This window comes from Microbacterium sp. Leaf203, assembly GCF_001421275.1.
GTDB classification, from domain to species: domain Bacteria; phylum Actinomycetota; class Actinomycetes; order Actinomycetales; family Microbacteriaceae; genus Microbacterium; species Microbacterium testaceum_A.
Window position 1 is genome coordinate 1 of sequence record NZ_LMKF01000001.1, and the last position, 56126, is coordinate 56126.

Annotated in this window: 54 protein-coding genes and 2 tRNA genes (1 of these 56 running past the window's edge); 20 read left to right on the forward strand and 36 right to left on the reverse strand. The window is 71.3% G+C overall.

What is annotated here, in order from left to right; all coding sequences use genetic code 11:
* The first annotated feature begins 297 nt into the window (after positions 1-297).
* On the forward strand, positions 298-915 hold the full coding sequence (locus tag ASE56_RS00005) for an endonuclease domain-containing protein (protein ID WP_235556871.1): 618 nt from the start codon (positions 298-300) through the stop codon (positions 913-915).
* Positions 916-1246: 331 nt separating this feature from the next.
* Here ASE56_RS00005 and ASE56_RS00010 read toward each other — a convergent pair whose 3' ends face one another.
* Positions 1247-2725, reverse strand: a complete 1479-nt coding sequence (locus tag ASE56_RS00010; protein ID WP_056223830.1) for an XRE family transcriptional regulator — start codon at positions 2723-2725, stop codon at positions 1247-1249.
* Between the two features lie 129 nt (positions 2726-2854).
* On the opposite strand from ASE56_RS00010, the gene aceA reads away from it, so the two are divergent.
* Together aceA and aceB are read left to right on the forward strand one after the other, a co-directional pair.
* Positions 2855-4171: an isocitrate lyase gene (aceA, locus tag ASE56_RS00015; protein WP_056223831.1), complete on the forward strand. Its 1317-nt coding sequence runs from the start codon at positions 2855-2857 to the stop codon at positions 4169-4171.
* Positions 4172-4307: 136 nt separating this feature from the next.
* Positions 4308-5969 carry a malate synthase A gene (gene aceB, locus ASE56_RS00020; RefSeq protein WP_056223833.1) on the forward strand — a complete coding sequence of 554 codons (1662 nt, stop codon included), beginning with the start codon at positions 4308-4310 and terminating at the stop codon, positions 5967-5969.
* Between the two features lie 57 nt (positions 5970-6026).
* On the opposite strand, the gene ASE56_RS00025 is transcribed toward aceB, so the two are convergent.
* The 8 genes from ASE56_RS00025 to ASE56_RS00060 are packed head-to-tail and all read right to left on the reverse strand — an operon-like array spanning position 6027 to position 14987.
* Complete coding sequence (locus ASE56_RS00025) at positions 6027-7373, reverse strand: AMP-binding protein (protein WP_056223835.1); 1347 nt, start codon at positions 7371-7373, stop codon at positions 6027-6029.
* Entirely contained in the window at positions 7366-7974 is a 609-nt protein-coding gene (locus ASE56_RS00030; RefSeq protein ID WP_056223838.1) for a hypothetical protein, read from the reverse strand. Before ASE56_RS00030 ends, ASE56_RS00025 begins: the two co-directional genes overlap by 8 nt.
* Positions 7967-9784, reverse strand: a complete 1818-nt coding sequence (locus tag ASE56_RS00035) for a VWA domain-containing protein (protein WP_235556872.1) — start codon at positions 9782-9784, stop codon at positions 7967-7969. The genes ASE56_RS00030 and ASE56_RS00035 overlap by 8 nt, the downstream gene beginning before the upstream one ends.
* Positions 9781-10422, reverse strand: coding sequence for a hypothetical protein (locus tag ASE56_RS00040; RefSeq protein ID WP_056223839.1), 642 nt, complete (start codon positions 10420-10422; stop codon positions 9781-9783). The genes ASE56_RS00035 and ASE56_RS00040 overlap by 4 nt, the downstream gene beginning before the upstream one ends.
* A complete protein-coding gene (locus ASE56_RS00045; RefSeq protein WP_056223841.1) occupies positions 10419-11990 on the reverse strand; it encodes a MoxR family ATPase in 1572 nt (523 codons plus the stop codon). Before ASE56_RS00045 ends, ASE56_RS00040 begins: the two co-directional genes overlap by 4 nt.
* A 9-nt stretch (positions 11991-11999) precedes the next feature.
* On the reverse strand, positions 12000-13088 hold the full coding sequence (locus ASE56_RS00050; protein WP_235556873.1) for an AAA family ATPase: 1089 nt from the start codon (positions 13086-13088) through the stop codon (positions 12000-12002).
* Positions 13063-13671, reverse strand: a complete 609-nt coding sequence (gene pnuC, locus ASE56_RS00055) for a nicotinamide riboside transporter PnuC (RefSeq protein WP_056223843.1) — start codon at positions 13669-13671, stop codon at positions 13063-13065. The genes ASE56_RS00050 and pnuC overlap by 26 nt, the downstream gene beginning before the upstream one ends.
* Before the next feature lie 20 nt (positions 13672-13691).
* Entirely contained in the window at positions 13692-14987 is a 1296-nt protein-coding gene (locus ASE56_RS00060) for a chloride channel protein (RefSeq protein ID WP_056223844.1), read from the reverse strand.
* An 80-nt stretch (positions 14988-15067) separates the two neighbouring features.
* Here ASE56_RS00060 and ASE56_RS00065 point away from each other — a divergent pair, with 80 nt between their 5' ends.
* Entirely contained in the window at positions 15068-16267 is a 1200-nt protein-coding gene (locus tag ASE56_RS00065; protein WP_056223846.1) for a pyridoxal phosphate-dependent aminotransferase, read from the forward strand.
* 481 nt (positions 16268-16748) lie between these two features.
* Positions 16749-17381, forward strand: coding sequence for an endonuclease domain-containing protein (locus ASE56_RS00070; RefSeq protein WP_056223848.1), 633 nt, complete (start codon positions 16749-16751; stop codon positions 17379-17381).
* Positions 17382-17524: 143 nt separating this feature from the next.
* Here the strand turns inward: ASE56_RS00070 and ASE56_RS00075 are convergent, their stop codons facing one another.
* Genes ASE56_RS00075 through ASE56_RS00090 form a run of 4 tightly spaced genes read right to left on the reverse strand, consistent with a single transcriptional unit; the run spans position 17525 to position 20349 of the window.
* Positions 17525-18661, reverse strand: a complete 1137-nt coding sequence (locus ASE56_RS00075) for a UDP-N-acetylmuramate dehydrogenase (protein WP_056223850.1) — start codon at positions 18659-18661, stop codon at positions 17525-17527.
* Entirely contained in the window at positions 18661-19065 is a 405-nt protein-coding gene (locus ASE56_RS00080) for a MaoC/PaaZ C-terminal domain-containing protein (protein WP_056223852.1), read from the reverse strand. Before ASE56_RS00080 ends, ASE56_RS00075 begins: the two co-directional genes overlap by 1 nt.
* Entirely contained in the window at positions 19062-19511 is a 450-nt protein-coding gene (locus tag ASE56_RS00085) for a MaoC family dehydratase N-terminal domain-containing protein (RefSeq protein ID WP_056223854.1), read from the reverse strand. Before ASE56_RS00085 ends, ASE56_RS00080 begins: the two co-directional genes overlap by 4 nt.
* A 40-nt stretch (positions 19512-19551) precedes the next feature.
* Entirely contained in the window at positions 19552-20349 is a 798-nt protein-coding gene (locus ASE56_RS00090; protein ID WP_056223855.1) for a sulfite exporter TauE/SafE family protein, read from the reverse strand.
* A 307-nt stretch (positions 20350-20656) separates the two neighbouring features.
* Here ASE56_RS00090 and ASE56_RS00095 point away from each other — a divergent pair, with 307 nt between their 5' ends.
* Positions 20657-21292, forward strand: coding sequence for an NADPH-dependent F420 reductase (locus ASE56_RS00095; protein WP_056223857.1), 636 nt, complete (start codon positions 20657-20659; stop codon positions 21290-21292).
* 75 nt (positions 21293-21367) lie between these two features.
* On the opposite strand, the gene ASE56_RS00100 is transcribed toward ASE56_RS00095, so the two are convergent.
* The 6 genes from ASE56_RS00100 to ASE56_RS00125 all read right to left on the reverse strand — a co-directional run bounded on the left by ASE56_RS00100 (position 21368) and on the right by ASE56_RS00125 (position 26016).
* Positions 21368-22528: a cystathionine gamma-synthase gene (locus tag ASE56_RS00100; protein WP_056223859.1), complete on the reverse strand. Its 1161-nt coding sequence runs from the start codon at positions 22526-22528 to the stop codon at positions 21368-21370.
* Positions 22525-23613: a pyridoxal-phosphate dependent enzyme gene (locus ASE56_RS00105; protein WP_235556874.1), complete on the reverse strand. Its 1089-nt coding sequence runs from the start codon at positions 23611-23613 to the stop codon at positions 22525-22527. Before ASE56_RS00105 ends, ASE56_RS00100 begins: the two co-directional genes overlap by 4 nt.
* A gap of 44 nt (positions 23614-23657) precedes the next feature.
* The gene (locus ASE56_RS00110; protein ID WP_056223861.1) at positions 23658-24506 is read right to left on the reverse strand and encodes an SDR family oxidoreductase; all 849 of its coding nucleotides are present in this window, start codon (positions 24504-24506) and stop codon (positions 23658-23660) included.
* Between the two features lie 72 nt (positions 24507-24578).
* Positions 24579-24899: a hypothetical protein gene (locus ASE56_RS00115; RefSeq protein ID WP_056223863.1), complete on the reverse strand. Its 321-nt coding sequence runs from the start codon at positions 24897-24899 to the stop codon at positions 24579-24581.
* Positions 24896-25468 carry a hypothetical protein gene (locus tag ASE56_RS00120; RefSeq protein ID WP_056223865.1) on the reverse strand — a complete coding sequence of 191 codons (573 nt, stop codon included), beginning with the start codon at positions 25466-25468 and terminating at the stop codon, positions 24896-24898. The genes ASE56_RS00115 and ASE56_RS00120 overlap by 4 nt, the downstream gene beginning before the upstream one ends.
* A gap of 5 nt (positions 25469-25473) precedes the next feature.
* Positions 25474-26016, reverse strand: a complete 543-nt coding sequence (locus ASE56_RS00125) for an RNA polymerase sigma factor (RefSeq protein ID WP_056223866.1) — start codon at positions 26014-26016, stop codon at positions 25474-25476.
* A gap of 121 nt (positions 26017-26137) precedes the next feature.
* On the opposite strand from ASE56_RS00125, the gene ASE56_RS00130 reads away from it, so the two are divergent.
* From ASE56_RS00130 to ASE56_RS00150, 5 genes are all read left to right on the forward strand, one after another.
* The gene (locus ASE56_RS00130; protein ID WP_056223868.1) at positions 26138-26551 is read left to right on the forward strand and encodes an Asp23/Gls24 family envelope stress response protein; all 414 of its coding nucleotides are present in this window, start codon (positions 26138-26140) and stop codon (positions 26549-26551) included.
* 124 nt (positions 26552-26675) lie between these two features.
* Positions 26676-27518: an NAD(P)-dependent oxidoreductase gene (locus ASE56_RS00135; protein ID WP_056223870.1), complete on the forward strand. Its 843-nt coding sequence runs from the start codon at positions 26676-26678 to the stop codon at positions 27516-27518.
* Between the two features lie 56 nt (positions 27519-27574).
* Positions 27575-27868: a hypothetical protein gene (locus ASE56_RS00140; RefSeq protein WP_056223872.1), complete on the forward strand. Its 294-nt coding sequence runs from the start codon at positions 27575-27577 to the stop codon at positions 27866-27868.
* A gap of 74 nt (positions 27869-27942) precedes the next feature.
* Positions 27943-29352: an NAD(P)/FAD-dependent oxidoreductase gene (locus ASE56_RS00145; RefSeq protein WP_081349776.1), complete on the forward strand. Its 1410-nt coding sequence runs from the start codon at positions 27943-27945 to the stop codon at positions 29350-29352.
* Positions 29353-29364: 12 nt separating this feature from the next.
* On the forward strand, positions 29365-30012 hold the full coding sequence (locus ASE56_RS00150) for a TetR/AcrR family transcriptional regulator (protein WP_235556875.1): 648 nt from the start codon (positions 29365-29367) through the stop codon (positions 30010-30012).
* A 61-nt stretch (positions 30013-30073) separates the two neighbouring features.
* Here the strand turns inward: ASE56_RS00150 and ASE56_RS00155 are convergent, their stop codons facing one another.
* Positions 30074-31393: an MFS transporter gene (locus ASE56_RS00155; protein WP_056223876.1), complete on the reverse strand. Its 1320-nt coding sequence runs from the start codon at positions 31391-31393 to the stop codon at positions 30074-30076.
* Between the two features lie 123 nt (positions 31394-31516).
* Here ASE56_RS00155 and ASE56_RS00160 point away from each other — a divergent pair, with 123 nt between their 5' ends.
* The 4 genes from ASE56_RS00160 to ASE56_RS00175 all read left to right on the forward strand — a co-directional run bounded on the left by ASE56_RS00160 (position 31517) and on the right by ASE56_RS00175 (position 34089).
* A complete protein-coding gene (locus ASE56_RS00160; RefSeq protein WP_056223878.1) occupies positions 31517-31909 on the forward strand; it encodes a PaaI family thioesterase in 393 nt (130 codons plus the stop codon).
* Positions 31910-32211: 302 nt separating this feature from the next.
* The gene (locus ASE56_RS00165) at positions 32212-32727 is read left to right on the forward strand and encodes an RNA polymerase sigma factor (protein WP_056223880.1); all 516 of its coding nucleotides are present in this window, start codon (positions 32212-32214) and stop codon (positions 32725-32727) included.
* On the forward strand, positions 32714-33709 hold the full coding sequence (locus ASE56_RS00170) for a hypothetical protein (protein WP_056223882.1): 996 nt from the start codon (positions 32714-32716) through the stop codon (positions 33707-33709). The genes ASE56_RS00165 and ASE56_RS00170 overlap by 14 nt, the downstream gene beginning before the upstream one ends.
* Positions 33706-34089 (forward strand): hypothetical protein, encoded by a 384-nt coding sequence (locus ASE56_RS00175; RefSeq protein ID WP_056223884.1) that lies wholly within the window; start codon positions 33706-33708, stop codon positions 34087-34089. Before ASE56_RS00170 ends, ASE56_RS00175 begins: the two co-directional genes overlap by 4 nt.
* Before the next feature lie 7 nt (positions 34090-34096).
* Here the strand turns inward: ASE56_RS00175 and ASE56_RS00180 are convergent, their stop codons facing one another.
* Positions 34097-35017: an aldo/keto reductase gene (locus ASE56_RS00180; RefSeq protein WP_056223886.1), complete on the reverse strand. Its 921-nt coding sequence runs from the start codon at positions 35015-35017 to the stop codon at positions 34097-34099.
* A gap of 34 nt (positions 35018-35051) precedes the next feature.
* Positions 35052-36521, reverse strand: coding sequence for an MFS transporter (locus tag ASE56_RS00185; RefSeq protein WP_056223888.1), 1470 nt, complete (start codon positions 36519-36521; stop codon positions 35052-35054).
* 155 nt (positions 36522-36676) lie between these two features.
* On the opposite strand from ASE56_RS00185, the gene ASE56_RS00190 reads away from it, so the two are divergent.
* On the forward strand, positions 36677-36877 hold the full coding sequence (locus ASE56_RS00190; protein WP_143017902.1) for a zf-TFIIB domain-containing protein: 201 nt from the start codon (positions 36677-36679) through the stop codon (positions 36875-36877).
* Positions 36878-36997: 120 nt separating this feature from the next.
* Here the strand turns inward: ASE56_RS00190 and ASE56_RS00195 are convergent, their stop codons facing one another.
* From ASE56_RS00195 to ASE56_RS00230, 8 genes are all read right to left on the reverse strand, one after another.
* Positions 36998-38164 (reverse strand): thiolase family protein, encoded by a 1167-nt coding sequence (locus tag ASE56_RS00195; RefSeq protein WP_056223891.1) that lies wholly within the window; start codon positions 38162-38164, stop codon positions 36998-37000.
* 2 nt (positions 38165-38166) lie between these two features.
* Complete coding sequence (locus ASE56_RS00200) at positions 38167-38814, reverse strand: 3-oxoacid CoA-transferase subunit B (protein ID WP_056223893.1); 648 nt, start codon at positions 38812-38814, stop codon at positions 38167-38169.
* A complete protein-coding gene (locus ASE56_RS00205; RefSeq protein WP_056223895.1) occupies positions 38811-39554 on the reverse strand; it encodes a 3-oxoacid CoA-transferase subunit A in 744 nt (247 codons plus the stop codon). Before ASE56_RS00205 ends, ASE56_RS00200 begins: the two co-directional genes overlap by 4 nt.
* Positions 39555-39672: 118 nt before the next feature.
* On the reverse strand, positions 39673-40434 hold the full coding sequence (locus tag ASE56_RS00210) for an IclR family transcriptional regulator C-terminal domain-containing protein (protein ID WP_235556876.1): 762 nt from the start codon (positions 40432-40434) through the stop codon (positions 39673-39675).
* A gap of 95 nt (positions 40435-40529) precedes the next feature.
* Positions 40530-40603: transfer RNA gene (locus ASE56_RS00215), tRNA-Met, on the reverse strand.
* Positions 40604-40637: 34 nt separating this feature from the next.
* Positions 40638-40709: transfer RNA gene (locus ASE56_RS00220), tRNA-Thr, on the reverse strand.
* 67 nt (positions 40710-40776) lie between these two features.
* The gene (locus ASE56_RS00225) at positions 40777-42207 is read right to left on the reverse strand and encodes a M23 family metallopeptidase (RefSeq protein WP_056223899.1); all 1431 of its coding nucleotides are present in this window, start codon (positions 42205-42207) and stop codon (positions 40777-40779) included.
* Between the two features lie 254 nt (positions 42208-42461).
* Positions 42462-43259 carry an inositol monophosphatase family protein gene (locus ASE56_RS00230; RefSeq protein ID WP_056223902.1) on the reverse strand — a complete coding sequence of 266 codons (798 nt, stop codon included), beginning with the start codon at positions 43257-43259 and terminating at the stop codon, positions 42462-42464.
* A gap of 62 nt (positions 43260-43321) precedes the next feature.
* On the opposite strand from ASE56_RS00230, the gene ASE56_RS00235 reads away from it, so the two are divergent.
* Positions 43322-44905, forward strand: coding sequence for an NAD(P)/FAD-dependent oxidoreductase (locus ASE56_RS00235; protein ID WP_056223904.1), 1584 nt, complete (start codon positions 43322-43324; stop codon positions 44903-44905).
* 6 nt (positions 44906-44911) lie between these two features.
* Here ASE56_RS00235 and ASE56_RS00240 read toward each other — a convergent pair whose 3' ends face one another.
* Positions 44912-46333, reverse strand: coding sequence for a PLP-dependent aminotransferase family protein (locus tag ASE56_RS00240; protein WP_056223906.1), 1422 nt, complete (start codon positions 46331-46333; stop codon positions 44912-44914).
* A gap of 82 nt (positions 46334-46415) precedes the next feature.
* Between ASE56_RS00240 and ASE56_RS00245 the strand changes: the two genes are divergently transcribed.
* Entirely contained in the window at positions 46416-47090 is a 675-nt protein-coding gene (locus ASE56_RS00245) for a pyridoxamine 5'-phosphate oxidase family protein (protein ID WP_082450255.1), read from the forward strand.
* A 285-nt stretch (positions 47091-47375) separates the two neighbouring features.
* Here the strand turns inward: ASE56_RS00245 and ASE56_RS00250 are convergent, their stop codons facing one another.
* Positions 47376-50831: a bifunctional proline dehydrogenase/L-glutamate gamma-semialdehyde dehydrogenase gene (locus tag ASE56_RS00250; protein ID WP_056223908.1), complete on the reverse strand. Its 3456-nt coding sequence runs from the start codon at positions 50829-50831 to the stop codon at positions 47376-47378.
* 99 nt (positions 50832-50930) lie between these two features.
* On the opposite strand from ASE56_RS00250, the gene ASE56_RS00255 reads away from it, so the two are divergent.
* Positions 50931-51818, forward strand: coding sequence for a LysR family transcriptional regulator (locus tag ASE56_RS00255; protein WP_056223910.1), 888 nt, complete (start codon positions 50931-50933; stop codon positions 51816-51818).
* Positions 51819-51827: 9 nt separating this feature from the next.
* Here the strand turns inward: ASE56_RS00255 and aztD are convergent, their stop codons facing one another.
* Genes aztD through aztB form a run of 4 tightly spaced genes read right to left on the reverse strand, consistent with a single transcriptional unit; the run spans position 51828 to position 56064 of the window.
* Positions 51828-53030 (reverse strand): zinc metallochaperone AztD, encoded by a 1203-nt coding sequence (aztD, locus tag ASE56_RS00260; protein WP_056223912.1) that lies wholly within the window; start codon positions 53028-53030, stop codon positions 51828-51830.
* A 32-nt stretch (positions 53031-53062) separates the two neighbouring features.
* Positions 53063-53962, reverse strand: a complete 900-nt coding sequence (gene aztC / locus ASE56_RS00265; RefSeq protein ID WP_056223914.1) for a zinc ABC transporter substrate-binding protein AztC — start codon at positions 53960-53962, stop codon at positions 53063-53065.
* A gap of 1 nt (position 53963) precedes the next feature.
* Positions 53964-55178, reverse strand: a complete 1215-nt coding sequence (locus ASE56_RS00270; protein WP_056223917.1) for a hypothetical protein — start codon at positions 55176-55178, stop codon at positions 53964-53966.
* Positions 55179-55209: 31 nt separating this feature from the next.
* Positions 55210-56064: a zinc ABC transporter permease AztB gene (gene aztB, locus ASE56_RS00275; RefSeq protein WP_056223919.1), complete on the reverse strand. Its 855-nt coding sequence runs from the start codon at positions 56062-56064 to the stop codon at positions 55210-55212.
* 56 nt (positions 56065-56120) lie between these two features.
* Between aztB and aztA the strand changes: the two genes are divergently transcribed.
* Positions 56121-56126, forward strand: the start of a protein-coding gene (gene aztA, locus ASE56_RS00280; protein WP_082450256.1) for a zinc ABC transporter ATP-binding protein AztA. Its footprint extends 645 nt past the window's final position; only the first 6 of its 651 coding nucleotides appear in the window; the start codon lies at positions 56121-56123; its stop codon lies beyond the right edge, outside the window.

Consider the following 56126-nt stretch of genomic DNA (forward strand, 5'->3'; position numbering starts at 1 on the left):
TGCTGCGGCTTCTCCGCAGGGCCCGATCCGTCCACAGGTTCGCGCCCCACGGACATCGGCGGGTGTTGCACGATCCAGTCTGTACGGATGTGCGCACCGGGACGGGGAATTGAGACACTGGCGGGTCTGCGCGCGCGAGGGCGGTCCCGCCGAGAGATCGCCGCAGCAGTCGAATCGGGCGATCTCGAGCACCTGCGCCGAGGGGTATACGCAGACAGAGGTGCATGCGCGGCCGTCGTCGCCGCGGCCCGCCATGGTGGACGCCTGGGCTGCGTGACCGCTGCTCGACATCTCGGCTTGTGGACCCTCGCCGACGACCACTCGATCCACGTATGGATGGGAGGGAACGGACACGGGTACGTCCACGCCGACTGCGCCTGCGTCGCGCACTGGGACGACGGCCCCGCCGAGCACCCCTTCGCACTCCCATCGATCCCGCGCGTGCTTCGCCAGATTCTGAGGTGTCACGGTGTCGAGGCCTTCTTCGCGGCGGTGGAATCCGCCCTCCGGCTGAAGAAACTGTCGAAGTCAGGAATGGACTGGCTCCGACACCACACGAATGACGTCGCCCGAGAAGCGCTCGCCTTCGCCCGGTCGGACGCCGACAGCGGTTTGGAGTCCCTGGTCAGATGGCGACTTCGACACCGGAATCTCCCGGTGCGCACTCAGATGCGCATCATCTCCGTCGGTCGAGTCGACCTCCTGATCGGAGACGCGCTCATCGTCGAGATCGACGGAGCGGGCAACCACGACGGACCTTCGAACAGGCACCGCGACCTGCGACGAGACGCTCACGCCGCCATATGGGGATTCGTCTCACTGCGGTTCGATTACGCCCTCGTCATCCACGACTGGCCGACGGTGGAGCAGGCCATCTTGGCGTACGTGGACCGCGGTCTGCACCGGCGGCCGTAACCCCCTGATCGGCGCAACCCGAGCACAAGGGCGGGGGGATTCCGCGACACGGCCCGCACCGGCATCCGATCACGGTGAGTCGCCGATCACTCCCGCCGTCGTGCACGGGCGGCCCCTGACCGGGCATCGAGGAGAGCACGCGCAGCCTCGACCCGCCGCCGCCAGCCCGAGCACAACGGCGGCCTCTTCTGCAGACGTGCCGCCCCACGGCATCCGTCCCCGGCGTGTCGATCCAACGGCCCGCCGTTGTGCACGCTCAGCCCCAGCCGACAACCTCGGCGCCCGCACGACGGCGCCGGACCCGGCGCCCACACGACGGCCCCGCCCCCCCTCACTCGCGCGGCGCGTGCGCCTCGAGGAACTCGTACATCTCGGTCGTGTCTACGCCCGGGAACGCTCCGGTCGGCAGGGTCGCCAGCAGGGTGCGCGGCGTGCGGACGTTGGGCCACGCCCGACCGCGCCACGCGTTCTCGAGCGAAGCGGGCGCCCGACGGCAGCACGCCTCGACCGCGTGACGCGAGATCGCACGGTTGGAGGTGTCGCGACCACGGAACCACTTCGTGTCGTCGAAGCGCACGCCCACGCTCACCGAGTGCGCACCCTCGCTCGACTGCTCCACGCGCGCGGTGCACCAGTAGGTTCCGTTGCCGGTGTCGGTGTACTGGTAATACGGGTTGAAGAGGTCGTCCTCGTCGAAGACCACGCGGCTCGTCCAGCGCCGACAGCACATCTGCCCCTCGATCGAGCCGAGGCGATCGGTGGGGAAGTTCACGTCGTCGTTCTCGTAGGCCTTCGTGATGGTGCCCGACTCGTGCACCTTCAGGAAGTGCACCGGGATGCCGAGGTGCACGGTCGCCAGGTTCGTGAAGCGGTGCGCGGCGGTCTCGTACGACACCGAGTAGGCGTCGCGCAGGTCCTCGATGCTGATCGTGCGCCGCTCCTTCGCCTCACGGAGCGCCGGCACGACATGCGCCTCGGGCATGAGCAGGGCGCCGGTGAGGTAGTTCGTCTCGACCCGCTGCCGGAGGAACTCGTCGTAGCTCGTCGGCTCGCCGTGGCCGAGCATGCGGCTCGACAGCGCCTGCAGCACCGACGCGCGCGGGTCGCCTTTCGCGACCTTCGTGGACAGGTACAGCCGGCCGTTCTTCACGTCGGCGATGCTCCGCGTCGACGAGGGCAGGTCGGGCACGTAGTGCAGCGTGAAGCCGAGGTGGGCGGCGATGTCGCTCGCCCCGCGTTGGGTGAGGGGACCGCCAGGGTGCTCGATCGCGGTCAGGATCCCGGATGCCGTGCGCTCGAGGTCGGGAAAGTGGTTGTCCTGCGTGCGCATGAGGCGGCGCAACGCCACGTTGGCCCGCCGCGCCTCTTCGGGGGTCGCTGAGCGCTCCTCGCGGAGGCGCTCGATCTCGCCCTGCAGCGCGAGCATCGCCGACAGCACCTCGTCGGGCACCGACCGACCGACGCGGAACGGCTCGATGCCGAGCGCCTGGAACGTCTGCCCACGCATCGCGCGCTCGACCGAGATCTCGAGCGCCGCGCGCTCGTCGAGGGGCTCGGCGTCGAGGATCTGCTCGAGCTTGCACTCGAGCGCCCGCGCGATCGCCTGAAGCAGCGTGAGCTTGGGCTCGCGACGGCCGTTCTCGATCATCGACATCTGGCTCGGGGCGCGACCGACCGCCGCGGCGAGCTCGTCGAGCGTGAAGCCGCGCGCGGTGCGCAGCTGACGGATGCGTCGGCCGATGGTGAGGGTGTCCACCTCGTCATCGTCGAACGGGAGGGATGCCGAAGAAGCGGAGACGCCGGTGTCCATACGTCATGTTCTCACCGGAACAGAAGATCGCGCGATCTTCACACGACAAATGCACTTCGAGGGGGCTGTTCTTCGCCGACAGTGGTCTCCACGGGGCACCGCAGCCCCGACATCCGAAGGAGAACGCTCATGACGATCCAGGCCACCCCCGCCCAGCAGCCCCTGCGCCCCGGCGACCAGACCGAGACCGCCGACGAGATCCGCGCCGCGTGGGAGAACGACCCCCGCTGGGACGGCATCGAGCGCACGTACTCGGCGGAAGACGTCGTGCGCCTCCGCGGCAGCGTCCGCGAGGAGTCCACCCTCGCCCGCCGCGGAGCCGAGAACCTGTGGAACCTCATCCACACCGAGGAGTACGTCCGCGCCCTCGGCGCCTACACCGGCGGACAGGCCGTGCAGCAGGTGCGCGCGGGTCTCAAGGCCATCTACCTGAGCGGCTGGCAGGTCGCCGCCGACGGCAACCTCGCCGGACAGACCTACCCCGACCAGAGCCTCTACCCCGCCAACAGCGTGCCCGCGGTCGTGCGCCGCATCAACAACGCGCTGCTGCGGCAGGACCAGATCGAGCGCGCCGAGGGAGAGATCACCCAGGACTGGCTCGCCCCGATCGTCGCCGACGCCGAGGCCGGGTTCGGCGGTCCGCTCAACGCCTACGAACTGGCCCAGTCGCTCATTTCGGCCGGCGCCGCCGGCATCCACTGGGAAGACCAGCTCGCGAGCGAGAAGAAGTGCGGCCACCTCGGCGGCAAGGTGTTGGTGCCGATCCAGCAGCACATCCGCACCCTGAACGCCGCGCGCCTGGCCGCCGACGTCGCCGGGGTGCCGACCGTGATCATCGCCCGCACGGACGCCCTGGCCGCCGACCTGCTCACCAGCGACGTCGACCCGCGCGACGCGGAGTTCCTCACCGGCGAGCGCACCAGCGAAGGCTTCTACCGCGTGCGCCCGGGCCTCGACGCGGTCATCGCCCGCGGACTCGCCTTCGCGCCGTACGCCGACCTCATCTGGGTCGAGACGGGCGAGCCCGACATCGAGCTCGCGCGCCGCTTCGCCGAGGCGATCCACGCCCGCTACCCGGGCAAGAAGCTCGCCTACAACTGCTCGCCGAGCTTCAACTGGAAGCGCCACCTCGATGACGAGCAGATCGCCACGTTCCAGGCCGACCTGGCCGCCCTCGGCTACGCCTTCCAGTTCATCACGCTGGCCGGCTTCCACGCCGTCAACCACTCGATGTTCGCCCTCGCCCGCGGTTACGCCGAGCGCGCCATGAGCGCGTACGTCGAGCTGCAAGAGGCCGAGTTCGCCGCCGAAGCGAACGGCTACACCGCCACGCGCCACCAGCGCGAAGCGGGCACCGGCTACTTCGACGTGGTCTCGACCGCGCTCAACCCCGACAGTGCGACGCTCGCCCTGGCCGGCTCCACCGAGACCGCCCAGTTCCACTGAGCTTTCACCCGTTCTCGCCCACCCCTCGTCCCCCTTCTCGCAGTGCATGTCCCACTTTCGGCTGCCTGGGCCACCCCCAGGCCGCCATTTTCGGGACATGGTCCGAGAAGCGGACGCGCCACAGAAAGCCACGACCATGACCCTCATCGACACCTCTCCCCCGCCCACCACCGAAGAATCCCGGATGCCGAGCACCCCGGCATCCGCCCCGCACCTGCGCCTCGAGCGGCCCGTGCACGGGCGCGACGGCGAGATCCTCACGCCCGCGGCGCTCGCCTTCGTCACCGAGCTGCACGACCGCTTCGCCCGGCGCCGGCACGACCGGCTCGCCGCACGCCTGCGCCGCCGCTTCGAGATCGGCACGGGCGACGACCCGCACTTCCGCGCCGACACGGCGCACATCCGCGACGACCCGTCGTGGCGCGTGGCGGGCGCCGGCCCGGGCCTGGAGGACCGCCGCGTCGAGATCACCGGGCCCACCGACCCGAAGATGACGATCAACGCGCTGAACTCCGGCGCGCGGGTGTGGCTCGCCGATCAGGAGGACGCCACAAGCCCGACCTGGAGCAACGTCATCGGTGGCCAGCTGTCGCTGTTCGACGCGATCCGCGGACAGCTGTCGTTCACGAGCCCCGAGGGCAAGCGCTACGAGGTCACCGCCGAGCGCACCCCCACGATCGTGATGCGCCCGCGCGGCTGGCACCTGCCCGAGAAGCACGTGAGCTTCATCGATCGCGCGGGGCGGGAGCTCCCGGCATCCGGATCTCTCATCGACTACGGGCTGTACGTCTTCCACAACGCGCACGCGCTGATCGCGGCGGGCCGGGGACCGTACTTCTACCTGCCGAAGATCGAGTCGGCCGAAGAGGCACGGCTCTGGGACGACGTGTTCTCGTTCACCGAGGAGCGCCTGGGCCTCGACCACGGCACGATCCGCGCGACCGTGCTGATCGAGACGCTGCCGGCGGCGTTCGAGATGGATGAAATCCTCTTCGCCCTGCGCGACCACTGCGCCGGGCTCAACGCCGGGCGGTGGGACTACATCTTCTCGATCATCAAGACCTACCGGGGCCGGGGCGCCCGCTTCGTGCTCCCCGACCGCAGCGAGGTCACGATGACCGTGCCGTTCATGCGGGCCTACACCGAGCTGCTCGTGCAGACGTGCCACAAGCGCGGCGCCTACGCGATCGGCGGCATGAGCGCGTTCATTCCGAACCGCCGGCGACCCGAGGTCACCGAGGCCGCGTTCGAGAAGGTGGCCGCCGACAAGCGGCGCGAGGCCGGCGACGGCTTCGACGGCACGTGGGTGGCCCACCCCGACCTCATCCCGGTGGCCCGCGCCGAGTTCGACGCGGTGCTCGGCGACGAGCCGAACCAGCTCGGGCGCACCCGCGACGAGGTGGCGGTCGACCCCGCCGACCTGCTCGACGTGCGCATCGGTCTGCCGGTGACGACGGCGGGTGTGCGGGGCAACGTCTCGGTGGCGATCCGCTACATCGAGGCCTGGCTGCGGGGCCTGGGCGCCGTCGCGATCGACGACCTCATGGAAGACGCCGCGACCGCCGAGATCTCGCGCTCGCAGATCTGGCAGTGGATCCACCAGGACCACTCCACGGCCGAGGGCACCGCCATCACCCGCGACTTCGTCGAGGATCTCGTGACGGACGTGCTCGCCGAGGTGCAGCGCTCCGAGGGCGACCGCTTCGACGACGCCGCCGCGGTGTTCCGCGAGGTGGCGCTGCGCGAGGAGTTCCCCGCGTTCCTCACCCTGCCGGCGTATGCGAAATACCTGAACTGATTCACCGGATGCCGAGGGGCCGGGGCCACGAGCCCCGGCCCTTTCGTGCGGCGGGAGTCAGCGCGCGGCGGACCGGAAGCGTCGGGGCTTGCCCTCGCCGAGGTCGGCGAGACGCTCGACGCGCTCGAGCCGAACGGGCTGACCGAGCAAGGCGCGCAGCGCGGTGGTGATCGCCGTGCCGTCGCCGCCGGCGATCCTCACCTCGACCCCGCCGTCCGCTCGCTGCTCCACCGTCCAGCCGTGCGCGCCGTGGCTCTGCAGCTGCTGCGTGAGGTCGACCGACGGCACGCGCGTCCCCGCGGCACTGACGAAGTCGGTGTGCTCGCGCCCCTCGAGGTCGGCGATGCCGACGCCGCCGCCGGGGAGGTCGACGAGCCGACCGACGTCGCCGGTGCGGTACCGCACGAGCGGCAGCAGGGGGTTCTCGCCCGCGGTCACCGTGATCTCGCCCATCGCTCCGTCGGCGACCGGCTCGCCCGCAGCATCGAGCACTTCGACGTGCACCCGCCGGTCGAGCACGCGGAACGGTCCGTCGTCGGTGCGCACCGCGATCGGCCGGGTCTCGTGCAGGCCGTACACGTCGAACACGGGGCACGAGAACGCGGCCTCGAGCTCAGCGCGCAGCGGCGCCGACAGGGCCATCGCGCCCGAGAACAGGGCGAGCGGGTGCACGACGGCCCGCAGTTCGGGGGTCAGCAACTCGGACAAGCTGGTGGGGTTGCCCGAGATCACCTGCGGATCCGCGTCTCTGAGGAAGATCGAGCGATCGGATGCCGCCCGCCAGGCGCCCTCGTTCAGATTGACCCGCGCCATGGCGCGCTGGGCGAAGCCGCTGACGATCGACACGTACGTGAAGGCCTGGCGCTGCTGCAGCACCCACATGATCGCGAGCCGCTCGGCATCCGGCTCCCACTTCACACCCGCTTCGCGCACGAGGCGGACGAGCAGGTGGAAGCCGCGCGCCACCTCCTCGACGTCGTCGGGGATGACCAGCGCCGCCCCCGTCGACCCCGAGCTCGTGCCGTGCAGCATGCGGTCGAGGTCGGCGTCGAGGGGGACGAATGCCGAGACGTCGGCGACGAGATCGCGCCGCTCGATCGTGGGGAAGTCGTCGAGGGTCCGCAGCCCCGTCATGCCTCGATAGAACGGAAGTCGCCGCGCGGTGTCGAGGTGCGCGTCGAGCCACCCGTCGAGCGGCAGCGGCGTGCGAGCGCGGTCGACGGCCTCGGCGGTGAGTCGGTCCCCCGTGGCATGCACCCACGCGGGGGCCGCCGGGTGCGTGCGCCACCGCTGCAGGCGCGCGGCGCCGCCGGTGTCGAGGGTCGGCCAGCGCTCGGCATCCGTCAGCACCGCCGCCGATCCCGGCCGGTACTCGCCGAGGGCGAGCGGGTCGTCGTCACTCACTCGAGTACCTCGCGGCGGCTTCCCGGGCGCGCGCCTCGGCGAGGCGGCGGGCGATCTCTTCGCGGTGACGGTACGCGGCGTACGCCTCGGCGAGCGCGGCGTTGCGGCGGAGCGAGTCGCGCGCGTCGAGGAGGGCGCGCGCGGTCTCGCGGTCTTCGCCGGCCGGCAGGAAGCCCGCCCACAGCACGAAGGTGCGCGCCGCCTCTTCTCGCCGCTCGGCGTCGGCGAGCCAGTCGCGCGGATCCACCACGGGCGCGAGGCGCAGGGCCAGGGCGTCGATCGCGCGCGCCACGTCGCCGCCGGCGAGTGACGGGACGAACGGTTGCACGAGGTCCTCGCTCGCCACCACCCACAAACCGATGGCCGCGCCCGTGCGCACCCGCTCGTCGTCGGCGTGATCGATGGATGCCAGGGGTCTGCCCAACACGTCGCCGGCGAGCGCGCGCAGCGAGACGTCGTCGTCGAGGAACGGCCGCGGCACGCTCGACAGGCGCGCCGCGATCTCGTCGACCCCGGGGCCGGGCCGGGCGCTCGCCCACGCCGTCTCTTCGGGCGGCGCGATCGCCGACCACACGCTCAGCAGATCGTCCGCCTCAGCCACCGAGCACCTCCGCCAATCGCGCGCACACCGCGGGTGCGTCGTCCATCCGTTCGATGTACATCACCTCGTATCCCGCCCGCAGCGCCGGCTCGGCGACCCGGTGCTGTCGATCGAGCACGACGAGGGTCGCCGTGCTGAGTGTCTCGCGCACCCGGGGCGCGACATCGGCGCGAGCGGGATCGCCGTCGCCGAAGAGCGAGGTCAGCCCGTCGTCGGAGAGAACCACGAGGTGACGCCGGTGCGCGGCATCCGGAATCCCCCGTCCGGCGTACCTCTTGTCGAGCAGGTCGAGGGGGAAGGTCGTGCCGCCGGCGAAGAAATGGGCGAGGTCGGCGATGACCCGGGCGGGGTCGCGAGAGTACTCCTCGCGGCCGGCGACCTGGCCGGGTCCCGAGAAGCTCGTGACGCGCACACGTCCGCCTCCCCGCAGCACCGACAGGGCGAGGATGGTGCCCGCGAGCACGGCGGGCGAGCCCGTCTGCGGCTGCGGCATCGAGCCCGAACTGTCGATGTAGAGGTCGAGATCGATGCTCGACGACACCGGCGGCGGATCATCGGGCAGGTAAGAGCGCCGCAGCGTCGTCACCCCGGGCACGACCGCCCCGCCCGCCTGCAATGTCGCGGGCCAGTCGAGATCGGCGAGGTCGTCACCGGTCTCCCAGCTCTCGAAGGGTCCCGGGAGGTCGGCCGAGACCGCACGCGGCAACCGCTGCGTGAACGGACGCACCCAGCGCGTCGCCTCGGCTCGGTACCAGGCCGCGATCACGGCAGCCGGGTCCGCGTCGGCGTACAGCTCGAGGGTCTGCGCGATCCCGAGGGCCTGCCCCGTGGCCGAGCCCTTCGCCGCCGGCGCAGCAGCGGCCCCCGCGGAGGAAGGCACCGCGCCGCTCAGCCGCCGATCCGACAGCACCCGGCCGAGCTCCGAGGGGGTCGCGGCGGCGTCATCGGCGGCGCAGGTGCCTCCGGGGAGCGAGGCCGCGCCGTCGGTGCGCGGATCGATGAGGTAGGGCGCCACCACGACGCCGAAGCGCAGGGCCCCGGCCACGGCGTCGCCCGCGAAGGTGCGCACGAGCGAGGCGAGCACGTCGGCGTCGAGGGCGGGACGCGTGACCGTCGCTTCGGCGAGTTCGTCGGACACGCGCTCGGCGGCCCTGCGCGCCTGCCGCAGCGCCTTCTCGGCCGCGCGGTGCTCCGCGGCGATGCGCGTCCAGGGCAGTTCCTGCTTCTGCTTCGGCGGGCGTCGGGCGGGCTCCGGCGGCTCGGGGTCGCAGAGGGTTCCGCGGGGCAGGTTCCACAGCAGCTCGTACGTGCGCAGGTACACCCACCACAGCGGGCTCGGCGACGAGCGCGAGGCGCGGTACAGCTCTCGCGACAACCGCACGATGCCGGGCTCGCCCACCCCGTCGCGCCGTCGCTGCAGGACGGCGACACGGGCGTTGACGAGCAGGTCGGTCCACAGGTTCGACATCAGCGCGAGATCCTCGTCGCGCAGGGTGGGTGCCCCCGCGGCCTGAAGGGCGCGGGCCATCTGATGGCGGATCTTCAGCGCGTCCAAGCGCGTGCTCGGGGCGAGCACGTGGTGCCCGAGTTCGTGCGCGAACACGCTCTCCATCTCGCCTGCTCCCCCGAGCTGCGCGACCATGACCGGGTCGACCGTGACGACCGGCGGAAAGGTGAACCACGCGGGAGCGCCGTGCTCGTCGCCCGCGCCGGGAGCCATGCGCGCCTCCTGCAGCCGCACGCCCCACAGTCGCTGCGCCGCCTCCCACGCCAGCAGGTCGCCTCCGATCGGCGACATCGTCGTGCTCACGCCGGCTCCGCGACGTGGATCCACACCAGGTACGAGTCGGCGAAGGTGATGACGGATGCCGCGCCCGCGGCGCCCGGATCGGGCTCATCGTCGAGCGGGCTCAGGCGCGACCCCCAGGCGTCGGCGTCGATGCGCCACCACCGCGCCCCGGTGCGCACGGCGAACGCGCCGTCGACACCGAGCGGTCGACCGTCGGCCGGAGGCGCCGTCCACGCGCCGCCGAGACCGCGGAACCCTCCGACCGCGCAGACGTAGCCGTTGGCCTCGCGGCGGCCGGGCCACCAGTACCGGTCGGTTCTCTGGCGCTCGACGAAGACGCCGAGGTGGGCGGCATCCATCCCCAGGGCGGCCGCCGCGGCTGCGCCTTCGCCGGACGACCACGCCCGCTCGATGCTGCCCAGAGCGTCGTCGCGCAGGCCGAGCGCGCCGGCTCGCCAGCCCGCGATGCCGGCGAGGGCGATCGGGTCGAACCCCTCGCCGGCCGCGCGCCCGGCCGCGAACGACACGGCGAATCGCTCGGCCGAGCCGCCCGCCGCTTCGACGTTGCGTCCCGCCAGCGCCAGGTCGAGTCCCTCGACCGGCACCGGGGTGCCCACCGGCGGAGTGCGATCGGCGAGGTGGCCGGGGCGTCGGATCACGAACGCCCCTCGAGCCAGCGCAGGTAGGCCGTGTAGCGCTGGTGCAGGTACTTCAGCGCCATGAGGTCGTCGAAGTCGCGGCCGTAGAGCTTGCCGGTGCCCGCGACGGTGCGCAGCCGTGCCTCGATCTCGGTGAGGCGCCGACCGGCCTCGACCGCCCCGACGCCGTCGAGGCCCGCCTCGAGCTGCGCGAGCAGCGCGCCGACCGGGTCGTCGCCCCCGCGGCCGAGGGCGTCGAACTGTCGGCCCGACTCCGCGAACAGGTCGGCGAGCCAGCTCATCACATCGGTGCTGAGCTCGCGCTCGGCCCCCACATCGAACCGAGGATGGGTGGGATTGGGCAGCAGCTTGCCCCGCAGCACGAACGGCAGCATCGCGCCCACGTCGGCGACCGACACCGCGTCGCGACCACGGAACCAGGCGACGGCCTTGGCGTAGACGATGAGGGTCTGCAGCGCCCGCACCGACAGGCCGTTGAGGGTCTGCGCGCCGGGATCGGTCATGAGGTCGGCACCGGAATTCGCCTCGATCGCCTCGGCGACCCGGCCTCCGGCGGTGGTCACCGTGTCTTTCGTGCGGTACTCGAACCGGCGCCCGCCGCCCTGCACGAACTCGAAGTGACTGAGGAAGAACTCCAGCCGCCGACGCACCTCGGCCGGCACCGGCACGGCGCGGATCGCCGCGCGCATCGCCGACTGCTCGTCGGGAGCGAACACGAGCTCGGCGGGCACGTGCTCCTCGGGCTTCTCGCCGGCTTCGACGCGGGCGACGAGCTCGTCGAGGAAGCGGCTGTTGAACCCCGCTGCGGGCACGGTCACGTCCATGCGGTCGCGCAGCGCCTGGATGACGGGGAAGGTCCCACCGCCCGCGTCGTCGTTGGCGGTGAAGAACCAGCTCTCCACGCCCGAAGCGGGGGCCGTGCGACGCATCTGGTCGTGGCTCTCGACGTAGCCCTCGGCCACCATCGTCAGCAGGGCCGACTGCGTCTTGGTGGGGATGCGGTTGTACTCGTCGACGATCTTGACGGGCCGCGTCAGCCACTCGCGCCACGCGATGCCGATCTCGGCCAGGCTCGACGCGTTCATCAGATCGCGCGGCAGAGGGATGCCGACGAGGTCGCTGATCGACAGCTGCGGCTGCCCCTGCTGCACGCCGCGCCGCACCTCCTCGGGCGTCGACCCGGCGAGCACTCCCATGAGCACCGCGACGGTGGTCTTGCCGCGGCCCGGGCCGCCGATCAGCAGGCACTTGCCACCCACCGCGAAGCTCAGCAGCGGTAGCAGCACGTTCGAGGAGTACGAGGGCTCGTTCGGCAGGGTGAGCTCGGCGCCGGCGTCGCCCAGCTCGAACGTGAGCGGGCGCCCCGACGAGAACTCCACGTCGTAGTAGGGCGAGATGACCGCGCGATTGACGATCCAGTAGTACGTCTGCCGCAGCTTCTCGTCGAGAGGCGGCGCGGCCGGGGCGGGCGCCTCACGGAAGAGGTCGGCCGCGGCGAGCGGGGCGACCCCGTCGCCGGCGTTCGACGTCGTGGGTGACTCGGAGAGCTTGTGCCAGCGGTCGGCCATCGCGCCAGCCTAACGTCCGGCCCGTCGCCGCAGCTCCTCTTGCTCGGCGAGCGACCGCCCCTCCATCGGCGGGGTGAACGACGTCGCCCGCGCCACGGCGTCGCGCACGGCGGGCAACGCCTGAGCGAGCCGCGCGGCGACCGACCCGCGCACCTCGAGCCAGGGAACGGGCTGCGCGGCGAGCACCTCGCGGAAGCGCTCCTGCATATCGGTGCGGATGTGCTCGCCGTCGCGCATGCCGTCCTGCACGAAGGGGATCTCATCGCCCGTGAGGATGTACAGCGCAGGGCGGTGCTCCGCGGCCCGCGCCAGGATGCGCGGTGCCGGGGTGCCCACGTACCTCTCGTGCCAGAGCGCCGTGGCGAGGACGTCGGTGTCGCAGACGAGGACCGAGCGGGGAGCCCGCCGCACGGCATCCTGTTCCCACCCGATCTGGCGATCGACGACGAGATCGAATTCGTCGCTGCGCCACGGGGCGTCGAGTCCGCCCTCGCGCGTCTCGCTGAGCTCGCGGCCGTACTCGGGCACCCAGATCGTGCCGAGCTCGGCGGCGAGGGCTTCGGCGAGGGTCGTGGAGCCCGTCGACTCGGCACCGAGGACGACGACGCGCGCGGCCAGATCGGCCCGCACCGCGGGCGACAGCTCGTGCCAGTGACCGTCGAGATCGGCACGGATCGCCGTTCCCGACACGGGGTTGAGCCGGCGTCCCGGGTCCACCTGCACCCAGTCGGCACCGAGACGGCGCGCGAGCTCGGCCCCGTACTCATCGGAGGTGAAGACCACATCGACCGGCTCGTCGAGCAGGCCCGCGATCGTCGCGGTGTGCGCGTCCCACGCGGTCTCGGAGGCGAAGTCGACCGGAGTGTCGTCGAGGAGGTCGACCACGCGCACCGTCGGGTGGTCCTCGCGCACCCACGCGGCCCGTCGCTCGAGGGGGATCGATTCGACGGATGCCGCGATCACCTCGACCGTGACCCGCTCGCACGCCCGGGCCGCCGAGCGGATGAGGTGCGCGTGACCGACGTGGAGGGGGTAGAACTTCCCCACCACCACGCCGTGCCGATAACGGCGCTCAGGCACGCGCGGCGCTGAGGTCATCGGCATCCGTCGTCTCGTTCCGCAGCCGACTCCACGACCGCAGTCCGCCGACGCACAGGACGATGAAGAGGGCGTAGAGGGCGGCGATGATCCACAGTCCGGTGGCGATCGACAGCGCGACGAACACCACATCGACGCCGATCCACACCCACCAGCTCTCGATCCACTTGCGGTTGAGCATGTACTGGGCGACGAGGCTGGCCGAGGTCGTCGCGGCATCGGCGAGCGCCACCTGCGAGTCGGTGTACGTGTCGAGAAGCCAGGTCAAGACGAGGGTCCCCACCACCGCGACGACGATGAGCCACGGCACCGCCCGTCGAGGCGTGCGGGCCACGTACTCGCGATCGTGTTCGATACGACGCGTCCACCGGAACCAGCCGTGCACCCCGAGCACCAGGTACACCACCTGCAGTCCCGCGCTGGCGTAGATCCCGGCCGGCACGAACACCGAGAGGAAGACGAGGTTGTTGGCGATGCCGATGGGATAGGTCCACACGTTCCGCCGGGCAGCCAGCAGCACGCACGCCGCCCCCGTGGCGAAACCGAGGATCTGCATCCACTCGGCGAGAATCCAGTCGATCACCCGTCGAGCCTAGGCGGGTTCTACGGTCGGGCCGGGTCCATCGGCGCGAACGGGCGCAGGCTCTCGCGCGAGGTGAGCTTGGAGGCCACGAGCGAACCGGCCACGGCGAGGAAGATCGGCAGCAGCAGCGTGAATCCGGTGTTCGTGAACTCGATGATCAGTGCGATGGCCGTGAAGGGGGCGCGCATGTTCGAAGCGAGAAACGCGGATGCCGCGACGATCGCGAGCGCCGTGCCGTCGGCGCCGGGCCAGACGAACGCCCAGCCCGCCGCAGCGGCCGCACCGAGCGCCGCACCGATCGCGACCGACGGCTGCAGCGTTCCGCCGATCGCCCCCGAACCGAGCGACACGGTCGTCGCGACGTACTTCAGCACGGCGAGCGCGAGGAGCAGCAGGGCCGGCTGCGAGAGGTCGAAGCCGGCGGTGGCGAGCGCCCGACCGTTGCCGAGGATGAGGGGGAACGCGGCGCCGAGCGCTCCCACCGCGGTGAAGGTGAGGGGCAGGACCACCAGCAGCTTCCAGCCGTGGGGGCGGAAGCGCGACAGCTTCTTCGTGATGGTCGCGAAGCTCGCCGCGCCCCATCCCATGAGGGGGCCGATGAGCACGGCCGCGACGATCAGCGAGGCGTTCACCTCGAGCGATCCCACCGAATACAGCGACCCGTCCCCGACGAGCGGGCGCGCGACCAGCGTCGCGATCGCGCTCACGGTGAGGGCGACCACGGCCGCGCCCACGCTGAACTGCGCGAGCAGGATCTCGACGGCGAACAGCGCGCCGGCCAGGGGCACGTTGTAGACCGCGGCGAGACCCGCACCCGCGGCCGAGGCGATGAGGATGCGGCGCCAGCGCGCGTCGAGGCGGAACCAACGGACGATCTTCGAGCCCGCCATGGCCGACAGCTCGCGCGGGGCGACCTCTTTGCCGATCGAGGCGCCCATGGCGACCGACCCCACCTGGATGACGGTGTCGGCGAGGGTTTCCCACCACGGCATCCGGGCCCCGTCGACGCCCTGCTCGACCGTGGCGAGCTTCCGCCCGAAACGGCGCAGGAGATACCAGCCGACGGCGGCCACGACACCCGCACCGCCGACCGTCGCGATCGGCAGCCACCACATCGCGGGGTACGCCAGGCCGTCGAGGAACGGCCCCTCCTCGTGGCCCCACACGAGGTGCTCGAGGCTGTGGACGATGAACACCAACAGCAGGACCGCGAGACCGGTCGCCACCCCGACGATGAGGGTCGCGAGTCCCAGACGAACGAGCGTGCCCAGCCCTCGACGACGGGAGGGCAGCAGGGTGGGTGTCTCAGCGGTCACCCCGACACGCTAATGGAGCTGTGTTTCGTAAGTCGTCACGACCCTCGGCTGGGGCGGGCGCGAACAGTAGGCTCGGAAACGTGACTTCCCGCGCCCCGCTCTCCCGCAAGCTGTCCGCCATCGCCGAGTCCGCGACCCTCAAGGTCGACGCCAAGGCCAAGGCCCTCCAGGCCGCCGGTCGACCGGTCATCTCGTACGCGGCCGGCGAGCCCGACTTCGCCACGCCCTCGTTCATCGTCGATGCCGCAGCGAAGGCGCTGCAGGACCCGAAGAACTACCGCTACACCCCCGCCGCGGGCCTCCCCGTGCTGCGCGAGGCGATCGCCGCGAAGACCCTCCGCGACTCCGGCCTCGAGGTCGCGCCCTCGCAGGTCATCGTGACCAACGGCGGCAAGCAGTCGGTGTACCAGGCGTTCCAGACGGTGGTGAACCCCGGCGACGAGGTGCTGCTGCCCGCCCCGTACTGGACCACCTACCCCGAGGCGATCGCCCTGGCCGACGGCACGCCCGTCGAGGTGTTCGCCGGCGCCGACCAGGACTACAAGGTCACCGTCGCCCAGCTCGAGGCCGCGCGCACCGACAAGACCACGGTGCTCGTGTTCGTCTCGCCCTCGAACCCCACCGGCTCGGTCTACACGCCCGAAGAGACCGCCGAGATCGGTCGCTGGGCCCTCGAGCACGGCATCTGGGTCATCACCGACGAGATCTACCAGAACCTCACCTACGAGGGCGTCAAGGCCGTCTCGATCGTCGAGGCCGTGCCCGTGCTCGCGGGGCAGACCATCCTGGTCAACGGCGTGGCCAAGACCTACGCCATGACCGGATGGCGCGTGGGCTGGATGGTCGGACCGGCGGATGCCATGAAGCTCGCCGGCAACCTGCAGTCGCACCTGTCGAGCAACGTCAACAACGTCGCGCAGCTCGCCGCCGCCGCGGCGCTCAACGGACCCCAGGACGAGGCCGAGCAGTTCCGCCTCGCCTTCGACCGTCGTCGTCAGCTGATCGTGTCGGAGCTGTCGAAGATCGACGGCGTCGAGGTGCCCAACCCGCTGGGCGCGTTCTACGTCTACCCCGACGTGCAGGGCCTGCTGAACCGCACGTGGGGCGGCGTCACGCCCACCACCTCGCTCGAGCTCGCCGACCTCATCCTCGAGCAGGCCGAGGTCGCGGTGGTGCCCGGCGAGGCCTTCGGCCCGAGCGGATACCTGCGCCTGTCGTACGCCCTGGGCGACGACCAGCTGCTCGAGGGCATCCAGCGCCTCCAGCGCCTGTTCGCCTGAGCATCCACGTCCGCGGGGCGGTCGCCGGGATCCCGGTGGCCGCCCCGCGGTCGCCTCGGGCGCTCCTCCCCAACCCCCGCATCTTTCCGCGTGAGGGGTCAGTTCTTGTCGCCCACAGCCTCGCTCGGCGACACGAAATGACCCCTCACGCGCGGCCGGGCTGTGGATAGCGTGAGCGGGCCGGCGGGCCGGATGAACAAAATGGCAGATGCCGACTCCCCGCTCCCCCGCGTCGCTCGCTCCCTCTTCCGCATTCACGGTGGCCGAGGGGCGGCGCGCCGGGCTCTCGACGACGACATTGCGCTCGGCTGCCTGGCGGGCGCCCCACCGTGGAACGCGGGTAGCCCCCGAGCACGATGACCGCGCACGGCTGGCCGCGCTCCTTCGCGCCTGCCCCGATGCCGCGTTCTTCTGCGGCGCGACGGCCGCTCTCCTGCATGGGCTCCCGCTCCCTCTGCGCATCGCGGAGAGTGCCCGACGGATGCCGGTCATCGGTGTCCCGCACGATCACGTGCGGATCCGCCGATCGGGCGTCATCGGCCGACGGCTGATCGTCGAGGTGAACGATGTCGTCGAGGTCGACGGCATCCGATGCACGTCCCTTCTGCGTACGTGGGCGGAGCTGGCGGAAACGCTGCCGGTTCCGCATCTGACAGCGGTGTCGGACTTCCTCATCGCGCGCCGGATGACGCTGGCGACGCGTGGCCAGCTGGAGCAGACGCACCGACGGTTCCTCGGCGGTCGAGGGTCGAAGGCGAGACGCCTCGCGATCGATCTTGCAAACGAGGGTTCGGAGTCGCCCCGTGAGTCCGAGCTGAGGGTGCTTCTCGTGATGGCGGGCCTTCCCGAGCCGGAGTGCAACGTCGAGATCTACGACGGGCCTCGATTCGTGGCGCGGGTCGATCTGCTCTACCGGGACAAGCGGACCGTCCTCGAGTACGACGGCGATCATCACCGCGACCCGCAGCAGTGGAGCCGGGATCAGCGCCGACGCGCGGAGCTCGAATCCCTCGGGTACCGGTACACGAGCGTGACCGCGCGCGACTTCGACGACCCGTCAGCCCTGCTCGCTCGGGTCCGACGCTTCCTCGCCCGGCCCGCCAACCACGCGTGAGGGGTCAAGAACTGTCGCCTCCCAGCCGCCCAGGCGACACGAACTGACCCCTCACGCAACCAGCCGCGTGAGGGGTCAAGAACTGTCGCCTGGCGTGCGCGCAGGCGACACAAAACGACCCCTCACTCGACGAAGGACCGGTGCTACAGCTCGACGTTGACCAGGACCGGTTCGGGCTGCAGCACGAGGCCGAACTCCGACGCCACCCGGTTCTGCACGAAGCGGGCGAGCTCGGCGATCTCGGCCGCGGTCGCTTCTCCGCGGTTCGTCAGGGCGAGCGTGTGCTTGGTCGAGAGCCCGGCGCGCGAGCGCGGGAAGCGGAACCCCCGGCGGAGACCGGCGTTCTCGATGAGCCAGGCTGCGCTCACCTTGACCTGCCGCGACACCACGGGGGGCGGGGGCAGGATGCCGTCGAAGGCGGCGAGCGGAATGACCGTCACCGGATCGAGCACCGGCGTGAGGGGCCACTGGGGGCACTCGGCCGGGAGGGTGCGGGCGAAGGCCTCCGAGACGATCGCGTTCTGGAAGAACGACCCCGCGCTCCAGGTGTCGGGGTCTTCGGCGTCGAGGACCATACCCTTGCGGGCGCGGGTGGTGAGGACGTGGTCGCGGATCCACCGGAGCGAGACGGTCTGGCCCGGTTCGAGACCGAGGGCGCCGCGCAGCTGCTCGCCCGCGATGGGCCGCTCCTCCGCGCCCACGCGTTCGAGCTCAAGCGTCACCGAGAGGATGACCGCGGAGCGCTCGGGCACCGAACCGTAGTGGCGCTTCAGCACCGACGTGCGAAAGCCCAGGCCCAGTTCTTCGGCGGAGACGGTCGAGACCTCACCGGTCGACTCGTCGATCAGCTCGACCTCGACGAGGGTCTGCACGATCTCCTGGCCGTAGGCCCCGACGTTCTGCACGGGCGCGGCACCGACCGTGCCGGGGATGCCCGACATCGCCTCGATGCCGGCGAAGCCGCGCGCGACCGTCTCGGCGACGAGGGCGTCCCAGTCGTGTCCGGCCTGCACGCGCAGGCGTACCGTGCCCTCGCGCGAGCCCGGCAGCTCTTCGATCCCCGACGTGCGGAGCCGCACGACCGTGCCCTCGAACGGCTCGTCGCCGACGAACAAATTCGAGCCGCCGCCGAGCACGAACCACGGCTCGCCCTCGGCCCACACCTCGCGGAGCGCGGCGACCGCCTCGTCGAGCGTCGAGGCGTCGATGAGACGGGCGGGTTCTCCCCCCGTGCGCAGGGTGGTCAACTGCGAGAGGGGGACGGGGGCGACCTCGGGCATCAGGACAACCGCACCCGCACCTGCGCCTTGCCGAGCACCGTCGTCTCGGCGAACGTGACGGTCAGGTCGATGCGGGCGGTCTCGTCGTCGACGGCTCCGACCTTCGCGCTGACGTGCAGGTCGGCTCCGACCTCCGGGTCGACGACGACCGGTCGGGTGAAGCGCACGCCGTATTCGGCGATGCGTCCGGTGTCGCCCAGCGCGTCGGCCAGCGTGCCGACGGCGATGCCCATGGTGAGCATGCCGTGCGCGAGGACGCCCGGCAGACCCACGGCGGCGGCGACGTCGTCGCGGTAGTGGATGGGGTTGAAGTCGCCCGACGCGCCGGCGTAGCGGACGAGAGACTCACGCGTGAGGTGGACGGAGCGTTCGGCGATGACCTCGCCGACGGTGAACGGGCTCATGCGCCGGCCTCCCCTGCGAGCAAAACGCTCGTCGTCGTCACGACGTGGGCGCCGTCGGCATCCACGATCTCGGCTTCGCTCGTGATCATCGCGTTACCGCCCATGGTCCGGATGCCGGTGACCGAAAGCGTCGCGACGAGCTCGTCGCCCGCGACGATGGGCCGCGTGTAGCGGAACCGCTGCTCGGCGTGCACGAGGCGCGACAGCTCGATACCGGAGTCGGGGTCGTCGAGCAGCTGCTGGAGCGTCAGGTCTTGAACGACCATCGCGAAGGTCGGCGGGGCCACCACGTCGGCGTACCCCAGGGCGCGCGCGGCCGCGGGGTCGGTGTGCTGCGGGGCGTCGGCGAAGACGGCGCGGGCGAATTCGCGCACCTTCTCGCGACCGACCAGGTAGGGAGCGGTCGGCGCGAAGGCACGACCGACGAGTTCGGGGTTCACGGGCACCCGCTCAGTCTAACGAGCGGGTTCGCGCCGCCGCCGGGGGTCAGCGCTGGTGACGCCCGCGAACCGCCTTGACCGCCATCTGCGAGGCGATGAAGACGAGGAAGATCGCGAACAGCACGTTGCCCACGAACGGATCGACGAACTTCGCGATGAGGGCGCCCACCGGGGTAGTGAGGCACGCGGCGATCCCGATGCACAGGGCGGCACGGATGTCGACGTTCGAGCGGCGCAGGTTTCCGACGGTCCCCGAGATCGCCGTGGGGATCATCATGAGCAGCGAGGTGCCCTTGGCGATGAGGTCGCTCGTGCCGAACAGCAGCAGCAGGGCGGGGACGACGATGATGCCGCCGCCCACGCCGAGCAGACCCGCCAGGGTTCCGGTGATCACCCCCAGCAGCGCAAGCCCCGGTCCGGTGATCCAGGTGAGCTCGAGTTCGGCGTCGCGCGAGGGGATGACGAAGAACAGACTCACCATCACCACGATGAGGAACGCCACGAACGCCCAGCGCAGCGCGGTCTGCGACAGCTTCGGGAGCAGCCACGTGCCGATCTGGGCGCCGACCACCGCGAAGGCGGCCAGGATCAACGCGGGGAGCCACGCGACGTGCCCGTCGATCGCGTAGGTGATGACGCCGACGGATGCCGTGGGCACGATCGCCGCGAGCGAGGTGCCCGCCCCGAGACGCTGGTCGAAGCCGAGTAGCAGCACCAGGAGCGGCACGATGACGGTTCCGCCCCCGACGCCGAACAGGCCCGACATGAGACCGGCGAGAAGACCGACACCGATGCAGACGAGGAAGAAGCGGGCTGAGCGCGCGGGGCGGGTCTCGAAGGTCACGGCATCCAGTCTTCCACCGTCCGCGCGACGCCCCGACGAGGTGACTCGCCCGGAAACGAAAGCGGCCCCCGGTGGTCCGAAGCCGCGTCCACCGGGGGCCGTCGCCCTCACAGGTCAAGCAGGACGGTGACCCGAACACCGGACTGCGACCACTCGCGTGAGGGTGCGACAGGAATGACGATAAACGGACGCCGTCCACGAACCCGACCGGTTGACACTGATTACTAGTAGTGCTAAATATTTAGGCCGCTGAAGGTTTGGTACCGCTCCCGGGAATGAGCCACCGGATGCCGCGGTTCTCCCCTCCATGACGACTGTAGGAATCATCGGAGCAGGCAACATCGGTTCGGCCCTGGCGAAGGGCTTCGCGGATCACGGTTACGACGTGGTCATCGCCAACTCGCGAGGCCCCGAGACGCTGAGCGACCTCGTCGCCGAGGTCGGCGACAAGGCGCGCGCGGCGACGGCTCAGGAGGCCGCCGAGGCCGGAGACATCGTCGTGGTGACGGTGCCGTTGAAGGCGATCGACTCCGTGCCCGTGGCCCCCCTCGTGGGCAAGACCGTTCTCGACACGAACAACTACTACTTCGAGCGCGACGGCCAAATCGCCGAGCTCGACGAGAAGAAGACGACCACCTCGCAGATGCTTCAGGAGCACCTTCCCGAGTCGGTCGTGGTGAAGGCGTTCAACCACATCCCCGCCGCCGACATCCTCACCGACGGCGCCCCCGCCGGTACCGAGAACCGTCGGGCTCTGGCGACCTCGAGCGACTCCGACGAGGCCGTCGCCCTGGTGACGCGCATCTACGACGAGTTCGGCTTCGACACCGTCAACGTCGGACCCCTCAGCGAGAGCTGGCGCGTCGAGCGCGACCAGCCCGCGTACGTCGTGCGTCAGAACCGCGAAGAGCTCGAGCAGAACCTGGCTCGCGCCGAGCGCTGACCCGCCCCCCTCACAAACGAACGAGCCCGGCCCCCGCATGTGCGGGGGCCGGGCTCGTCGTATCGGGAGTGGGGCTCAGAGAGCCGCGAGCGCCTGGTCCACGTCGGCGACCAGGTCGTCGACCGATTCGATGCCGACCGACAGGCGCACGATGGTCTCGGGCACCGCGAGTTCGGTGCCGCGGACGGAGGCGTGGGTCATGGCATCCGGGTAGTTCACGAGCGACTCCACCCCTCCCAGCGACTCGGCGAGGGTGAACAGGCGCGTCGACTCCGCGAAGCGGCGGGCGGCCGCGCCGTCGGCGAGCTCGAGCGACACGATGCCGCCGAACCCGCTCATCTGCCGCGCCGCCAGCTCGTGACCGGGGTGCGAGGGCAGACCCGGGTAGTAGACCTTCGCCACGCGGTCGTGGGCGAGCAGGTGCTCGGCCACCGCCTGCGCGTTCGAGCTGTGCCGCTGCATGCGCACCGCGAGCGTCTTGATGCCGCGCGTGGTGAGGTAGGCGTCGAAGGGACCCGACACCGCGCCCGCGGCGAACTGCAGGAACTTCACCTTCTCGGCGAGGTCGGCGTCGGCGAACGCGAGCGCTCCCCCGACGACGTCGCTGTGGCCGCCCAGGTACTTCGTCGCCGAGTGCACGACGACGTCGGCGCCGAGCGACAGCGGACGCTGCAGAGCCGGCGAGGCGAAGGTGTTGTCCACCACGACGACGGCACCCGCGGCGTGGCCGAGGGCGGCGAGGCCGGCGATGTCGGTGATGCGCAGCATCGGGTTGCTGGGCGTCTCGACCCAGACCATGCGCGGCGCACGCTCTTCGATCGCGGATGCCACGGCATCCAGATCGCTCATGTCGACCACGCGCAGCTTCACACCCCACGGGCCCAGGACGCGAGCCAGCAGACGATAGGTGCCGCCGTACACGTCGTTGCCGAGCAGCACCTCGTCACCGGGCTGGAGCGCGGCGCGCAGCAGCGCGTCCTCACCGGCCAGGCCCGAGGCGAACGACAACGCGCGCGCCCCGCCCTCGAGGGCGGCGATCTGCGTCTCGAGCGCGGTCCGCGTGGGATTGCCGCTGCGGCCGTACTCGTAGCCGCCGCGGAGCCCTCCGATGCCGTCCTGCGCGTACGTCGTCGAGACGTGGATCGGCGGGATGACCGCCCCCGTGCTCTCGTCGGGCTCTTGACCGGCGTGGACGGCGAGGCTGTCGAAGCCGCGGGCGGCGTCGTGGGTGCTCATGCGGGGTGCTCCTCGGAAGGGGTCGGAAGAAGGGATGCCACGGGTGCAACGTCGTAGCCGCGCTCGATCATCCAGTCGTCGTCGAAGATCTTGCTGAGGTAGCCGCGACCGTGGTCGGGCAGGACCACGACGACCACGGCATCGGCCGGCAGCTCCCGCGCGACACGCAGGGCACCGACGACCGCCATGCCGCTGGAGCCGCCGACGAGCAGCCCCTCTTCGCGAGCGAGGCGGCGGGTCATCGCGAACGACTCGGCGTCGGAGACGCGCTCGTAGCCGTCGACGAGGGTCGGGTCGAAGGCCGCGGGCCAGAAGTCCTCACCGACGCCCTCGACGTCGTAGCCGTGGATGTCGTCGCCCGAGTAGATCGAGCCCTCGGGGTCGACCCCGACGATGCGCACCGCCGACCCGGCGACCTCGCGGAGGTACCGGCCGGTGCCGGTGATCGTGCCGCCCGTGCCGACGCCGGCGACGAAGTGGGTCACCTTCCCCTCGGTGTCGCGCCAGATCTCGGGACCGGTGGTCTCGTAGTGGCTGCGCGGGCCGTTCGGGTTGGCGTACTGGTTGGGTTTGAAGGCGCCGGGGATCTCGCGAACGAGCCGGTCCGACACGCTGTAGTACGAGTTCGGATCGTGGGGCTCGACGTTCGTCGGTGTCACGACGACCTCGGCGCCGTAAGCCCGCAGCACCGCCCTCTTGTCCTCGGCGACCTTGTCGGGCACGACGAAGACGCAGCGGTACCCGCGCTGCTGCGCGATGAGGGCGAGGCCGACGCCGGTGTTGCCGCTGGTGGGCTCGACGATCACGCCCCCGGGCTGCAGCAGGCCGTCACGCTCGGCGGCGTCGACGATGTTCGCAGCGATGCGGTCTTTGGCCGAGCCGCCGGGGTTGAAGTACTCGATCTTCGCGACAACCGTGGCGGCGATGCCGTCGGTGACGCGGGAGAGACGGACGAGGGGGGTGTTGCCGACGAGGTCGGCGACGCTCTGGGCGTAACGCACGATGGAGTCCTGGAGGTTGGTGCGCCCGGGGCGGGCGCGGCTGACGGGGTCGTCGAAAAAGAACGCGGGGGCGTTCAGCGACAACAGCGACAGGTCAGCACGCCGTGAGCATACCCGAGGAGCTGGCGTCACGACACGGCGCCGAGAAACTCCTCGAAACTCTGGGCGGGGCGGCCGGTGACGCGTTCGACATCGCCCGAGACGGCGGCTTGGTCGCCGCTCGCGATCGACGTGTAGGTGCTCACCCACGCGTCGACCTGCCAGCGCGGGGCGCCGTAAGCGGCCCGCGAGGCGTACGCCTCTTCGACCGTCTCGTCGACGAAGCGCACGCGGTGGCCGCGGACCGCCGAGATCTTCTCGGCGACCTCGGTCATGGTCAACGCCTCGGGCCCCGTCAGGTCGTACGTCACGTCGGCGTGCGCGGCCGGATCGAGCAGAACCGCGACCGCCGTGGCGGCGACATCGGCGCGCGAGACGAGCGAACACCGCCCGTCGCCCGCGGGACCGCGGATGACGCCGTCGTCGCCGGCGAAGAGCTCCATCATGTCCATGTAGAAGTTGTCGCGCAGGAACGTCCAGCGCATCCCCGATCCGCGGATGATCTCCTCGGTGGCGGCGTGGTCGCGCCCCAGGGTGAAGACCGCGTCCGGGGCGGCGGCGAAGAACGAGGTGTAGACGATCGAGCGCACGCCCGCCTCCGCGGCGGCCTCGACGAAGGTGCGGTGGTGCTCGACGCGATCGGCGGTCTCCGACGCCGACACCATGAACAACGTGTCGACTCCCCGCAGGGCCGTGCGGGCGGCATCCGCGTCGGAATAGCGCGCGACGTGCACCTCGGCTCCCTCGAGCGACGGCGCACGGGACGCGTCGCGCACGACGAGACGCTGCGGGATGCCACGGGCGGCGAGGTCTCGTGCGACCCGACCCCCCACAGCTCCGGTGGATCCGGTGACGGCGATGACGGGCGGCGTGGACATTCGGCCTCCGGGGACGAGTGGGCGGTGCTTCCAGCGTAAGCCGGTTCGCCGCCCCCTCGGCCGAGAGACGCCTCAGGAGCGGGGTGCGACCAGTCGCGCCACGCGGACGCGGACCGAGGACGGGACCTCGTCGTCGCCCGCGCCCCGCGCCGCCGTCGCGACGGCGGCGGCCACGAGGGCCGCATCGTCGTCGGCGGACACGCCGATGCAGACGGTGATGGCGCGCGCGCCGCCGGCCTCTTCGACCTCGGCGAGTGAGCCCTCGACGTCGGCCACGTGCTCGATCGCACGGGCCACGACGGGGCGGGCCGAATAGCATTCCCGCACGCCCTCGACGGCGGTCACGGCGAGATCGATGCGCGGGGCGAGCTCCGCTGCGGAGATGGTCGTCATCGGTCTTCCCCCTCGTCGAGGTGCACGTCACCGACGGTGACGTCCACTCGTCCGACCCGAAGGTCGCCGTGTCGTTCGATGGCCGAGCGGATGCCGTCGCGCATCTCGTCGACCGCCGTGTTCATCGCGCGTCCGAAACGCACGCTGACGGTGACCCGCACATCGAGGGGAGCATCGGGTTCGGGCTGGTCGAGGCGCACTCGCCCCACCATCAGCCCCTCGATGCCGTCCCCGACCGTGCGGATCAGCTCGTACAGCGCGCCCTCGGTGACGACCAGCTCGGTCCCGTCGTCGGTGCGCGCGAGGGGGATGTCGCGGCCGGCTCGGAACTCGCGCATGACCTCGCGCATGATGTTGTCGTACCAGGACTCCGAGATCGGCTCGGCCGCCTGCTCCTCCACGATCTCGCGGGAGAGCCGTCCCATCCGCTCCATCGACGCCAGAATCGCCTGACACTCGGCGCTGCGCTCGATCGCCGGGATACGGGGGATGCGTCCGCGATCGAGGTACGCGGAGAGGTCTTCGAGGGAGTATCCCGACCCGCCGATGTCGTCGTTGGTCTCGCTCATTGGGGTCACCTCCACTCCTCCATGCGTTCCAGAACCGTTTTCCTCGCTCGCGCGAGGCGCCCGCGCACGGTGGCGGCGGACTCGCCCACTTCGACGGCGATCTCGTCGTAGCTGTGCCCACCGACCTCGCGCAGCACCCACACCACTCGGAGGTCCTCGGGCAACTCGCCCAGGATCTTCTTGAGCGCGTCCATCTGAGAAGATGCCACAACCGCGCGCTCCGGGTCATCGCGACCCGAAACCATCTCCTCGTCGATCTCTTCGGAGATCTTGCGCGAACGCAAGCGGTCGGTGGCCTTGCGCGACACGATGGTCGTCAGCCAGCTTCGCACCTTCTCGGGATCGGTGAGATCCGGAAGACGCCGCCACGCCGTGATGAGGGCCTCCTGCACGCAATCGTCGGCGTCGGCGCGCGAGCCCGTGAGCCTGGTCGCGAACGCGACGAGGAACGGCGCATGCCGACGCACCAGCACCCCGAAGGCGAGCTGGTCGCCGTCGGCCGCGCGCGACGCGAGGAAAGCGTCGGTGGCGGAGGTCAAAGAGGGCATCGAGGTTCCTGTCAGCAATCACTCAGGCTCGAATCGTGACGTTTCACGAACCGGGCTCGTCCACATAGCGAAACACCTCGGGGTCGGAACGCTCCGGGATCTTGACGAAAGGACCTTCCTCATGGCACAGAACTCCTCCCTCCCCACCGCGACCCGTACCGACGCCGGCAAGACCGTCATCGTCGACGCCGTCGTGGCCAAGGTCGCCGGCATCGCCGCGGCCGAGGTTCCCGGTGTCCACGCCCTCGGCGGCGGAGCAGCCCGCGTCATCGGCAACATCCGCCAGGCCGTCGGGGCGAAGGACTACGCGCAGGGCGTGAGCGTCGAGGTCGGCGAGACCGAGGTCGCCGCCGACATCGCGATCCAGGTGGAGTACCCCGAGCGGATCCAGAAGGTCGCGGCGAACGTGCGCTCGGCCGTGGAGAAGGCCATCACCGAGATCGTCGGCATGAAGGCCGTCGAGATCAACGTGACCGTCGTCGACGTCTTCATCCCGGGCGATGACGACGACGACGAAGAGGCGCGCGTCCACTGACGTCGCCCCGGCCCGCGGGACATGCTCCCGCGGGCCTTCGTCGTCGTCGCGGGTCGTCAACCCGCTCGATGGATGTCGGAGGCCGCCGCTATTGTCGGCTCATCCCCGATCCAGAAGGACACTCATGCGCATCGCCCTCACCGGTTCGTCCGGAAAGCTCGGCTCGGTCGTCGCCCGCGAGCTGCGTGCCGCCGGCCACGACGTCATCGGGCTCGACGTCCGCGGAGAACGCGGCCCGGGCTTCGTCCAGGTCGACCTCACCGACTACGGCCAGGTCATCGACGCCCTCACCGCCGTGAACGACCAGCACGACGGTTTCGAGGCCCTCGTGCATCTCGCGGCGATCCCGGCACCCGGCATCCGCTCCGACATCGCGACCTTCCACAACAACATGGCGAGCACCTTCAACGTCTTCTGGGCGGCGACACGTCTCGGCATCCAGAAGATCGTCTACGCGTCGAGCGAGACCGTCCTCGGTCTTCCTTTCGACGTGCCGCCCCCGTACATCCCGGTCGACGAGGAGTACGCACCGCGACCCGAGTCGGTCTACTCGCTCGTGAAGACGCTCGAAGAGCGCCTGGCGGTGGAGCTCGTGCGCTGGAACCCCGAGCTGTCGATCACCGCGCTGCGGTTCTCGAACGTGATGGTCCCCGAGGACTACGCGGAGTTCCCCTTCGACGACGACGCCCGCACCCGCAAGTGGAACCTGTGGGGCTACATCGATGCGCGTGATGGTGCGCAGGCCGTGGAACGCGCCCTCGAGACAGCGCCCGCGGGCTTCGACACCTTCATCATTGCGGCGGCCGACACGGTCATGACGCGCCCCAACGCCGAGCTGGTCGCCGAGGTGTTCCCCGGGGTCGCCACGCACGGCGACCTGGGTGAGAACACCACGCTGCTGTCGATCGACAAGGCCCGCCGCCTGCTCGGATTCGACCCGCAGCACTCCTGGCGCGACGCGCGCTGACACCCGGGATCCGGGTGCGACGGCACCCGGGTCCCCGCGCATGACAGACTCGCCGGATGGACGCCGACGCACAGACTCCCCCCGCTTCGCCGACGCCCGCGGCGGACGAGCCGGTCATCCCCCTCCCGAACGCGCGCGAGAAAGAGGTCAGTTTCGTGGCGCGCAGCGGGGCGGTGGTCACCCTCCGCCTCATCGACACGGGACGATTCGAGCTCAAGCTCGACACGCGGGGCGACTACACCGCCGTCCTCCTCCACGACGGAGAGAGCTTCGAGCTGCACCCCGCCCCCGGCGTCCACGCACTCGGGGGAACGGGCTTGACGGCGACCCAGATCTACGAGGGGTTCTGAGCGGCGACGCAAGCCCCACGGCCCGACCTTCGCGACGGGATTGACTGAGGTCCTCGATCCCCGGGAGGACCGCCGTGAGCCACGACGCCGACAGCTACGACATCGCCGTGATCGGAGCGGGCCCCGCGGGCACGGCCGCCGCCTTGCGAGCGGCGGAACTCGGTGCCTCCGTGGTCGTCCTCGAAGCCGGCCGCGTGGGCGGAACCTGCGTCAACACGGGTTGCGTTCCCACGCGGGTGCTCGCGAAGGCCGCGCGCCTCATGCGCGAGACGCGCTCCGCGGACGACTACGGCATCGTCGTGGACGAGCCCCGCGTCGACTGGTCGGCGGTGGTGTCGAGGGTGCACGAGCGAGTGGATGCCGTGCGCTCGATCAAGCGCGAGGCCGAGCGCTTCGCGCACGCCGGGGTGGCTCTGGTGCACGAGGGCCGGGCGCGCTTCGCCGACGACCACACGCTCGTGCTCGACAGCGGCCGCCGCATCCGTGCGGAGTCGATCCTGGTCTGCGTGGGCGGGCACTCCCGTCGCCTGCCGATCCCCGGAGCCGAGCTCGCCACCGTTCCCGAGGACGTGCTCACCCTGACCGAGCTGCCCCGCCGCGTCGCCGTCATCGGCGCCGGCAACACGGGCGCTCAGCTGGTGACGGTGTTCCGCTCCTTCGGCTCCGAGGTCACCCTGCTCGATGTCGCACCGCGCGTGCTCATGGCATCCGACGCCGCCATCTCCCGGGTGATCGCCGACTCCCTCTCGGAGCACGGCGTCGACGTGCGGACCGGGATCGAGACGGTCGAGCGCATCGATCGCGCCGCCGACGGATCGCTCACCCTGGTCTGGCGCGAGGAGGGCTCTTCTCGGAGCGTCGACGTCGACGTCGTCATCATGGCGACCGGGTGGCCCGCTGACGTCGAGGACCTCGGCCTCGAGAACGTCGGCGTCGAGGTGGAGCGCTCGGCCATCCCGGTCGATCGCTACTTCCGGACGATCGTTCCGCACATCCTCGCCGTCGGCGACGCGAACGGCCGCGACATGCTCGTCCAGGCGGCGCAGTTCGAGGGCGAAGCGGCGGCCGAGAACGCCGTTCTGGGCGCCAACCGGCGCACCCCGCACCACCTGCTGCCCGCGGGCGGGTTCACCGACCCCGACTACGCGGGCGTCGGCTTGACCGAAGAGCAGGCGCGAGACCGCGACCCCTCGTGCGTCGTGGCGACCGTCCGCTTCGCCGACCTCGACCGCGCGGTGATCGACGACCGCGAGCGCGGTTTCCTCATGCTCATCGCCGACCGTCGCCGCGAGTTGGTGCTGGGGGCGCACGCGGTGGGCGAGAACGCCGTCGAGGTCATCCAGTCGGTGACCACGGCGATGGCGGCCGGCATCGACGTGTCGACGCTCGCGGGAGTGCGTTTCGCGTACCCCACCTACAGTGCGGTCATCGGCAACGCGGCGCGCGCTCTGCTGCACGCGGACTCCCCCGCCCTGCTGGAGTGACACACTGAATCCGTGCCCGCCGATCCCGTGACGACCCCGCAGACCGCCGACGCCTCGGGTGCGACGGAAGACGCGCCCGCGCGTCGGGGTCGCCCGGGTTACGACCGCGAGGGACTGCTCGCCGTGGCCGTGCAGTTGTTCAACGAGCAGGGGTACGACGCCACCAGCGTCGCCGACCTCGCCAAACGCCTCGGGCTGACCAAGTCGGCGCTCTACCACCACTTCTCTTCGAAGGAGGAGCTGCTGGCGGTCGCCCTCGAGGCCGCACTCGGCGGTCTTGAGGCCGTCCTCGACGAGCCCGGCGCGCGCGAGGGCGCGGCGTCCGATCGCCTGCGCTTCGTGCTCACGGGGGCGACCGACGTGCTCGTCGCGCAGCTCCCCGCGGTGACCCTCCTGCTGCGGGTGCGGGGAAACGGCGCCGTCGAGCAGGCCGCGCTCGAGCGTCGCCGCGTCTTCGACCATCGCGTGACGAGCCTCGTCGCCGAAGCCCAGGCCGAGGGGAGCGTGCGCGACGACGTCGATGCCGCGGTCGCCGCCCGCCTGCTGTTCGGCATGATCAACTCCGTCGTCGAGTGGTACCGTCCCGGCGGCGGCGTCGACGGCGATCGTCTCGGAGCCGACATCGTGCGCATCGCCCTCGACGGCCTGCGCACCGCCTGACGGTCGTCGCGCGAAGAGGCGGCCCCGCGCCACGCGCAGGGCCGCCTCTCGGCATCCGGGATCACGCCCTCAGGTCGACGCCCTTCGTCTCTTTGATGAGCGAGACGGCGCCGAGCGAGATGAGCGCGGCGACGGCGATGTACAGACCGATGGTCCACGAGGCGCCGGTCGAGCGCAGCAGCGCCTCGGCGATCATCGGGGCGAAAGCTCCGCCCATGATCGCGCCGAGCGCGTAGCCGATCGAGACGCCCGAGTACCGCACGTTCGCGGGGAACATCTCGGCGTACAGCGCCGCCTGCGGTCCGTACGACAGGCCGAGGCCGAGCGTCATCACGAACAGCGCGACGAAGTACCAGACGATGTTCGCGGTGTCGATGAGGAACCACATCGGCACGGCCCACACGGCCAGCAGCAGGTAGCCGAGCTGGAAGGTCCGCACGCGGCCGAGACGGTCCGAGAGTCGGCCGCCCCAGAGGGTGAAGCCGAGCCAGCCGAAGGATGCCAGGGTCGTGGCCAGCAGCACGGTCGGGCGATCCATGCCCAGCGCCGAGACGGAGTAGGTCGCGAAGAACGCGATCAGCAGGTAGCCCGCGGCGTTGTTGCCGATGAAGACGAATGCCGTCAGGGCGACCTGGCGCCAGTTCTTGCGGAACAGCTGGCCGAGCGGAGCCGACGACTCCTTGCGGCGGCGCACGAGGTCTTCGAACACGGGGCTCTCCTCCACCGCGCGGCGGATGACGTATCCGACCACGATGAGCACGATCGAGAAGAGGAACGGCACGCGCCAGCCCCACGCGAGGAAGGCCTCGGCCGACATCGACGAGGTGAGGATCCACAGGGTCGCGGTGGCGAGGATCATGCCCACGGGCACACCGATCTGCGGGTACGCACCGAAATAGCCGCGGCGGTTCACCGGGGCGTGCTCGACCGAGAGCAGCGCCGCGCCGCCCCACTCGCCACCGGCCGAGAAGCCCTGCAGCACGCGCAGGAGGATGAGGAGGACGGGGGCTGCCACCCCGATCGCGGCGTACGTGGGCAGCACGCCGATGAGGGCCGTCGAGACACCCATCATGATGAGGGTGAGCACGAGCATCTTCTTACGGCCGAGGCGGTCGCCGAGCCAGCCGGCCACGACAGCGCCGAGCGGGCGGAAGAGGAACGAGATGCCGATCGTCGCGAACGACAGCACCTGCGCGATGGCGGGGTCCGTCTGGGCGAGGGGCGCGAGGAACAGCGGCGCGAGCACGAGCCCCGCCGCCTGGGCGTAGATGAAGAAGTCGTACCACTCGATCGAGGTGCCTACGAGGGTGCCGGCGAGAACGCGCCGTTCCTCTCGTTTCATCCCGGTGGCAGGGGCGGATGCCGAGGTCAGCGAGGCCATGAGAACTCCGTCGTTCTGTGGGGCAGGGTGTGAGGACTCGACCAGAATCTGTTACCGACCGAGCGTTCAGTAATAGTGTCAGAGGGACACGCCCCCGACAAGAGGGAGCCCGAAGGAGAACCCATGACGCCCTGGACCATCGTTCCCGGAGCCCTCGACGACCGGCTGGGCATCACCGTGACGGAACAGTCGGCCGACCGGGTCTGCGCGTGGATGCCCGTCGAGGGCAATACGCAGTCCCTCGGCCGCCTGCACGGTGGCGCGACGGCCGCGCTCTCCGAGGCCGTCGGCTCGTGGGCGGCCATGATCCACGCGTCGACCCTCGGCATGGTGTGCGTCGGCGTCGACCTGAACATCACGCACCATCGCGGGGCGACCGGGGGCCGCATCCACGCCACAGCCACACCCGCTCATCGCGGTCGCCGGCTGGCCACGTACGACGTCCGCGTGGTCGACGACCAGGACCGCCTCGTCGCGACGGCGCGGATCACGAATCTGCTGGTCGCCCCCGACTGAGCACCCCGGCGTCGTCTCGGGGGACTGCCCGTCTCTGCCATTCTGGATCGCATGACGAAGATCCGAGGGGTTGCGCCGCCCCCAAGCGGCGCAACCCCTCGCCCGTCGTCGTCAGACCCGAACATCGGACGACGGGCGTATGGGTGCCTTCTCGAAGCCGGAGTCGGCACCCACCCCCGCATATGTCGTGTCCGCCGAGCACCTTTCCTTACACACCGTCCGAAAATTCTTTTCTCGCCTTCCTCTGTAAGGTCCACGACCGCCCCGACACAGCCCCGGTACACGCACGAGGAAAGACAGCGGTGACGGACGACGCGGATTTCGTGGCGCTCTTCCGTGAGCACTACAACGCCGTTCGGCGATTCATCGAACGGCGCGTGTCGGACCGCGAGGCCGCGGACGACCTCACGATGGAATGCTTCGAGATCGCGTGGCGCAAGCGCGATCCGCGAGAGCCGTTCGGTTTGCCGTGGCTGTACCGCACGGCGCGGAACCTTATCGCGAACGAATACCGACGACGAGACCGAGAGGGGGCACTGTGGACGCACATCGAGGACCAGGTGCGCACCCTCTCGAACGCGTCGGAGGGCGAGATGATCGATCGACTCGTCGACGCGATCCGCGCACTCTCCGAGAAGGAGCGCGAGATCCTCTGGCTCACCTACTGGGAGGACCTCTCGGCCGCCGAGGTGGGTGTCGTCGTCGGGGCGAGCGCGGGGACCGTGTGGACGCGCCTGAATCGCGTCCGAGCCAAACTCCGCCCGCTCCTGTCCGACGGGCCCCTGCCCGCCGAGGAGGTGCTCGATGAACGACGATGACCTCGCGCGCGCGTTGCGCCGGCTGGATCCCGCGCAGACGCCCCTCGACGCACCGATCCCCCTCGCCGCCGAGCGACGGGCTCGCGATTTCGCGAGAACGGCTCCGCGAGCGCGCCGTCGACCCGTCTACGCCGCCTGGGGCTCGGCCGCCGCGGTCGTCGTCCTGGTCCTCGCGATCGTCACCGGAGTGCTCTGGATGCCGAGTTCCCCGGCATCCGCTCTCACTCCCCAACCGCTCGCGTTCACCTCGATCTCCGAGGACGCGTCGGAGGTGATCGCGCAGGCGCAGCAACGGTTGACGGACGGCTCCGGTCCCTCCTCCCCCGAGCGGCGATCGTTGTCGCTCGGCTGGTACTTCAGCGGCTCGCCCGACGAGGCCGAGGCGACGGTGTTCCGCCGTGAGTGGATCGACGTGCAGTGGAACGAGAACCTCTCCGGTTCGGTCGTGACCACCGCCGCCGAGGCCACCAACGCGGCGGGCGACACGGTGCCCGCGGGCGAGCCGACGCCGGGGACCGTGGTCGGCGACCTCCACTTCGTGCAGAACCAGTTCTCGCCGCTCTCCCCCACCGCCCCCGAGTCCACCGTCGAGGCGATGCGGGCTCTCGTGCTCACCTCGACCGGCGCCGGGGACCAGCTGACGGCGGGCGACGCGATGCTCGGCGCCCGGGCGCTTCTGGGCGAGTGGACGCTCACCGGTCCGCAGCAGGCGGCCCTGCTCGAGGTGGTCGCGCAGGCTCCGGGTCTGCGGGTCGTCGGGTCGGCGTTCGATCGGCTGGGTCGTCCGGTGGTCGGTCTCGCCGCGGTGCCGTCCGGGCTGACCACCTCCGAGGCGACGCTGCTGCTCTCGGCCGACACCGGGCGCATCGTCGGCTTCGAGTCCGAACTGCTCGCCGACAATCCGAACCTCAAACTCCCGGCCGGTTCGATCACTGACTACACCCTCTGGGACGTCTCCGACAGAAAGGCGGACTCCGAATGACCACGACCGACGATCTGCACCCCGACATCGCCGCGGCTCTCGCCGAGATCCCCGGCGGGGTGGTCATCGACTCGCATCACGCGGAGTGGCCCGAGCTCGGCATGACCATGGACGTCCCGTCCGAGCACGAGCGGGCGGTCGGAAGCTGCGCCGACGGCAACGTCTGCGCCTTCAGCGGATCGAGCCTCTCGGGGACGCGGGTGTCGTTCTCGTACTGCGGCACCTACTCGCCCGGCATCACCGTGCGCTCGATCGCCAACGCGCGATCCGCGGGGTACGTACAGGCCCGGTCCTCGTCGGGATCGGTCCTCGCCACCGCGATCGCCACGTCGTGGGCGAACGTCTCGGGCACGGTCGCCACGCTGAACTGCGTCCCCTGAGCCCGGCTCAGCGCCAGGGACGTTCCGAGCGCCGACGCCAGTAGTCGACGGGGTCCGTGGCGAGGTCCGCCGGGGCGGCGACCGGGTGCGCGCTCGCGCCGCGGCGCAGGTGCGTGGTCGTGGTGGCGCCGCTGAGCACGACGTCGGCCCACGGCTGCGCCAGCGCGGCGCCGAGCGAGAAGACGTCCACGGGCAGGCCGGATGCCGATTCCTCGAGGCGACTCCCGGGTTCGGCGTGGGCGAGCTCGCCGTTGGCGAGGACTTCTTTGACCACGACCGTCCAACCGGCGTCGTGGGCGGTCTGCACCGCCGGAGCCACGGAGGGCTCGAGCAGATTCCAGGTGGACTGCACGACCGAGAACGGCGAATCCGCAAGAGCGAGGGCGGCCCGGATGACGGCCGCCTGGTGCGGTCCACTCGTGGACAGTCCGACCCGCACCCCGTCCGCGCGCAGACGGCGGAGTCTGCCCAGTAACTCCTCTTCGCCGAGGGCGGAACTCTCCGGGGTCACGGAGTGGACCAGGTAGTAGTCCGGAGCGGAGCCGAGCGCCGCGAGCGTCTCGGGCCACTGCCTGTCGAACATGGCCGCCGAGTGCTCTTTGCGCTCGTGCACGGCGGCATCCATCCTCCATCCGCCGACGTACTCGTAGCCCCACTTCGACCCGATCGTCAACTCGGCGCGGCGCTCGGGGTGTACGTCGAGCCACGACCCGAGGAACTCCTCGGCCCGGCCGTAGGAGCGGGCGGCATCGACGTACCGGATGCCGAGTGCCCAGGCCTCGTCGAGCAGCTCGTGCGCGCGCTCGCGCAGGGCCTCGACCGAGCGCTCGGCGGGGTCGCCCAGGTCGCTGTCTCGCGCGGTCGTGATGTAGGCGGGGCGGCCGACGGCGGCGAGACCCAGACCCAGCCGGGCGGAGGTGGCGTGCATCCCTCGACGCTAGCGTCCCCGCGTGCGGGGCGCGTCAGCCGTTCCGGTGCCGACGCACCTCGATCGCACTCAGCAGGATGGCCGAGCCCGAGAAGACCACCGACACCGCGAGCGCAAGGGTGAGAGCGTCGGCGAACGTCGCCGGATCTTTCGCCGGGGAGCCCGCTCCCGCGGAGCCCGCCGCACCCGCGACCGCCAGCACGAAGGCCGTGCCGAGGACGGTCTGACCGATCGAGGACCCCACCCGCTGAGCCGTCTGGACCACTCCGCCGGCGACGCCGCCCCGCCGGGGATCGACGTCGGCCAGGGTCAACGTCTGGTTCGGCGTGACGATCGCGCCGCCCGCGATGCCGAGGACGAACAGGGGAACGCACAGGCGCAGGATGACCCCCGCCGGGTCCGTCGCCTCGGCCCCGACCTGAACCAGCAGTCCGAGGACGATCGTGACGCTCGTGAAAACCGCGACGGCACCGACCAGAAGCGGTCGCCCCACCCGTGAGACGAAACGCCCCGCGACCGGAGCCCCGACGACGGAGCCGATCGCGTACGCCGTGACGCCGAGGCCGGACTGCAGCGCGGTGAAGCCGAGACCGTTCTGGTAGTAGAGCGCGAGCACCAGCGGGATTCCGGTGTTGCTGCAGAAGAAGACGACCGCGAAGACGACACCCGTGACGAAGGACCGGACGCGGAACAGGCGCAGATCGAGAAGGGGCCCGGCATCCGCCTTCGTCAAACGCGCCTCGTGACGCACGAGCGCGAAGAGGAAGCCCGCGGCGGGAAGGAGCAAGAGAAGCGTGAGCGGGCCGCCGCTCTGCCCCGTCTCGACGATCGGGAACAGCAGGCACAGCACGCCCGCACCGAGAAGCATCGCGCCGAGCACGTCGACGCGCCGACCGGATGCCGTGGAGGACGGCTCGTCGGCCGGGACCCAGCGCCGAGCGAGCAGAACCGCGGCGATCCCGACCGGCACGTTGATGAAGAACACCAGACGCCATCCGATCTCGGGCCCTCCCGCCGCGATCAGGAGACCCGCGATGACCGGGCCGAGGGCGGTTCCCGCACCGACCGTCAGCCCCAGCCGGCCGAAGGCGCGCCCCCGTTCCCACGCGGGGAACGCGTTCTGGATGAAGCCCGAGACCTGCGGCCCCATCATTCCGCCGAAGAGCCCTTGGACGACGCGCGCCGCGATCAGCAGGCCCGCGTTCGGGGCGAGGCCCACGGCCGCACTCGCGATGACGAACCCGAGGACGGCGATCGTGAAGATGCGCCGCCGCCCACGCTGATCGCCCAATCTCCCACCGATGACCGGGACGAGCGCGAAGGCTAGCACGTACCCCGTCACGATCCACTGCAGCTCGCTCGCGCCCGCTCCGGTGGAGCGCCCGATCGACGGCAGCGCCACGTTCGTCACGCTGACGTCGAGGAGGGCGGCGAACTGCCCCATCAGCATCACCGAGAGAGCGCGCCAGCGGCGCGGGTCGGGAGCGGGGGCGGATGCCGTCATGCGGTGCCCACTGTCGGACCGGGGTCCGCAGCGGCACGGGAGATCGGCATGGGCCGAGCCTATGCCTGCGGTGGAGGGCCGGGGCCGCTGACGCGGGGGAACACGTCGGACGGGATGCGGGTTGACCCCGGGGACGGATGACGAGCGGGACGGCCATGACCTACAGAGACCCTTACGACGACGGCGCGCAACCGATCTGCCCCTCGTGCGGTGTGACGATGCACCCGCTGCTCGAACAGGGCGGCGGCGCCGACGAGTGCCGCGAGTGCGGGTTCCAGCTGGAGTGGTCCACCCCGGGGCATGTCCGCGACGAAGACGACGATCGGCCTCGCGACCGCTGGGCCGAGGAGTCCTAGCCGAGCGACGCGGCCGGTCACCAGAACAGGGTGGGCGACGAGAACAGGTCGACTCCGCGCGGATCGTCCTGTTCCCCGCGCATCGCCTGTTCTCGTGACACGGATGCCGCGGCGGCGGGCTCAGCGCTCGAGCACCACCGCGAGGCCCTGACCCACGCCGATGCAGATCGCCGCGACCGCGACGCCGCCGCCGCGGCGTTTCAGCTCGTGGGCCGCGCGCGCGATGATGCGTCCGCCCGAGGCGCCGAGGGGGTGGCCGATCGCGATCGCCCCGCCGTTCTCGTTGAGGCGGGCGGGGTCGAGCTCGGTCCACAGCTTCGCGCACGCGAGCGTCTGCGACGCGAACGCCTCGTTGAGCTCGACGAAGGTCACGTCGGCCCACGTCTTCCCGGCGCGCGCGAGGGCGCGGTTCGCCGCCTCGACGGGGGCCACACCGAACACGTCGGGGTCGTTGCCGAACGCGGCCCGGCCGGCGATGCGGGCCAGGGGCTCGGCATCCATCGCCCCTTCCGCGCCCAACAGCACGGCCGAGGCGCCATCGTTGATGGGCGAGGAGTTGCCCGCGGTGACCGATCCGCCCTGACGGAAGGCCGGGCGCAGACCCGCGAGCACCTCGGCGGTGGAGTCGTCGCGGATGCCTTCGTCGCGCGCGAGCGCGTGACCCTCGACCTGCACGATCTCGTCGTCGAAGCGTCCCTCGGCCCACGCCGCTGCGGCGAGGCGGTGGCTGCGGGCGGCGAAGGCGTCCTGCTCCTCGCGCGAGATGTCGTAGAGCTCGGCCAGCTTCTCGGCGCTCTCGCCGTTCGAGATCGTCCAGTCCTTCCGCAGCCGCGGGTTTGTCATGCGCCAGCCGATCGAGGTGTTCCACATCGTCTGGGTGGCGGCGGGGAAGGGCCGCGGACTCTTCTCGACCACGAACGGGGCCCGCGTCATCGATTCGACGCCGCCCGCGAGGATCACGTCGGCATCTCCGGCTTCGATCGCGCGCGAGCCCTGGATCACGGCATCCAGCGACGATCCGCACAGGCGGTTGATGGTCGTTCCGGGCACCGACGAGGGGAAGCCCGCGAGTAGCGCACCGAAGCGCGCGACGTTGCGGTTGTCTTCGCCGGCCTGGTTCGCGTCGCCGAAGATCACGTCTTCGATGCGCGCGGGGTCGATCCCGGTGCGTTCGACGACGGATGCCATGACCGTGGCGGCCAGGTCGTCGGGGCGCACGTCGGCGAAGGCCTTGGCGTGGCGGGCGAAGGGGGTGCGGACGGCGTCGTAGACGAACGAAGCGGGCATGGTCAGCTCTCCTGGTCGAGAAGGGTCAGACCGAGAAGCGCCTCGATCTCGGCGTGGGTGTTGTCGCCGAACAGCTCGCGCACGCGAAAGCCGTCGAGGGTGACGTCGAAGACGCCGTGATCGGTGTAGACCCGCGAGACGCAGCCGACCCCGGTCAGCGGGTAGCTGCAGGCCGCGACGAGCTTGGGCTCGCCGCCCTTGGTGAGCAGGTCGGTCATGACGTAGACGTCCTTCGCGCCGATGGCGAGGTCCATCGCCCCACCCACGGCCGGGATCGCGCCGGGCTCGCCGGTCGACCAGTTGGCGAGGTCACCGCCGGCCGACACCTGGAACGCGCCCAGCACGCACACGTCGAGGTGGCCGCCGCGCATCATGGCGAACGAGTCGGCGTGGTGGAAGTACGCGGCTCCGGCGAGCGCGGTGACGGGCTGCTTTCCCGCGTTGATGAGATCGGGGTCGACCCGGCCGCGCTCGGGGGCCGGGCCCATGCCGAGCATGCCGTTCTCGGTGTGCAGCACGATCTCGAGCCCGGCGGGCAGGTAGTCGGCGACCAGGGTCGGCGCGCCGATGCCGAGGTTCACGACGGCTCCCTCGGGGATGTCGGATGCCACGCGAGCGGCGAGATCGCGCCGCGAGATGCGAGTGGTCATTTCTCCTCCTCGGATGCCAGGGCCCGGCCCTCGATGTCGACGCCGCCGACGAAGACGCCGTCGCGCAGCCACCGTCGCTCCCCCACGGCGACGACGCGATCGACGTAGATCCCCGGCGTCACGACGGACTCGGGGTCGAGGGATCCGAGTTCGACGACCTCGTCGACCTGGACGATGGTGGTCGCCGCGGCGGCGGCCATGATGGGTCCGAAGTTGCGCGCCGTCTCGCGGTAGACGAGGTTGCCCCAGCGGTCGGCGGCGCGGGCGCTGATCAGCGCGGCATCCGCGTGGATGGGGTATTCGAGCACGTAGTCGCGGTCGTCGATGCGCCGCGTCTCCTTGCCCTCGGCGAGCTGCGTCCCGAAGCCGGTGGGGGTGAAGAACCCACCGATGCCGGCACCCGCGGCGCGGATGCGCTCGGCGAGGTTCCCCTGCGGCACGAGTTCGAGCTCGACCTTGCCGTCGCGGAAGAGCCCGTCGAACACCCACGAGTCGCTCTGGCGCGGGAACGAGCAGATCATCTTGCTCACCTGACCTGCGGCCAGGAGGGCCGCGAGCCCGGTGTCGCCGTTGCCGGCGTTGTTGTTGACGACGGTGAGATCGCCGGCGCCGTGCGCGATGAGCGCGTCGATCAGCTCGACGGGCTGACCCGCGCGGCCGAAACCGCCGATCATCACGGTCGCCCCGTCGGCGATCCCTGCGACGGCCGACGCGAGGTCGGGGACGGTCTTGTCGATCATGCGGAGCATCCTCGCTTGTTCGCTGTGCGTACACACGTACGTTATGCGAACAGGATACGCCGATCACCGCGGGCACGGCAAGGCCCCGCCCGCCGCACGAGCGGGGCTTCTCGACGATTCAGACCAGGCGGAGGTCCGCGTCGATCTCGGCCGCGGCGGCCCGCAACGCCGGCAGGCACTGCTCGCGCCATTCGTCCGCGTCACCGCGAGAGCTGGCCGAGATGTTCACCGCCGCGACCACCGCGCCCGAGCGATCGTGAAGGGGCGCCGCGAGAGACCGCAGCCCCTCTTCGAGCTCGCCGTCCACGAGAGCCCACCCCTGAGCACGCACCGCCTCGAGCTCCGCGACGATCGCATCGACGTCCGTGCGCGTGCGCGGGGTAAGGGACGCGGGGTGCGACGCGGCCACGATCTGTCGCGCGTCCGCTTCGGCGAGGGCCGCGAGCAGCACCCGCCCCATGCTGGTGGCGTACGCGGGAAAGCGCGTGCCGATCGTGATCCCGACGCTCATGATCCGTCGCGTGGGAACGCGAGCGACGTAGACGATGTCGGCACCGTCGAGCACGGCCGACGAGACGCTCTCCCCCACCTCGCGCGACAGGCGCTCGAGGTGCGGCTGAGCCAGCGCCGGCAGCGACAGCGCGGAGAGATAGCTGAAACCGAGCTCGAGGACGCGCGGCGTGAGCGAGAAGACCCGACCGTCGGCACGTACGTAGCCAAGAGTCTCGAGCGTTTGGAGGAAGCGGCGGGCGGCGGCACGGGTCAGATCGGCGCGACGGGCGACGTCGCTGAGCGTCAGCGCCGGATTCTCGGCGTCGAATGCCCGGATCACCTCGAGACCGCGAGCGAGGGATTGGACGAACTCTCCCGAATCACTCACGCGGCTCACCCTATCGGGGCGCGAGGAGTCCGCCGCGCGCCCCTCGCGGCGACAAAACGAAAGCCGCCCCGGAGGACGGCTTCGCGAAGAATCTGTAGCGGGAGCGGGGCTTGAACCCGCGACCTCACGATTATGAGTCGTGCGCTCTCACCAACTGAGCTACCCCGCCGCACGGCATCCAGGATTCAGATGAGGATGCCTTGAGCCCCGAGTCAGGATTGAACTGACGACCCCTTCCTTACCATGGAAGTGCTCTGCCACTGAGCTATCGGGGCGTACCCGGATCGCTCCGGGCAACTAGAAGAGAATATCAGACCTCGACACTCTCTTACGAATCGAGGGTCAGCCGCCGGCGTGCTGGCGCAGCCACGCGATCGGGTCGATCGGGGTCGTGCCGTTCTGCAGGATCTCGACGTGCGTGTGCGCGCCGAACGAGCGACCGGTGTTGCCGGTGCGTCCGAGGAACTGTCCGACGTGGACCTTCTCGCCCGGGGTGACCTGGAGCGAGCCGTACTGCATGTGTCCGTAGCGGCTCGAGACGAGCTGGCCGTCGATCACGTGGTCGATCAGCACGGTCACACCGAAGGCGCCGCCCTGCTCGGTCGCGATGCGGACGGTGCCGTCGGCGATCGCCTGGACGGGTGCGCCCTCACCGGGGACGAAGTCCGCACCCTCGTGGAAGCCGCCGTCGCGCATGCCGAAGCCGTACGAGATCGACACGCCGACCGCGAAGGGCCACTGGATGGGCGCCGTCGGGTCGTTGACGTAGAAGTTCGTGGGGTACTTGATGCCCGAGTCGACGGCCATCTTGGAGTACGTGGTGGCGCTGTAGCCGTCGGCGCGGTCGACGACCGCGGCCTGCGACTGAGCGGGCGCGACGTAGGCCTGGATCGCTCCGTCGGCCGAGGCGACGTCCCCGCCGACCGCGAGACGGGTCGTCGCGGTGTCGGCCGCGGGGGCGGTGATGCTGTCGGTGCCGCTCGCCGAGGCGATCGCGCTCACGGGCATTGTCATGCCGACCGTGAGGAGTCCGACGACGCCCATGACGCCGACCGAGAAGGACGTCGCCGCGATGCGGCGGACGTTGCGGCGAGTGCGGGGAGCGGCTGCTGCGGGCAGGCCCTCCGAGACGGGCTCAGGAGCCGGGGTGACCGGCGCCGCCTGCTGCGTGGGCGTCTCGCCGGTGAAGGAGAACAGGCGCGCGGCGTTCGCGAACTCGTCCGCGGCCGTCTCGTCGGCGGTGTCCGGCCGCTCGATGGCGGGCTGCTCGACGACGGTCTTCGTCATCTGGCGCGCGACGGGCTCGGACACCGGCTCAGCGACCGGCTCGGACACGACGGGGGTCTCGTCGACCGTGGAGTCGAGGATGACCGACGCCTGGGGGCGACGACGCGCGCGGCGGCTGGCGGGAAGGGTGATGGGCGAGGTCGGCAGCGACACCGGGGTGGTCGCGACGGCGCCGTCCGCGCTCTGCAGAATCACGGCGACGTCGTCGGAACGACGCTGCTCATCGACGACGGTGACCTCGAGGGCGTCGGAGGACGCGGCATCCGGGGTCTGCTCGGCGGGAATCGCGGCGGTGTCGCGCGACGGCAGGGTCGGCTCGATGGTCGCGGCGATGACGGTCTCGACGACCGCGGCGGCGACGCTCTCGATCAGCTCGGGCTGAGAGGCGGCCTCGGCGTCGACCGGGGCGGGGTCGGCGGCCTTGGGTGCCGACGCGGGGGCGTCGAGCGTGGCGACGGGGGTCTCGCTCGCGGAGCGACGGCGCATCTCGGCTCGGGTCAGCCGGGGGGTCGTCTCGGGAGCGGGCGTGGGGAGGGGGCGACGAGACCGCCGGGTGGCGGCGGGCTCAGTCTCAGAGGCTTCTGACGGCAACGCGGAAGGGCTCTCGTGTCGTGTCGCGAAAAGCGACGGCTTCGGGCTGGGGGGGCTTGGCCATCTCCGCAGGTTCGGGTTGCGAAAGATAACGAACTGGTAAACACCCTACCTCGGCTGGTCTGGGAATGCCATGAGCAGACGCTCTGTCAGCGCTCGTAGTCCAGCAGCGGCTCGAGACGGCTGTAGAAGTCCGGTCCCGCGGCGATGACCATGCCGTTTCCGGGCCGGCCTCCGGGGGCGCCTCCGATGGCGCCGCCCGCCTCCGCCACCAGGAGCGCGCCGGCGGCGTGATCCCACGGCTGCGTCCCGCGCTCGTAGTACGCGTCGACGCGTCCGGCGGCCACCGAGGCCAGGTCGAGGGAGGCCGCGCCGATACGGCGCACATCCCGGGCGATCGGCATGACGCGGGCGAGCTGCGCAAGAGCCGGGCCGTGCGTCTCGGGGTTGTACCCGAAACCGGTCGCGACGAGGCCTCCGGCGGGCCCCACCTCGCTGACCGCGAGGCGCTGGTCGCCGAGCCAGGCTCCCCCGCCGCGCGAGGCCCGGAAGAGCTCGCTGGTCACGGGGTTGAACACGGCCCCGGCGAGCGCGGTCCACGCCGCGGTCTCGGCAGTCCCCTCGACGGCGGCGATGCTCACGGCCCACGCCGGGATCCCGTACGCGTAGTTGACGGTGCCGTCGATCGGGTCGACGACCCACGTGATGCCGCTCGTTCCCTCTTCGGCCCCGGACTCCTCGCCGAAGAAGCCGTCGTCGGGCCGCTCGCGCGCGAGCTCGGCGCGGATGAAGGCCTCGACCTCCCGGTCGGCGGCGGTGACGATGTCGGCGGCGGCCGACTTGGTGGCGGCGACGGTCACCCCCTCCCGGCGCCGACGGTGGGCCAGTTCCCCGGCTTCGCGAGCGATACGCGTGGCGATCTCGAGCAGGTCGGCTGCGGAAGTCATGGCATCCAGGCTACGTGCGCCACCCCCTGCGACGAATTCGTCCCCGTGGTTAGCGTGGGGCCATGACCGCTTCGGATTCTCGCCGGTACGACGTCGTCATCGTGGGGGGCGGGCACAACGCCCTCGTCTCCGCGGCCTATCTCGCCCGGGCAGGGCGACGCGTGGTGGTGATCGAGAGATCGGATGCCGTGGGCGGCGCCGCCGTGTCGGAGCGCCCGTGGGCGGGGGTCGATGCTCGACTGTCGCGCTACTCGTACCTCGTGAGCCTGCTGCCGCAGCAGATCATCGACGATCTGGGGCTCCGCCTCGAGCTGCGTCGTCGACGCTATTCCTCCTACACGCCCGACCCGACCGATCCCACCCGCGGCATCCTGGTCGACACCCACGATGCCGAGGCGACCGCCGCCTCGTTCGCGCGCACGACCGGCGACGCCGCTGAGGCCGAACGCTTCGCGGCGTTCGGCGACCGGCTCGCCCCGGTGGCGAGGGCCGTCTTCCCCACGATGACCGAGCCGTTGCCCACCGCTGACGAGGTGCGCGAGCGCGTGGGCGACGACGAGCTGTGGGATGCCCTGACGACGCGCCCCCTGGGGGATCTGCTGCGCTCCTCGTTCGACAGCGACCTGGTGCGGGGCATCGCGCTCACCGACGGCCTCATCGGCACGTTCGCGTCGTCCGACGACCCCTCCCTCGCCCAGAACCGCTGCTTCCTCTACCACGTGATCGGCGGCGGAACCGGGGACTGGGACGTCCCGGTGGGCGGCATGGGCGCCGTCACGGCCGAGCTCGAGCGCGCGGCCCGCGAAGCGGGGGCCGAGATCGTCACGGGGGTCGAGGTCGTCTCGATCTCACCCGACGGCGACGTGCACACCATGACCGACCGCTCCGAGGTCTTCCACGGGGACCTCGTGCTCAGCGGTGTCGGCCGCGCCGTACTCGATCGGCTACTCGCCGCGGGCGGAGCCGCGACGACGGGCGCCGACGAGCCCGAGGGGGCGCAGGTCAAGGTCAACATGCTGCTCTCGCGTCTGCCCCGTCTGCGGGACGAGTCGGTGACCCCCCAGGCCGCGTTCTCGGGCACGTTCCACGTCAACCAGACGATGACCCAGTTGGATGCCGCCCACGCGGCGGCATCCGGAGGGCTCATCCCCGAGCCGCTCCCGGTCGAGATCTCCTGTCACTCGCTCACCGATCCGTCGATCCTCGGCGACGAACTGCGGGCATCGGGCGCGCAGACGCTCACGATGTTCGGCCTGCAGGTTCCGCATCGCCTGATCGACGACACGGATGCCGTGGCCGCCGGTGCCCGCCTGCTCGCGGCCGCGCAGGCCTCGCTCGATTCCGTCCTCGCCGAGCCCCTGCGCGACTGCATCCTGCGGGCACCCGACGGTCGCTTGTGCATCGAGGCCCGGACGACACGCGATCTCGAGGAATCGCTGAACATGATCGGCGGCGACATCTTCCACGGCGCGCTGTCGTGGCCCTGGCTCTCGGCACCGGCCGACTCCCCCGCCGACCGCTGGGGCGTGGCGACCCCGCACGCGCGCGTGCTGCTGTGCGGCTCGAGCGCCCAGCGCGGCGGGGCGGTCAGCGGCATCGGCGGCCAGAACGCGGCGATGGCGGCGCTGGAGATCCTCGGGCGGTAGCGGGCGTCAATCGCAAGGATCGTCGCGACGCGTCAGCAGGCGGATCATGGTCTGCACGGCATCCATCAGGACGACCGTCGACGGACCCGCGTAGCCGAAGACGATGCCCGCGGGGAGGTCAGTCGAAGCGCCGGGAACCCCGTACGAGGTCAGAGGGGCCACGCGGACGTCCGCCTCCGCGAGCCGGTCGACCACGTCCTGCTCGGTCCCGGCCCCGGCCGCGGGGAGCAGGACCACGGCGTGCAGCCCACCGTCGGTCGCGGTGAGCTCCACCCCCTCGATCTCGGCGAACGCTTCGAGCAGCAGGCGGCGGCGGTGGCGATAGTCGCGACGGCGACGGGCGGTGTGCCGTGCGAGCGCGCCCTCGCCGAGGTACAGGGCAAGCGCGCGCTGCTGCACCTGCGACACCGGCGGGTCGAGGTCGGCCCGAGCCGCGACGAGGCGATCGCGCAGCTCCCCGGTGGCGACGATCCACCCGCTCCGCAACGCCGGGCTGAGGACCTTCGACAGGGTGCCGATCATGACGACCCGCGCGGGATCGAGCAGGTGAAGCGGGGGCAACGGTGCCCGCCCGTGGGGGAACTCGCTGTCGTAGTCGTCTTCGACGATCACCGCGCCGGTGCGCGCGGCCCAGGCGAGCAGTCGCGCGCGGGCAGCGGCATCCAACCGTGTTCCGAGGGGGTAGTGATGGTGAGGAGTGACGACGAGGGCGTCCAGATCGGCGCGGGCCTCGACGGCGTCGAGATCGAGACCGTCGTCGAGGCGCACCGGGAACGGCACCGCCTCGACCCCCAGCCGGTGCAGGACCCGACGAACGCGCGGGTATCCCGGGTTCTCGATGCCCACGCGGAGGGGGCGACCGACGTTCCGGGGCGTGAGCGCGAGCAGCGTCAGCAGCACCGCATCGCTCGTCCCCGCGGTCACGATGACCTCGTCGGGAACCACGTCGAGCCCGCGGGTGCGTCCGAGATGCCGGGCGATCTGGTCGCGCAGAAGCGGATCGCCCCGCACGTCGTCGACATCGGATGCCGGATCGACGCCTCCCGCCCGCCGCCACGCCGAGCGCCAGGCGGCGTCGGCGATGCCCGCGGTGTGCGGACGCCCGGGGCGCAGGTCGACGAGGGTGGGAGTCGTCGCCGGCGAGGGCCGGGAGCCCCTCTGGACCGGGCCGGTCGACGAGCCGACGACCTCGGCGACGACGGTCGCGCTCCCGGCGCGCGTCACCAGGTAGCCCTCCCCCGCGAGGATCTCGTAGGCGGCCACCGCCGTCCCCCGCGCGATCCCGAGATCGGCGGCGAGCACGCGCGTCGAGGGGACCGGCTCTCCCCCACCGGTGCGTCCGGACAGGATCGCCGCGCGCAGGTTGTGCGCGAGTTGCTCGTGCAGGGGCACCGACGATTCGCGATCCAGGATGCCGGCGGAGATCATGTCTCGGATTCTGTCACTGGTCCACGAGAATGCGGGAAAAGCGGACTATGACCTGGACCACGAACTCGCGTGGACTGAACCCATGACCGACCTGCCCCTGACCACCCTGACGCGCGTCCGCCGCGGCGCCCACCATCAGCGCACCGACCGCGCGGCCCTGTACGACGTGATCGACACGGCCCTGTACGCCACCCTCGCGATCGTCCGCGACGACCGCCCGGTCGCCCTTCCGGTGGGCATCGGTCGCGACGGCGACGACCTCCTCGTGCACGGCTCGACCGGCAGCGATTTCTTCCGCCGCATCGCCGCCGGAGCCCCGGTGAGCCTGACGATCACGCACCTGATGGGCCTGAAGTACGCTCGTTCGCTCTTCGACAGCTCGATGCGCTACCGCTGCGCGGTCGTGCACGCGGTGGCATCCGTCGTCCCTCCCGAAGAGAAGGAAGCGGCTCTACTCACCCTGTCGGAGCACCTCATGCCGGGGCGCAGCGAAGACGTGCGACCCATGACCGCGCGCGAGATCGCGGCGACCATGGTGCTGCGCATCCCGCTGGCCCAGGCGAGCGTGAAGGACAACGCCGGCTCTCTCGTCGAGGTCGACGACGACGGGGAGGACCGCTCCGTCTGGGCCGGGATGCTGCCGTTGCGGGTCGTCGCCGGCGACCCCGTCACCTCGCCGCAGACGATGGCGGGAACGCCGGTGCCGGAGTCGGTTCGCCGGGCCGCGCGCCGCGTCGAGGCCTCGGGCACGGCCTGAAACCCGACACGGCTCCTGCAATCCGCCCCGCCTGCCGGAACGAGCGCCTCACCCGCGCCCTTGTGCAGGAGTTGTGCGCACCCGCGAGCGTGCAGACCCGCCGCTCCCGCGGGAAGACCCACCGGCTCGCGGCAGAACTCCTGCGTTGCGTCCCGCGAGGCTCCGCGACGCGCCCCGATCCGCGTTCCCGCGGGAGGTGTGGTCAGCGGGGTGCCGTGACTCCCGCACATCGGCGGGACGACGAAGGGCGGGGCCGTCACACGACGGCCCCGCCCTTCTCCGTTCTCAGCCGACCAGCGGCGGCACCTCGTACCGTCGCGGGGTGCCGAAGCGATGCGCCGTGATCGAGACGGCCTGCTCGCGCAGGAACGGCAGCAGTTCGACGTGCCCGGCACGGGTGACCTCGCCCGCGTACACGGCCACCGAGGGCGAACCGTTCGTCGCCTCGGCCACCGCAACGGGCGACCCGCCGAGCAGGCGAATGCGGCCGCCGGTGCGGGCGAGGCGCGCCGCGCGGCGACCCCAGTCCGCGCCGTCTTCGACCGATGCCCGAACTCCCACGCCCTCGAGCCAGGCGCGCACGGCGGGCGAGAGCTCGCGCGCCGTGCTGACCGTCACCGTCGAGCGGGCGCGGACGCCCGCCGCGACCACGCGCACCAGCGCGGCCTCGGAGGCGTCTTCGAGGCGCACGGTCACGGGCACCGCGGCGTAGCGCAGCACGTTCTGCTCCGACTCCAGGCCGGTCACGTCGCGGGCCAGCGCGAACTCCTCGGCCCACGCGGCGGCGTCGCTCGAGAGGGCGGATGCCACCCACTCGCGGTCGGCGGCGGGCACGGCGGCCAGCGCCGGGGCGGCGAGGGCGTCGGGCGTGCGGGGCGCCGAGGTCTCGGCATCCGCCCACTCTCCGAACCCGAAGAGGTAGTGCGGTCCGCCGGCCTTGGTGCCCGCGCCGACGGCCGACTTCTTCCACCCTCCGAACGGCTGGCGCTGCACGATCGCGCCGGTGGTGCCGCGGTTGACGTAGACGTTTCCGGCCTCGATGCGCGAGAGCCACTGCTGGATCTCGGCCTCGTCGAGCGCGTGCAGGCCCGAGGTGAGGCCGTACTCGATGGCGTTGACGATCTCGATCGCCTCGTCGAGGGTCTCGGCGGTCATGATGCCGAGCACGGGGCCGAAGTACTCGGTGCGGTGGAACTCGCTGCCGGGCTGCACGCCCTCGCGGATGCCGGGACGCCAGAGCGATCCCTCGTCGTCGAGGCGCTTCGGCTCGACCACCCAGCGCTGGCCGGGCTCGAGGCTCGTCAGGGCCTTCAGCAGCTTGCCGTTGGCGGGCTCGATGAGGGGTCCGACGCGCGAAGCCTCGTCCCACGGCAAGCCGACCTCGAGAGAGGTGACGGCGTCGACGAGCTGGTCGCGGAAGCGACGCGAGCGCGCGACCGATCCGACGAGCACGACGAGGGATGCCGCGGAGCACTTCTGTCCCGCGTGGCCGAAGGCCGACATCGCGACGTCCTTGGCCGCGAGGTCGAGGTCCGCGCTGGGGGTGACGATCACGGCGTTCTTGCCGCTCGTCTCGGCCAGCAGCGGCAGGTCGGGGCGGAACGAGCGGAACAGCTCGGCCGTCTCGTACGCGCCGGTGAGCACGACCCGCTCGACGGCGGGGTGGGTGAGCAGCTGCCGACCGAGGTCGTTCTCCGACACCTGCACGAGCTTCAGCACCTCGCGCGGAACGCCGGCCTCCCACAGCGCCTCGACCATGACGGCGCCCGAGCGCTCGGCGAGGCCCGCGGGCTTGATGACCACGGCTGAGCCCGCGGCGAGCGCGGCGAGAGTGGAGCCCGCGGGGATCGCGACGGGGAAGTTCCACGGCGGGGTGACCACGGTCACACCGACCGGGGTGAAGGCCGCGCCGTCGACGGTCTCGAGCGTGCGCGCCTGCTCGGCGTAGTAGTGGGCGAAGTCGATCGCCTCCGACACTTCGGGGTCGCTCTGCTCGATGACCTTGCCGCACTCGGCGCCCATGACCTCGAGCAGGTCGGCGCGGCGCTTCTCGAGGGCGTCGCCCGCGCGGTGCAGGATCTCGGCGCGACCGGCGGCCCCGAGCGCGCGCCACGACGCGGCGGCGTCCGCGGCATCCTGGATCACCGCGTTCAGCGCGGTCTCGTCGGTGACCGTGTGGTCGGCGATGGTCTGCGCGCCGAGGGTCGACTCCTCCATGCGCGCGACGATCGCCCGCGACCAGTCGCGGTTGGCCGCGATCGCCGGGTCGGAGTCGGGGGTGTTGCGGAAGCCGTGGGTCGGCGCGGGCGCCGCGGGAGCAGTGCGGTCCTGCACGCGGTTGGACGCTGGCACGCCCGAGGGCATGTCGGCGAGCGAGGCGAGGAAGCGGTCGCGCTCGCGCGAGAACAGCGCCTCGTGGGTGTCGAGGTCGAACACCGCCGACATGAAGTTCTCGCTCGACGCGCCCTCTTCGAGGCGGCGGATCAGGTAGGCGATCGCGACGTCGAACTCCTGCGGGTGCACCACGGGGGTGTACAGCAGGATCGAGCCGACCGTGCGACGCACGACGGCCTGCTGCGCGGTCGCCATGCCGAGGAGCATCTCGACGTCGATGCCGCCGGTGACGCCGCGCCGCTCGGCGAGCAGCCACGCGAGGGCGACGTCGAAGAGGTTGTGCCCGGCGACGCCGATGCGCACGTTCGCGGTGTGCTCGGGGCGCAGCGCGTAGTCGAGTACGGCCTTGTACGAGGCGTCGGTCGCCTGCTTCGAGGGCCAGGTGGCGAGCGGCCAGTCGTGCACATCGGCATCCACCCGCTCCATCGGCAGGTTCGCGCCCTTGACCACGCGCACCTTGATGTGGGCTCCCCCGGATGCCACCCGCGCGGCGGTCCATTCCTGCAGGCGGATCATCGCGGCCAGCGCATCGGGCAGGTAGGCCTGCAGCACGATGCCGGCCTCGACGCCGTGGAACTCGGGCTCGCCCAACAGCGTCTCGAAGACGGCGAGGGTGAGGTCGAGGTCCTTGAACTCCTCCATGTCGAGGTTCAGGAACGTGCCCGTCTCCTTGGCCACCCGGTACAGGGGGCGAAGGGCGGCGACCGCGTCGGCGACGGCGGCATCGAAGGCCCACGGCGTGTGCGGGGCGACGGTGGACGACACCTTGATCGAGACGTAGTCGACGTCGTCGCGCGAGAGCAGCTTGCGGGTGCCGGCCAGGCGCCGCGCCGCCTCTTTCTTGCCGAGGATCGCCTCGCCGAGCAGGTTCACGTTGAGGCGGATGCCGTCTCCCCGACCCCGGATCGAGGTGATCGCCTCGCCGAGCTTGCGGTCGGTGGCGTCGACGATGAGGTGGCGCACCATCGAGCGCAGCGCCGTGCGGGCGGCGGGCACGACGACCTGCGGGAGGATCGGCGCAGCGAATGCGCCGAGGCGGATCGCGGCCTTCAGGTGCAGTGGAAGGAAGCCCGGGATGAGCGGGGTGAGCGCGGCGAGGTTGCGCGCGGCGACGCGCACGTCTTCGGGACGCACGACGCCGTCGACGAAGCCGACGGTGAAGTCGAGGCCGTGCGGGTCGCGGAGCACCCCGGCAAGGCGCTGGGCGGCGGCGTCGACGGGCTCGTCGCGGCTCTCGGCGAGCCAGCGGCGCACGAGGGCGATCGCCTCGTCGGCGAGCTCGTGGGGAGAGACGAGTGCGGCGGGGGTGGTGCCGGACGTGGTGTCGGGGACATCGGTGAGCGACATGGCGATCCTTCCTCGGATGCTCTCAGCATGGGGCTCGCATACGTTCGAGAAAAGCGATGATTCTTGACGCATACTCTTCGATAGACCCGAAAGGATGCCATGTTCGATCTGCGCCGTTTGCGCCTGCTGCACGAGCTGTCGGTGCGGGGCACCCTCGCCGCCGTCGCCGAGGCGCTCGCGTACAGTCCGTCGACCATCTCGCAGCAGCTCGCGCTGCTCGAGAAGGAGGCGGGAGTGCCCCTGCTGGAACCCGACGGCCGCCGCGTGCGCCTCACCGCGCAGGGCGCTGCGCTCGCCGCCCACGCGGCCCGAATGCTCGCCGCCGACGAGGCCGCGCGCGCGGAGCTCGAGCGCATGCGGCCCTCCCTCGCCCCGGTGCGTCTGGCCGTGATGCAGTCCGCCGCGCACGGCCTGCTCCCCCGCGCCCTCGACGCCCTCGCTGAGAGCGAGCCGCAGCTGCGCGTCGAGGTCGCCGAGCTCGCTCCCGAGGAGGGGCTGTTCGAGGTCGCCGCGCGCGGCTTCGACCTCGCTGTGGCCGAGCAGTACCCCGGTCACACGCGCGAGCACCGCGAGGGCCTCGAGCGCGGTCTCCTGGGGCGCGACGCCATCCGTCTCGCCGTCTCGCGCGACGATCCCGCTCAGCACCTCGAAGACCTCCGCGAGCGCGCGTGGGTGATGGAACCGGTGGGCACGGCCGCCCGCCAGTGGGCCACCCAACAGTGTCGGGCCGCCGGGTTCGAGCCCGACGTGAGGTTCGAGATGGCCGACCTCACCGCGCAGGCCCGGCTCGTGGCATCCGGTCATGCCGTGGGGATGATCCCCGACCTCGTCTTCGCGGGCGAGACCCCGCCCGTGCGACTCGTCGGCCTTCCTGACCACCCGCGGCGCGAGGTGTTCACGGCGGTGCGCCGCGGAACGGCCGACCGCCCCGGTGTACGCGCCGTGCGCGCGGCACTGCAGGTGGCGTACGACCGGGGCGGTCGGTAGGGGCGGCGCTTACTTCGTCAGCGCGATCTCGTTCGGGGTCTGCTCGAGTGTCACGCTCTTCACGACCTGGCCGGTGGTGAGGTCGACCGCGTGCACGGCGTTCTTCGCCGGCTCGGTCACGTAGGCGAGGTCACCCGAGACCTTGATGGCGGGGTGGGCGTCCTGCCATTCGGCCGGCCCCTCCCACGCGTCGATCACGGGGAACGCGTCGGTGAACTGCCCGGTCGCGGGGTCGAGCACGTGGATCGCGCCATCGGATGCCAGAACGTAGGCGAGGTCGCCCGGACCCCGGGCCACGTCGCGGAAGGTGTACTCGGCCCCTTCGGGCATGTCGACCACGCGCTGGGTCTTCGCCGCGGTGTCGATCAGCGCGAGGCGGTGGAGCAGGTAGCCCTCGGCATCGCGGTCGTCCTTGTAGTCGCCCACGATGAGCGCGCTGTTCTCGCTCACGTACGCGTTGCCCATGCGGCCGTACGGCTGGTCGGGGGCGGTCAGCTTGGTGAAGGTGCCTTCGTCGTAGACCAGAGCGCCGTTCTCGCAGCCGAAGACGACGACCTCGTCCTTCGCCGTGCCTTCGCCGTGCACGCCGGGGCAGTCGGTGCTCTCGGCGAGGGTGGCACCGGAGGCGTCCTTCGCCACCACGCCGTTGCGGCCGTCGGCGTTGCCGACCGTGGTGAGGAAGGTGCCGTCCTCGAGCACGATCGAGACGCCGTGGTGCGCCTCGACGCCCGGAACCGTCCGAACCTCGGGAAGGGAGTCGGTGGATGCCAAGAGGGCATCGGTGTCGAAGATCGTCGAGTCGCTCGTGCCGTCGGCGTAGAGAACCGTCGTCCCACCGTGCGTGACCACGTGACCGGGCTTGGACGCCGGGAACACGAGGTCGGTGAGCTCGGGGTCGGCGGCCGGGGTCCCGGCATCCAGAACCTGGAATCCCTTGCTCGTGGTCACCATGATGTGGCGACCGTCGCCGGCCGAGTTCAGGCGAGTGAACTCCTCGGACGAGAGATCGCCCAGGGTCTCGAGGCTCTGACCGTCGAGCACCAGGATGCCGCCGGGGTACGACAGGGCGACGCGGGTGGCGGTGTCGGTCGCGGGGCTCGACGCCGGGGCCGCCGACCCGGGGCCGGTTCCGCCGGCGCACGCCGACAGGGTGACGGTGGCGCCGATCGCGAGGGCGACCAGGCCCGCGCGGGGGAGGGAGAAGCTGCGCATTCGTGTCTCTTTCTGGGGTGGGGTGGGTCTCGTCAGGGTGAGAGCCCGGTGGCGATGCGCTGCGTGTTCACGCGCATCATGGTCAGGTAGTCGGGGGCGTCACCGCTCGCGTCGGTCAGCGATTCGGTGAACAGCTCGGTCACCTCGACGTGGCGGTCGGCCTCGTCGGCGAGGGCGTGGACGAGGCGGTCGGGAGACGACGACTCGGCGAAGATCGTCGGCACCTTCGCCTCGTCGATGGCCGAGACGAGATCGGCGAGGTCGCTCGTGCTGGGGGCGGCGAGGGTGGTGCCGCCGGGGATCACGGCCCCGATGAGGCGGAACTCGAAGCGAGCGGCGAGATAGCCGAACACGTGGTGGTTGGTGACCAGCGCCCGGCGTTCGGCGGGAATTGCGGCGAAGGCCGCGGTCATGTCGGCGTCGAGCTGCTCGAGCTGCGCGCGGTAGGCGGCCGATCGCTCGGCGACCGCGGCCCCGCCGAGCTTCTCGAGCTCCGGGGTGAGGCGGTCGACGACGGCGATCATCTGCGCGGGGTCGGTCCAGAAGTGCGGATCGTCCGCCCCGTCGGCGTCGGCCGAGGTGTACGGCAGCACGGTGACGGCGTCACCGGCGACCATCGTGCTCACGCCGTCGGCGGCCGCGGCGTCGAGGTGGTGCTGCAGGCCCTCTTCGAGGCCCAGACCGTTCGCGACCAGCAGGTCCGCCGAGCGCATACGCGCGGCCTCCGCGGCCGAGATCTCGAACGAGTGCGGGTCGGTGCCCGGGCGCATCAGAGTCATCACGTCGACGTCATCGCCGACGAGATTCGACACCACGTCGCCCAGGATGTTCGTGGTCACCACGACCAGAGGGCGGTCGGATGCCGCGCTGCCGGCGCACCCGGTCAGGCACAGCAGGGCTGCCGCGGCGAGGGCGGCGAGGGTACGGCGCATGTCAGCGTCCCGTCTCTGCGAAGAAGAGCGGCGAGCGCTCGGGGGTGAACTCGCGCGCGATCCGCGCGCCGTCGGCGAAGTCGATCTCCCACAACCGGCCCTCGGCGGGCCCGTTGAGGTACGCGCGCTGTTGGTCGGCGACGAGTGTCACAGGAAGCCCCGCGGCGAGACTCTCCGAGACGAGGGGGACGGATGCCGCGCGCACCGCGCCGCTGTCGCCGTCCAGCGTGAGCGCCCGGCCACCGGCGCTCAGCGCCAGGACGTTCGCGGTCTTGTCGTCGACGGCGGTGACCTGAACGAGCGGCTCGGGCGCGGGAAGAAGGGTCCACGTGCGCGCGCGAGTGTCCAGGATCCAGATCCCGACGTCTCCGGCGAGAGCTGCGACGCGGGGTCGCCCCTCGCGGTTGTGGAAAGCCGTCGCCCGCGGCGCGGTGGTGCCCGGCGGGTACGGGACGACCTCGACGACCGGCTGATCGCCCTCGACGCTCGCGAGGACGGCGCCGTCGCGGCATCCGATCACCGCTCCGACGCGGGTCGTGATCGTACCCGCCGGGTCGATGCACGGCGTCGTCGGGCCGAGCGGGGCGCCGTCGGCCGCGCGCAGCGATACCTCTCCCCCGGCGGCGACCGCCGCGAAGGAACCGACCGGGGCGACGAGACCCGCACCCGCTGTCGTCGTCATGCGGAACTTCTCGACGACCTCGCCCTTCGACAGCGCTTCGGTATCGAGCAGAACCGCCTCGCCGGAGCCCGGGAAGAACACGCCCGTACCCCCCGAGGTCGACGAGTTGGATGTCGCGATCGTGGCGACGCCCTCCCCCGCGACCTCATCGAGCACGCGCGCGGGCGCCCGGTAGTAGTGGAAGTGGTCGACGTGGTCCCAGGTCCACACCCCGCTGTCGACGATCGAGACACCGTCGTCGTCGGCCGAGAAGAGGTAGCGACCGTCGGAGTGCACCGCGGCGGGCGCGCGGACGACCCCCAGCTCGGCCGTGGTCTCGTCGAGCAGGTCGAGGTGCGAGACGCGGCCGCCTGCGTCGATGGAGGTCAGACCGAGCGCGGGCTCCGCCACTTCCGCGGCGCCGTCGATCCGACCGTGCGCGTCGGATTCGGGGGCGGCTGTCGAGGCGGACGGCGCTGGCGGGGCGGCGCAGCCGGCCAGAGCGAGCAGGAGGAGAACGCCGACGGGCGCGAGGCGGCGGGAGGAATGAGACATGGGGGCTTTCCAGGTGGAACGGGACAGGGAGTCAGGCGGGCGCGGGCGGGGCCGCGAAGGCGCGGCTGCGCACCTCGTTCGTCGCCCGGCGCAGGAGCCACGAGACGCCGGCGGCCGCGATCGCGGTGGCGGCGATCGTCGCCCCGGCTGCCGTCGCCGCGTGCCACGACACGACGAGACCGACGGCGACGGCGAGAGCGCCGATGGCGGCGGCGAGCACCATGGTCGAGGGGATGCGCTCGGTCCATTGCCGCGCGGCCACGGCGGGGGCGACGAGCAGGCCCACGACGAGCAGCGAACCGACGGCCTGGTACGACGCGACGACCGCGAGGGTCACGAGGCCCACGAGCACCGTCTGCGCCACGCGCGGACGGAGGCCGAGGACGCGCGCGACACGCTCGTCGATCGCGAGGGCGATGAGGCAGCGGTGCGCCAGGGCTGCGGCGGCGATCCCCAGGGCGACCGCGACGGCGAGCACGATGAGGTCGGCCGCGGTGACCGCCAGGATGTCGCCGAACAGGATGGCCGTGGCATCCGTCGCGAAGCTCCCCGCGTGCGAGATGACGATCACCCCGAGTGCGAGCATGCCGACGAAGAGCAACCCGATGCTCGTGTCGTACGACACCTTCGCGCGGCGCTGCAGAACGCCGATGCCGAGGCTCATCACGACGGCGCTGACCGCCGCACCCGCCAGCACGGGGAGCCCCAGCACCGTGGCCAGTGCCACGCCGGGGAGCATGCCGTGGGCCAGCGCCTCGCCCAGGAAGGCCATCCCCCGCACGATCACCCACGTGCCGGCCACCGCGCACAGCACGGCGACGAGCACGCCGCCCAGAAGGGCGCGCTGCACGAAGACGAGCGAGAAGGGATCGAGGAGCCAGGACACGATGTCCGACCGTATCGTTAACTGAGAACGGTTATCAAACTCATATGATGGATGCCATGACG

Bases quoted from the DNA above. Each gene is read 5' to 3' on its own strand.
- ASE56_RS00270 (WP_056223917.1), bottom strand. From the start codon at position 55,178: ATGTCTCATTCCTCCCGCCGCCTCGCGCCCGTCGGCGTTCTCCTCCTG.
- ASE56_RS00200 (WP_056223893.1), bottom strand. From the start codon at position 38,814: ATGACCACTCGCATCTCGCGGCGCGATCTCGCCGCTCGCGTGGCATCC.
- aceB (WP_056223833.1), top strand. From the start codon at position 4,308: ATGACCCTCATCGACACCTCTCCCCCGCCCACCACCGAAGAATCCCGG.
- ASE56_RS00140 (WP_056223872.1), top strand. From the start codon at position 27,575: ATGGACGCCGACGCACAGACTCCCCCCGCTTCGCCGACGCCCGCGGCG.
- ASE56_RS00190 (WP_143017902.1), top strand. From the start codon at position 36,677: ATGACCTACAGAGACCCTTACGACGACGGCGCGCAACCGATCTGCCCC.
- ASE56_RS00010 (WP_056223830.1), bottom strand. From the start codon at position 2,725: ATGGACACCGGCGTCTCCGCTTCTTCGGCATCCCTCCCGTTCGACGAT.
- ASE56_RS00050 (WP_235556873.1), bottom strand. From the start codon at position 13,088: ATGACCTCAGCGCCGCGCGTGCCTGAGCGCCGTTATCGGCACGGCGTG.
- ASE56_RS00095 (WP_056223857.1), top strand. From the start codon at position 20,657: ATGACGACTGTAGGAATCATCGGAGCAGGCAACATCGGTTCGGCCCTG.
- ASE56_RS00115 (WP_056223863.1), bottom strand. From the start codon at position 24,899: ATGACGACCATCTCCGCAGCGGAGCTCGCCCCGCGCATCGATCTCGCC.
- ASE56_RS00110 (WP_056223861.1), bottom strand. From the start codon at position 24,506: ATGTCCACGCCGCCCGTCATCGCCGTCACCGGATCCACCGGAGCTGTG.
- ASE56_RS00160 (WP_056223878.1), top strand. From the start codon at position 31,517: ATGACGCCCTGGACCATCGTTCCCGGAGCCCTCGACGACCGGCTGGGC.
- ASE56_RS00180 (WP_056223886.1), bottom strand. From the start codon at position 35,017: ATGCACGCCACCTCCGCCCGGCTGGGTCTGGGTCTCGCCGCCGTCGGC.
- ASE56_RS00120 (WP_056223865.1), bottom strand. From the start codon at position 25,468: ATGAGCGAGACCAACGACGACATCGGCGGGTCGGGATACTCCCTCGAA.
- ASE56_RS00175 (WP_056223884.1), top strand. From the start codon at position 33,706: ATGACCACGACCGACGATCTGCACCCCGACATCGCCGCGGCTCTCGCC.
- ASE56_RS00080 (WP_056223852.1), bottom strand. From the start codon at position 19,065: ATGAGCCCGTTCACCGTCGGCGAGGTCATCGCCGAACGCTCCGTCCAC.
- ASE56_RS00155 (WP_056223876.1), bottom strand. From the start codon at position 31,393: ATGGCCTCGCTGACCTCGGCATCCGCCCCTGCCACCGGGATGAAACGA.
- ASE56_RS00125 (WP_056223866.1), bottom strand. From the start codon at position 26,016: ATGCCCTCTTTGACCTCCGCCACCGACGCTTTCCTCGCGTCGCGCGCG.
- ASE56_RS00235 (WP_056223904.1), top strand. From the start codon at position 43,322: ATGACCGCTTCGGATTCTCGCCGGTACGACGTCGTCATCGTGGGGGGC.
- ASE56_RS00185 (WP_056223888.1), bottom strand. From the start codon at position 36,521: ATGACGGCATCCGCCCCCGCTCCCGACCCGCGCCGCTGGCGCGCTCTC.
- ASE56_RS00135 (WP_056223870.1), top strand. From the start codon at position 26,676: ATGCGCATCGCCCTCACCGGTTCGTCCGGAAAGCTCGGCTCGGTCGTC.
- aztC (WP_056223914.1), bottom strand. From the start codon at position 53,962: ATGCGCCGTACCCTCGCCGCCCTCGCCGCGGCAGCCCTGCTGTGCCTG.
- ASE56_RS00245 (WP_082450255.1), top strand. From the start codon at position 46,416: ATGACCGACCTGCCCCTGACCACCCTGACGCGCGTCCGCCGCGGCGCC.
- ASE56_RS00225 (WP_056223899.1), bottom strand. From the start codon at position 42,207: ATGCGCCGTCGCTCCGCGAGCGAGACCCCCGTCGCCACGCTCGACGCC.
- ASE56_RS00230 (WP_056223902.1), bottom strand. From the start codon at position 43,259: ATGACTTCCGCAGCCGACCTGCTCGAGATCGCCACGCGTATCGCTCGC.
- ASE56_RS00195 (WP_056223891.1), bottom strand. From the start codon at position 38,164: ATGCCCGCTTCGTTCGTCTACGACGCCGTCCGCACCCCCTTCGCCCGC.
- aztD (WP_056223912.1), bottom strand. From the start codon at position 53,030: ATGCGCAGCTTCTCCCTCCCCCGCGCGGGCCTGGTCGCCCTCGCGATC.
- ASE56_RS00045 (WP_056223841.1), bottom strand. From the start codon at position 11,990: ATGGCCGACCGCTGGCACAAGCTCTCCGAGTCACCCACGACGTCGAAC.
- ASE56_RS00240 (WP_056223906.1), bottom strand. From the start codon at position 46,333: ATGATCTCCGCCGGCATCCTGGATCGCGAATCGTCGGTGCCCCTGCAC.
- ASE56_RS00170 (WP_056223882.1), top strand. From the start codon at position 32,714: ATGAACGACGATGACCTCGCGCGCGCGTTGCGCCGGCTGGATCCCGCG.
- ASE56_RS00250 (WP_056223908.1), bottom strand. From the start codon at position 50,831: ATGTCGCTCACCGATGTCCCCGACACCACGTCCGGCACCACCCCCGCC.
- ASE56_RS00130 (WP_056223868.1), top strand. From the start codon at position 26,138: ATGGCACAGAACTCCTCCCTCCCCACCGCGACCCGTACCGACGCCGGC.
- aceA (WP_056223831.1), top strand. From the start codon at position 2,855: ATGACGATCCAGGCCACCCCCGCCCAGCAGCCCCTGCGCCCCGGCGAC.
- ASE56_RS00075 (WP_056223850.1), bottom strand. From the start codon at position 18,661: ATGCCCGAGGTCGCCCCCGTCCCCCTCTCGCAGTTGACCACCCTGCGC.
- ASE56_RS00070 (WP_056223848.1), top strand. From the start codon at position 16,749: ATGCCGGTCATCGGTGTCCCGCACGATCACGTGCGGATCCGCCGATCG.
- ASE56_RS00205 (WP_056223895.1), bottom strand. From the start codon at position 39,554: ATGATCGACAAGACCGTCCCCGACCTCGCGTCGGCCGTCGCAGGGATC.
- ASE56_RS00255 (WP_056223910.1), top strand. From the start codon at position 50,931: ATGTTCGATCTGCGCCGTTTGCGCCTGCTGCACGAGCTGTCGGTGCGG.
- ASE56_RS00100 (WP_056223859.1), bottom strand. From the start codon at position 22,528: ATGAGCACCCACGACGCCGCCCGCGGCTTCGACAGCCTCGCCGTCCAC.